Annotated in this window: 48 protein-coding genes and 4 pseudogenes (1 of these 52 cut by a window edge); 30 read left to right on the forward strand and 22 right to left on the reverse strand. The window is 72.1% G+C overall.

The genetic code is table 11. The features are described from left to right. Positions 1 to 325: 325 nt before the first annotated feature. From ACL02U_RS21860 to ACL02U_RS21870, 3 genes are read right to left on the reverse strand one after another with little or no spacing between them, the layout of a single operon-like run. Positions 326 to 2608, reverse strand: coding sequence for an FtsX-like permease family protein (locus ACL02U_RS21860; RefSeq protein WP_412792625.1), 2283 nt, complete (start codon positions 2606 to 2608; stop codon positions 326 to 328). 28 nt (positions 2609 to 2636) lie between these two features. Beyond that, positions 2637 to 3386 carry an ABC transporter ATP-binding protein gene (locus tag ACL02U_RS21865; protein WP_412792626.1) on the reverse strand — a complete coding sequence of 250 codons (750 nt, stop codon included), beginning with the start codon at positions 3384 to 3386 and terminating at the stop codon, positions 2637 to 2639. Positions 3387 to 3394: 8 nt separating this feature from the next. Continuing rightward, positions 3395 to 3910, reverse strand: coding sequence for a PadR family transcriptional regulator (locus tag ACL02U_RS21870; RefSeq protein WP_412792577.1), 516 nt, complete (start codon positions 3908 to 3910; stop codon positions 3395 to 3397). 138 nt (positions 3911 to 4048) lie between these two features. On the opposite strand from ACL02U_RS21870, the gene ACL02U_RS21875 reads away from it, so the two are divergent. The 5 genes from ACL02U_RS21875 to ACL02U_RS21895 all read left to right on the forward strand — a co-directional run bounded on the left by ACL02U_RS21875 (position 4049) and on the right by ACL02U_RS21895 (position 10763). Next, positions 4049 to 5320 carry an ABC transporter substrate-binding protein gene (locus tag ACL02U_RS21875; RefSeq protein ID WP_412792578.1) on the forward strand — a complete coding sequence of 424 codons (1272 nt, stop codon included), beginning with the start codon at positions 4049 to 4051 and terminating at the stop codon, positions 5318 to 5320. Between the two features lie 228 nt (positions 5321 to 5548). Further along, positions 5549 to 7171, forward strand: coding sequence for a glycoside hydrolase family 13 protein (locus ACL02U_RS21880; RefSeq protein ID WP_412792579.1), 1623 nt, complete (start codon positions 5549 to 5551; stop codon positions 7169 to 7171). 38 nt (positions 7172 to 7209) lie between these two features. Beyond that, positions 7210 to 8532 carry an ABC transporter substrate-binding protein gene (locus tag ACL02U_RS21885; protein WP_412792580.1) on the forward strand — a complete coding sequence of 441 codons (1323 nt, stop codon included), beginning with the start codon at positions 7210 to 7212 and terminating at the stop codon, positions 8530 to 8532. 6 nt (positions 8533 to 8538) lie between these two features. Continuing rightward, positions 8539 to 9915 (forward strand): ABC transporter permease subunit, encoded by a 1377-nt coding sequence (locus ACL02U_RS21890; protein WP_412792581.1) that lies wholly within the window; start codon positions 8539 to 8541, stop codon positions 9913 to 9915. Between the two features lie 8 nt (positions 9916 to 9923). Further along, complete coding sequence (locus ACL02U_RS21895; protein ID WP_412792627.1) at positions 9924 to 10763, forward strand: carbohydrate ABC transporter permease; 840 nt, start codon at positions 9924 to 9926, stop codon at positions 10761 to 10763. Between the two features lie 163 nt (positions 10764 to 10926). On the opposite strand, the gene pgl is transcribed toward ACL02U_RS21895, so the two are convergent. Genes pgl through tkt form a run of 5 tightly spaced genes read right to left on the reverse strand, consistent with a single transcriptional unit; the run spans position 10927 to position 17593 of the window. Continuing rightward, entirely contained in the window at positions 10927 to 11724 is a 798-nt protein-coding gene (gene pgl / locus ACL02U_RS21900; RefSeq protein WP_412792582.1) for a 6-phosphogluconolactonase, read from the reverse strand. Further along, positions 11721 to 12809 carry a glucose-6-phosphate dehydrogenase assembly protein OpcA gene (opcA, locus tag ACL02U_RS21905; RefSeq protein ID WP_412792583.1) on the reverse strand — a complete coding sequence of 363 codons (1089 nt, stop codon included), beginning with the start codon at positions 12807 to 12809 and terminating at the stop codon, positions 11721 to 11723. The genes pgl and opcA overlap by 4 nt, the downstream gene beginning before the upstream one ends. Next, positions 12806 to 14329, reverse strand: a complete 1524-nt coding sequence (zwf, locus tag ACL02U_RS21910; protein WP_412792584.1) for a glucose-6-phosphate dehydrogenase — start codon at positions 14327 to 14329, stop codon at positions 12806 to 12808. Before zwf ends, opcA begins: the two co-directional genes overlap by 4 nt. Before the next feature lies 1 nt (position 14330). Beyond that, positions 14331 to 15449 (reverse strand): transaldolase, encoded by a 1119-nt coding sequence (tal, locus tag ACL02U_RS21915; protein ID WP_412792585.1) that lies wholly within the window; start codon positions 15447 to 15449, stop codon positions 14331 to 14333. Between the two features lie 35 nt (positions 15450 to 15484). Continuing rightward, a complete protein-coding gene (gene tkt / locus ACL02U_RS21920; protein WP_412792586.1) occupies positions 15485 to 17593 on the reverse strand; it encodes a transketolase in 2109 nt (702 codons plus the stop codon). 432 nt (positions 17594 to 18025) lie between these two features. Here tkt and ACL02U_RS21925 point away from each other — a divergent pair, with 432 nt between their 5' ends. The 3 genes and pseudogenes from ACL02U_RS21925 to ACL02U_RS21935 all read left to right on the forward strand — a co-directional run. Next, entirely contained in the window at positions 18026 to 18958 is a 933-nt protein-coding gene (locus ACL02U_RS21925) for a heme o synthase (RefSeq protein ID WP_412792587.1), read from the forward strand. 84 nt (positions 18959 to 19042) lie between these two features. Then, positions 19043 to 19375, forward strand: coding sequence for a hypothetical protein (locus tag ACL02U_RS21930; protein WP_412792588.1), 333 nt, complete (start codon positions 19043 to 19045; stop codon positions 19373 to 19375). 83 nt (positions 19376 to 19458) lie between these two features. Continuing rightward, a pseudogene (locus tag ACL02U_RS21935) lies at positions 19459 to 19652 on the forward strand (amidohydrolase); the annotation flags it as partial. Between the two features lie 220 nt (positions 19653 to 19872). On the opposite strand, the gene ACL02U_RS21940 reads toward ACL02U_RS21935, so the two are convergent. The 4 genes from ACL02U_RS21940 to ACL02U_RS21955 form a co-directional block, all read right to left on the reverse strand. Then, complete coding sequence (locus tag ACL02U_RS21940) at positions 19873 to 20886, reverse strand: COX15/CtaA family protein (RefSeq protein WP_412792589.1); 1014 nt, start codon at positions 20884 to 20886, stop codon at positions 19873 to 19875. Positions 20887 to 20985: 99 nt separating this feature from the next. Next, entirely contained in the window at positions 20986 to 21702 is a 717-nt protein-coding gene (locus tag ACL02U_RS21945) for an ABC transporter permease (RefSeq protein WP_412792628.1), read from the reverse strand. Positions 21703 to 21752: 50 nt separating this feature from the next. After that, positions 21753 to 22676, reverse strand: coding sequence for an ABC transporter ATP-binding protein (locus ACL02U_RS21950; protein ID WP_412792590.1), 924 nt, complete (start codon positions 22674 to 22676; stop codon positions 21753 to 21755). Positions 22677 to 22977: 301 nt separating this feature from the next. After that, on the reverse strand, positions 22978 to 23793 hold the full coding sequence (locus ACL02U_RS21955) for an aminoglycoside N(3)-acetyltransferase (protein WP_412792591.1): 816 nt from the start codon (positions 23791 to 23793) through the stop codon (positions 22978 to 22980). A gap of 263 nt (positions 23794 to 24056) precedes the next feature. On the opposite strand from ACL02U_RS21955, the gene ACL02U_RS21960 reads away from it, so the two are divergent. The 15 genes from ACL02U_RS21960 (at position 24057) to ACL02U_RS22030 (ending at position 37995) form a co-directional block, all read left to right on the forward strand. Then, positions 24057 to 24812 carry a helix-turn-helix transcriptional regulator gene (locus tag ACL02U_RS21960; protein ID WP_412792592.1) on the forward strand — a complete coding sequence of 252 codons (756 nt, stop codon included), beginning with the start codon at positions 24057 to 24059 and terminating at the stop codon, positions 24810 to 24812. Further along, positions 24809 to 26230 (forward strand): Fe-S cluster assembly protein SufB, encoded by a 1422-nt coding sequence (gene sufB / locus ACL02U_RS21965; protein WP_412792593.1) that lies wholly within the window; start codon positions 24809 to 24811, stop codon positions 26228 to 26230. Before ACL02U_RS21960 ends, sufB begins: the two co-directional genes overlap by 4 nt. 79 nt (positions 26231 to 26309) lie before the next feature. After that, entirely contained in the window at positions 26310 to 27530 is a 1221-nt protein-coding gene (sufD, locus tag ACL02U_RS21970; RefSeq protein WP_412792594.1) for a Fe-S cluster assembly protein SufD, read from the forward strand. Further along, positions 27527 to 27844: a non-heme iron oxygenase ferredoxin subunit gene (locus ACL02U_RS21975; protein ID WP_412792595.1), complete on the forward strand. Its 318-nt coding sequence runs from the start codon at positions 27527 to 27529 to the stop codon at positions 27842 to 27844. The genes sufD and ACL02U_RS21975 overlap by 4 nt, the downstream gene beginning before the upstream one ends. Positions 27845 to 27851: 7 nt before the next feature. Continuing rightward, positions 27852 to 28616, forward strand: a complete 765-nt coding sequence (sufC, locus tag ACL02U_RS21980) for a Fe-S cluster assembly ATPase SufC (protein WP_412792596.1) — start codon at positions 27852 to 27854, stop codon at positions 28614 to 28616. Beyond that, entirely contained in the window at positions 28613 to 29869 is a 1257-nt protein-coding gene (locus ACL02U_RS21985) for a cysteine desulfurase (protein WP_412792597.1), read from the forward strand. The genes sufC and ACL02U_RS21985 overlap by 4 nt, the downstream gene beginning before the upstream one ends. A 19-nt stretch (positions 29870 to 29888) precedes the next feature. Beyond that, positions 29889 to 30356, forward strand: coding sequence for a Fe-S cluster assembly sulfur transfer protein SufU (sufU, locus tag ACL02U_RS21990; RefSeq protein ID WP_412792598.1), 468 nt, complete (start codon positions 29889 to 29891; stop codon positions 30354 to 30356). Further along, positions 30353 to 30685 (forward strand): metal-sulfur cluster assembly factor, encoded by a 333-nt coding sequence (locus ACL02U_RS21995; RefSeq protein ID WP_412792599.1) that lies wholly within the window; start codon positions 30353 to 30355, stop codon positions 30683 to 30685. The genes sufU and ACL02U_RS21995 overlap by 4 nt, the downstream gene beginning before the upstream one ends. Before the next feature lie 159 nt (positions 30686 to 30844). Then, the gene (locus ACL02U_RS22000; protein ID WP_412792600.1) at positions 30845 to 31165 is read left to right on the forward strand and encodes a DMT family transporter; all 321 of its coding nucleotides are present in this window, start codon (positions 30845 to 30847) and stop codon (positions 31163 to 31165) included. Beyond that, positions 31165 to 31710, forward strand: coding sequence for a TetR/AcrR family transcriptional regulator (locus ACL02U_RS22005; protein WP_412792601.1), 546 nt, complete (start codon positions 31165 to 31167; stop codon positions 31708 to 31710). The genes ACL02U_RS22000 and ACL02U_RS22005 overlap by 1 nt, the downstream gene beginning before the upstream one ends. Before the next feature lie 247 nt (positions 31711 to 31957). Then, entirely contained in the window at positions 31958 to 32947 is a 990-nt protein-coding gene (dapD, locus tag ACL02U_RS22010) for a 2,3,4,5-tetrahydropyridine-2,6-dicarboxylate N-succinyltransferase (protein WP_412792602.1), read from the forward strand. Positions 32948 to 33474: 527 nt separating this feature from the next. After that, the gene (locus tag ACL02U_RS22015; RefSeq protein ID WP_412792603.1) at positions 33475 to 34299 is read left to right on the forward strand and encodes a hypothetical protein; all 825 of its coding nucleotides are present in this window, start codon (positions 33475 to 33477) and stop codon (positions 34297 to 34299) included. A gap of 175 nt (positions 34300 to 34474) precedes the next feature. Next, positions 34475 to 35809 (forward strand): ferric reductase-like transmembrane domain-containing protein, encoded by a 1335-nt coding sequence (locus ACL02U_RS22020; protein ID WP_412792629.1) that lies wholly within the window; start codon positions 34475 to 34477, stop codon positions 35807 to 35809. Between the two features lie 155 nt (positions 35810 to 35964). Then, positions 35965 to 37005, forward strand: a complete 1041-nt coding sequence (locus ACL02U_RS22025) for a helix-turn-helix domain-containing protein (protein ID WP_412792604.1) — start codon at positions 35965 to 35967, stop codon at positions 37003 to 37005. 543 nt (positions 37006 to 37548) lie between these two features. Beyond that, on the forward strand, positions 37549 to 37995 hold the full coding sequence (locus tag ACL02U_RS22030) for a hypothetical protein (RefSeq protein ID WP_412792605.1): 447 nt from the start codon (positions 37549 to 37551) through the stop codon (positions 37993 to 37995). A gap of 142 nt (positions 37996 to 38137) precedes the next feature. Here ACL02U_RS22030 and ACL02U_RS22035 read toward each other — a convergent pair. After that, a pseudogene (locus tag ACL02U_RS22035) lies at positions 38138 to 38347 on the reverse strand (4-hydroxy-tetrahydrodipicolinate synthase); the annotation flags it as partial. A gap of 181 nt (positions 38348 to 38528) precedes the next feature. On the opposite strand from ACL02U_RS22035, the gene ACL02U_RS22040 reads away from it, so the two are divergent. Together ACL02U_RS22040 and ACL02U_RS22045 are read left to right on the forward strand one after the other, a co-directional pair. Further along, positions 38529 to 39500 (forward strand): linear amide C-N hydrolase, encoded by a 972-nt coding sequence (locus ACL02U_RS22040; protein WP_412792606.1) that lies wholly within the window; start codon positions 38529 to 38531, stop codon positions 39498 to 39500. 175 nt (positions 39501 to 39675) lie between these two features. Then, positions 39676 to 40983, forward strand: coding sequence for a threonine/serine ThrE exporter family protein (locus ACL02U_RS22045; protein ID WP_412792607.1), 1308 nt, complete (start codon positions 39676 to 39678; stop codon positions 40981 to 40983). Positions 40984 to 41020: 37 nt separating this feature from the next. Here the strand turns inward: ACL02U_RS22045 and ACL02U_RS22050 are convergent. Further along, positions 41021 to 41621: pseudogene (locus ACL02U_RS22050) on the reverse strand (transposase); the annotation flags it as partial. Between the two features lie 243 nt (positions 41622 to 41864). On the opposite strand from ACL02U_RS22050, the gene ACL02U_RS22055 reads away from it, so the two are divergent. From ACL02U_RS22055 to ACL02U_RS22065, 3 genes are all read left to right on the forward strand, one after another. Beyond that, complete coding sequence (locus ACL02U_RS22055; RefSeq protein WP_412792630.1) at positions 41865 to 43412, forward strand: amidohydrolase; 1548 nt, start codon at positions 41865 to 41867, stop codon at positions 43410 to 43412. 721 nt (positions 43413 to 44133) lie between these two features. Next, positions 44134 to 44307, forward strand: a complete 174-nt coding sequence (locus ACL02U_RS22060; protein WP_412792608.1) for a hypothetical protein — start codon at positions 44134 to 44136, stop codon at positions 44305 to 44307. Continuing rightward, entirely contained in the window at positions 44304 to 44990 is a 687-nt protein-coding gene (locus tag ACL02U_RS22065) for a hypothetical protein (RefSeq protein WP_412792609.1), read from the forward strand. The genes ACL02U_RS22060 and ACL02U_RS22065 overlap by 4 nt, the downstream gene beginning before the upstream one ends. 156 nt (positions 44991 to 45146) lie before the next feature. Here the strand turns inward: ACL02U_RS22065 and ACL02U_RS22070 are convergent, their stop codons facing one another. Further along, positions 45147 to 46973 (reverse strand): endonuclease/exonuclease/phosphatase family protein, encoded by a 1827-nt coding sequence (locus tag ACL02U_RS22070; protein WP_412792610.1) that lies wholly within the window; start codon positions 46971 to 46973, stop codon positions 45147 to 45149. Between the two features lie 262 nt (positions 46974 to 47235). On the opposite strand from ACL02U_RS22070, the gene ACL02U_RS22075 reads away from it, so the two are divergent. Next, positions 47236 to 48663: a hypothetical protein gene (locus ACL02U_RS22075; protein WP_412792611.1), complete on the forward strand. Its 1428-nt coding sequence runs from the start codon at positions 47236 to 47238 to the stop codon at positions 48661 to 48663. Between the two features lie 235 nt (positions 48664 to 48898). On the opposite strand, the gene ACL02U_RS22080 is transcribed toward ACL02U_RS22075, so the two are convergent. From ACL02U_RS22080 to ACL02U_RS22110, 7 genes are all read right to left on the reverse strand, one after another. Next, positions 48899 to 50104, reverse strand: coding sequence for a TerD family protein (locus ACL02U_RS22080; RefSeq protein ID WP_412792631.1), 1206 nt, complete (start codon positions 50102 to 50104; stop codon positions 48899 to 48901). Between the two features lie 126 nt (positions 50105 to 50230). Then, entirely contained in the window at positions 50231 to 51220 is a 990-nt protein-coding gene (locus ACL02U_RS22085; RefSeq protein WP_412792612.1) for a zinc-dependent alcohol dehydrogenase family protein, read from the reverse strand. Continuing rightward, on the reverse strand, positions 51217 to 52113 hold the full coding sequence (locus ACL02U_RS22090; RefSeq protein WP_412792613.1) for a carbohydrate ABC transporter permease: 897 nt from the start codon (positions 52111 to 52113) through the stop codon (positions 51217 to 51219). The genes ACL02U_RS22085 and ACL02U_RS22090 overlap by 4 nt, the downstream gene beginning before the upstream one ends. Next, positions 52110 to 53054, reverse strand: a complete 945-nt coding sequence (locus ACL02U_RS22095) for a carbohydrate ABC transporter permease (RefSeq protein WP_412792614.1) — start codon at positions 53052 to 53054, stop codon at positions 52110 to 52112. Before ACL02U_RS22095 ends, ACL02U_RS22090 begins: the two co-directional genes overlap by 4 nt. Next, positions 53051 to 54424, reverse strand: coding sequence for an ABC transporter substrate-binding protein (locus ACL02U_RS22100; RefSeq protein WP_412792615.1), 1374 nt, complete (start codon positions 54422 to 54424; stop codon positions 53051 to 53053). The genes ACL02U_RS22095 and ACL02U_RS22100 overlap by 4 nt, the downstream gene beginning before the upstream one ends. 100 nt (positions 54425 to 54524) lie before the next feature. Further along, complete coding sequence (locus ACL02U_RS22105; protein ID WP_412792616.1) at positions 54525 to 55295, reverse strand: DeoR/GlpR family DNA-binding transcription regulator; 771 nt, start codon at positions 55293 to 55295, stop codon at positions 54525 to 54527. Positions 55296 to 55555: 260 nt separating this feature from the next. After that, a complete protein-coding gene (locus ACL02U_RS22110) occupies positions 55556 to 56365 on the reverse strand; it encodes an NAD-dependent epimerase/dehydratase family protein (protein ID WP_412792617.1) in 810 nt (269 codons plus the stop codon). Positions 56366 to 56759: 394 nt separating this feature from the next. Between ACL02U_RS22110 and ACL02U_RS22115 the strand changes: the two are divergent. After that, positions 56760 to 56923, forward strand: a pseudogene (locus ACL02U_RS22115) (hypothetical protein) (its annotated part continues 16 nt past the right edge of the window); the annotation flags it as partial.

A 56923-nucleotide genomic window follows, 5' to 3' on the forward strand; every position in this document is an offset into this window, starting at 1 on the left:
ACTGGGCAAGGTCCTCGCCAAGCGGGTCGAGCCCGCCCTGACCGAGGGCGCCCACGTCCCCGGCCTCGACCCGTCCACCACCGCACTCGTCGCCGCCTACCGGGGAATGCGCGGGCGTGACTGACGCGCCGTCCACCTGACGGTCGGCGACCGGACTCCGGCGCGCACCCCCACCGGGCCGCCGCGCCGGAGTCCGGCCCGCTGTTCCCGAGCCCCGGCCCGCAGTCCGGGCGTACGGGCCCGCCCGCCGGGTCCCGGGGCGGCGGCCCGTGCGTCCCCGGACCGCGCCCCTCAGGTCACCGCGCCCCTCAGGTCACCGCGCCCCTCAGGTCACCGCGCTCAGCGAGTCCGCCAGCCGCCGGCGCGTCGCGCGCGCGGCCGGTACGGCGGTCAGCGCGGTCGCGCCCAGTACGGCCGCGGCGGCGACCAGGAGCAGCAGCACGGCGGAGGGCAGCCGGGCGATTCCGGCGCCGATACCGCTGTGGGCGCCCTGGGCGTTGATCAGCCAGCGGGCCAGCGGCAGTCCGAGGGCGGTGGCGGTGACGGCGGCTGCCAGGGCCGTGCAGGCCGTGGCGGTGACGGAGATCGCGGTGATCTGGCGGGGGGAGAGGCCGATGGCCTTCAGGGCGAGCAGGTCCCGCTCGCTCTCCCGGACCGTCCCGCCGATCACCGTCAGCAGCTCGACGACGCCGATGAGCGCCAGTACGGCCACGAGTCCCGCGACGACCCCGCGCAGCGGGGACAGGCCGTCGGCGGGGTTCGGGACGGCGTGCACGTCCAGGTGCCCGTGAGCGGCCGCGGTCAGCTCGGCGGCGACCCGGTCCCGGTCCGCGCCGGGTCGCAACCGCAGCTGGTAGAGCGTCGGGGTGATCCGGGGGTCGTTCTCGCGCAGGGTGTCGAGCGAGGTGGAGACGACCCGGCCGGCGTTCTCCGGCTCGATGCTGCGGCCCACGAGGTGCAGGATCTCCGGCTGGTCGCCGACCGTCATCCGCACCCAGTCGCCCACCCGCACGTCCAGCAGGTCCAGCAGGCCCTGGCCGGCGACGGCCTCGTCGGGGCCGCGCGCGGGCCGGCCCTCCGCGAGGGTGTACGGGTAGGGGTCCTCGCGGGTGCCCAGACCGCGCAGCGCGATGGTGGCCGTCTGCCCGGGAACCAGCGCCGCCACCTCGGCCCCGGGATAGACGGCGGCGATCTGCGGGGACCGCGCCAGCAGCGCCCGGGTCTGCGCGTCGCTCAGCCCCCGGTCCGGGCGGGCGGTGAGCGCGGCGGGCAGCCCCATCCGCTCCGGGGCGGTGTGGAAGCGGTCGATCGTCGTCCACGCGCTCAGCGCCACCACGATCAGCAGCAGCGGCAGCGCCAGCCGACCCACCGCGACCGGCGTGCGCGCCCGGCGCGCGAAGGCCCGGTGCCAGCCCAGGACCAGCGCGGGCGGCAGCCGCAGCCCGAGTGCCTGCCGCGCCGGACCCGACAGACGTCCACCGGCCGGTGCGGCCGGACGCGCCAGCGGCACCGGGGGGACCCGTCCGGCCCGCCAGGCGGCGAGGCCGGTGACCGCGGCGATGAACAGCACCGCGCCCACCGGGACGGCCAGCAGGGCGGCGGTGTGGCCGGGCAGGCCCTGCCAGAGACCCACCGCGTCGCCGAGCCGGCCCGGGACGCGGTCGCCCAGCCCCCGCACCAGCAGTGCCGCGGACACCGCACCCAGCAGGGCGTACACCACGTGCTGGAGCAGGAAGACCCGCACCACCTGCGCGGGTGTGAAGCCGATCGCCTTGAGGACGGAGATGTCCCGCAGATGGCCGCGGATGCGGGTGGCGATCGCGCCGTGCACGGCGAAGCCGGCGGCGAGCAGTGCGCCGAGCCCGAACAGCCCCAGCACCTGGCCCAGCAGCCTGGCGTCGTTCCGCGCCTCGGCCCGGGCCTGCCGCCAGGTGGACACCTCGCCGACCGCGCCCGCGCCGAGGGCGGTGACGGCGCGCTGGACGGCGTAGTCCGTGTCGTCCGGGTTCTTCAGCCGCAGCCCGACGACCTGGGCGTCCGGGTCACGGACCGCGGCCGGCGGGGCCCAGACCAGGCCGGCCTGCTCGCCGGGACGGTAGCCCGGTTCGGCGCTGTCGGCGACGCCCACCACGGTCAGGGTCCGGGCCGTGCCGGGCAGGGTCAGCCGGTCCCCGGGCTGGGCGAGCAGGGCCTGGGCGAGCCGGGTCTCCAGGACCACGCCGTCCGGGTCGCCGCCGCGCAGCCAGTGCCCGGCCGTCAGCAGGGGGCGGCCCACCTCGGGCAGCGCGCCGGTGGCGCGGAGCTCGACCGCGGCGCGGGTGCCGCGGGAGGTCACGGTCGCGCTCTCGGTGGCGTAGGGGCCGGCGACGGAGTCGACGCCGTCGAGGCGGCCGAGCACCCGGTCGTCGACCGAGGTGCCGGTGTGCAGCCACACGTGCGCGCCGCGGGTCTGCGTGAAGACCCGCTGCCACGGGTTGGTCGCGTACCCGAACAGGGCCGTCGCCAGCAGCAGCGAGACGACGACGCCGGCGGTCGCCAGCACCATGAACAGCGCCTCGCCGCGGTGCGTGCGCAGATCGGAGTGCGCCCAGCGCAGGGTGGCTCGCACGGGCATCAGTCCTCCCACCCGGGCATGGTCACTCCCTCAGCTCCAGCACACCCGATATGCCGGTGCCGCGGGCGGGCCGGCCGTCCAGTTCGGCGTCGTCGACGATCCGGCCGTCGAAGAAGCTGATCACCCGGTCCGCGGCACTGGCGAGCCGGGCGTCGTGGGTGACCAGCAGGATGGTCTGGCCGCGCTGGTGGAAGCGGGACAGCAGCCGCATCACCTCGCGCGTGCCCCTGCTGTCCAGGCTGCCCGCCGGCTCGTCGGCCAGCAGCAGGCGGGGGTGGTTGACCAGGGCGCGGGCCAGGGCGACCCGCTGCTGCTCGCCGCCGGACAGTTCGCCCGGCATGCTGCGTTCCTTGCCGGTCAGCCCCAGTTCGGCCAGAAGCTCGGCCCGCTCGGCGCGGGCGCGCCTGACCGGGCAGCCGGCGAGCAGGGCCGGCAGTTCCACGTTGTCGGCGACCGACAGGTTGGACACCAGGTTGAAGAACTGGAAGACGATCCCGATGTGCTTGCGGCGCTCCTCGGCCCAGCGGGCCTCCGAGTAGGCGTCCGTGCACCGCCCGTCCAGCCGGATGCTGCCGGCGTCCGGCCTCTGCAGCCCGCCGAGCAGGTGCAGCAGTGTCGACTTGCCGGCGCCGGAGGGGCCGGTGACGGCGACGAACTCGCCCGGTCGCAGGCACAGGTCGACCCCGCGCACGGCCCGTGCCGGGGCGCCCTCGCCGTGGTGCGTCTTCACCAGGCCCTCGGCGTGCAGCACGGGCGCGGGGTCGTCGCTCACCCCAGCGCTCACTCCAGCTCCTCCAGCTCTTCCTGGCACCGCTCCAGCCAGTCGAGGTCGGCCTGCAGATGCAGCATCGCGCCCTCGATCAGGAGCTGGGCGATGCGGTTGTCGCGGTCCTCGGCCGCGGCCAGTTTCGACAGACTGCGCATGGTGTTGAGGTACTGGCGCCGCTGCCTGTTGATCAGTGTGATCTGGTCGGCGAGGCCGGTCTGCGGGGCGAGCGCCAGCTTCATGAAGAACTCGTCCCGTACCCGCGCCTCGTCCTCGGTCTCCTCGAACCAGGCGCGCAGCGCCTCCCGCCCGGCGTCGGTGAGGTGGTAGACCTTCTTGTTGGGCCGGCTGGACTGCTCGACGTCCTCGCCCTCGATCAGCCCGGATTTCTCCAGGCGTCCGAGGGTGACGTAGACCTGGCCGACGTTGGGCTGAGGGTACGCGGAGCCCAGCAGTTGCTCAAGGTCCTGTTTGAGCTCGTAGCCGTGGGCGGCACCGCGTGCGAGGAGAGCCAGCAGGGCCAGGCGCACTTCGTGCTCTCCTCCCCGCGCTCTCGTGATGTGGCAGACGCTACGTGTGCCAGGCCCTAGTATCGCCCATACCTAACCGGTATACATGGCCCTGATTCCGGGCGACGGCGCCCGGTGCCGGTGTACAGGGAGGAACCTATGCGGTGGATGCGTGCCGCCGGTAGGGGCCTCCTCGTTCTGGCGGTGGTGCTGACCGGCTGCGTGGCCTCCGGCGCCCGTGCCGAGGAGGCGCCGTCGAGCGGTCGGGGACCGCTCACCCTGGCCACCGCGGGAGACCTCACCGGCTATCTCGGTCCGCTGCTGGACGGCTGGAACCGCACCCATCCCGGCGAGCGGGTCACCCTGGTCGAGCTGCCGGACTCCGCCGACGAGACCCGCGCGCAGATGGTCACCGACCTGCGCGGCGGCAACCGCGGCCGGTTCGACGTGCTGAACATCGACGTCGACTGGACCTCGGAGTTCGCCGCGGCGGGCTGGATCCGCCCGCTGCCGCGCGGCCGCTTCCCGTTGAAGGCCTTCCTGCCCCCCGTCGTGGGCACGGCCACCTACGACGGGCGGCTGTACGCGGTGCCGTACGTCACCAACGCCGGGCTGCTCCTCTACCGCAAGGACATCCTCGCCGAGGAGGGCGTGCCGCCCCCGCGCACCTGGGCGGAGCTGGAACGGGACGCCCGGACCATCGCGCCGAAGCACGGTCTCGGCGGTTACGCGGGCCAGTTCCTGCCGTACGAGGGGCTGACGGTCAACGCGGCCGAGGCGGTCTACTCCGCGGGCGGCAGCATTCTCGGCGACGAGGGCGCGCGGGTGACGGTCGACTCCGCGGCCGCCCGCGAGGGCATCGGCTTCCTGGTGCGCGGGGTGCGCGAGGGCTGGATACCGCGGGAGGCGCTGACGTACAAGGAGGAGGAGTCGAAACAGGCCTTTCTGGACGGCCGGCTGCTCTTCCTGCGGAACTGGCCGTACGCCTACGCCGCCGCCTCCGCCGCGGGCTCGCCGCTCGCCGGGAAGGTCGGCGTGGTGCCGCTGCCCGGTCCGGACGGCCCGGGCACCAGCGTGCTCGGGGGGTCCAATCTCGCCGTCAACGCGCACGCGAGCCACCCGGAGTCGGCCGAGCGCCTGATCGCCTACCTGACCAGCGAGCGCGTGCAGCGCCAGGTCCTGGTCCGCGGAGCGCTGCCGCCGGTGCGCGCCGACCTGTACGAGGACCCCGGGCTGGTCCGGCGGTTCCCCTATCTGCCGACCCTGCGCCAGAGCGTGCTCACGGCCGCCCCGCGGCCCAAGAGCCCCCGGTACGACCAGGTGAGCCTGGCGGTGCAGGCGGTCGTGCACGACGCGCTGACCGGGCACGAGACGCCCGAGAGCGCGGTGCGGCGGCTGGCCCGGGAGCTCGCGGCGCTCTCCCGCCGGTGACCCCCGCCGCCCCGGCCGCCGCCCGTTGTCGCGTTTTCCACTTCCCCTCCTAGTTACCTGTTAGGTAACGCGGACGTCTCATCTGTTGCCTTCATGGGCTGTTATGTCCTGAATTGAAACCCCAACTCGCCAGTAGTCTGGCGCAGATTCGTTGACATCCTCGCGACACCACTACTTAACATGCATGCATAACGACTACCTTCCTCGACAGATAGACAGGTCAAGGATTTGAACAGGCATCGCTGGTGGCGCGACGCGGTGATCTACCAGGTGTACGTCCGCAGCTTCCTGGACAGCACCGGTGACGGCATCGGCGATCTCGCCGGGGTCAGGGCCGGACTGCCCTACCTGAAGAAGCTCGGCGTCGACGGCATCTGGCTGAGCCCCTTCTACCCCTCACCGCAGCACGACCACGGCTACGACGTCGCCGACTACCGGGACGTCGACCCGCTCTTCGGCGACCTCGCCGAGTTCGACCGGCTGATGTCCGCGGCCCGCCGGCTCGGACTGCGGGTGCTGCTCGACATCGTGCCCAACCACTGCTCCAGCGCCCACCCGTGGTTCCGGGAAGCACTGGCCTCCCCGCCCGGCAGCGCCGCCCGCGCCCGCTTCCACTTCGCCGACGGCCGCGGACCCGGCGGCGAGCAGCCGCCCAACAACTGGCACTCCATGTTCGGCGGCCCGGCCTGGACCCGGGTGACCGAGCCCGACGGCCGCCCCGGACAGTGGTACCTGCACATGTTCGCGGCCGAGCAGCCCGACTGGAACTGGCGCGCACCCGAGGTGCACGCGGAGTTCGACCGGATCCTCCGCTTCTGGCTGGACCGCGGCGTGGACGGATTCCGCATCGACGTCGCCGCGGGCCTGTACAAGCACCCCGAGCTGCCCGACTCCGACGACCCGGAGGCGGACGCCCGCACCCGCGACTCGGTCAACCCGCTCGCCTGGAACCAGCCCGAGGTGCACGGCGTGTGGCGGCACTGGCGCGCGGTCTGCGAGGAGTACACCGCCCGCGACGGCCACGAGCGCCTCCTCGTCGGCGAGGTCTCCGTCCCCACCGCCCGCGAGCACGCGCACTACGTCCGGCCCGACGAACTGCACCAGGCCTTCTTCTTCGACCTGCTGAGCGCCCCGTGGGACGCGGACGCCTTCGCCAAGGTCATCTCCGAGGCCATGCAGGACATCGCCGGCACCGGATCCACCGTCACCTGGGTGCTCAACAACCACGACCAGGTGCGCACCGTCACCCGCTACGGCGAACCCGCCACCGAGGGCAGCGGCCTCGGCGCCGCCCGCGCCCGCGCCGCCGCGCTGCTGATGCTCGCCCTGCCCGGCGCCTCCTACGTCTACCAGGGCGAGGAACTGGGCCTGCCGGAGGTCGTCGACCTGCCCGACGACGTGCTCACCGACCCCATCTACCGCCGCACCGGCAACCGCGCCCGGATACGCGACGGCTGCCGGGTGCCGCTGCCCTGGTCCGGTCAGGCCTCCCCGTTCGGCTTCACCTCCGGGGCCGCGGACGCCAAGCCGTGGCTGCCGCAACCGGACTACTTCGCCGAGTACGCCACCGACCGCGCCCTCGCCGACACCCGCTCCTTCTGGCACCTCTACCGCGACGGCCTCCAACTGCGCCGCGAACTGCCCCAACTCGGTGAGGGAACCCTGCGCATGCTGGACAGCCCGCCCGGCGTCCTCGCCTTCACCCGCGGCGGCGCCCTGGTCTGCGCCGTCAACTTCGGCGCCACGCCCGCCCCCGCACCGGTCCCCGGCACCCCGCTGCTGTCCAGCGGCCCCTGCCCGCCCGGCGTACTGCCCGGCTCCACCGCCGCCTGGTGGATCACCGAACACTGAGCCCCCGTCACCACCCCCGTCCCGAAAGGACACCGACGATGATGAGACGACGCACCCTGCTCGCCACCTGCACCGCACTCGCCCTGGCACTCGGCGCCACCGCCTGCGGCGGCGACCCCGCCCCGGCGGGCGGCGGCGGGAAGGCGCTCGCCGGCCAGACGGTCACCGTGGCCGGCGTCTGGTCGGGCAGCGAGCAGAAGAACTTCCAGAAGGTGCTGGACGCCTTCACCGCCAAGACCGGCGCCAAGGCGCAGTTCGTGTCGACCGGCGACAACGTCTCCACCGTCGTCGGCAGCAAGATCGAGGGCGGCAACGCACCCGACGTGGTGATGGTCCCGCAGGTCGGCGTGTTGCAGCAGTTCGCCGCGAAGGGCTGGCTGCGGCCGCTGTCGCAGACGGCCCAGCAGACCATCGACGCCGACTACGCGCCCGTCTGGAAGAACTACGGCAGCGTCGACGGCACCCTCTACGGCCTGTACTTCAAGGCCGCCCACAAGTCGACCGTCTGGTACAGCCCCGACGCCCTCGCCCGGGCCGGCGTCCAGAAGCCCACCACCTTCGCCGGCATGCTCAAGGCCGGACACACCGTCTCCGACTCCGGGCTCGCCGCGTTCTCGGTAGCCGGCCAGGACGGCTGGACCCTCACCGACTGGTTCGAGAACATCTACCTCTCCCAGGCCGGGCCCGACAAGTACGACGCCCTCGCCGCACACCACCTGAAGTGGACCGACGCCAGCGTGGTCAAGGCGCTCACCACCCTCGGCCGCGTCTTCTCGGACAAGCAGCTCGTCGCCGGCGGGCAGAAGGAGGCCCTCAGCACCGACTTCCCCGGCTCCGTGGAGAAGGTGTTCGGGCCCAAGCCCGAGGCCGGAATGGTCTACGAGGGCGACTTCGTCGCCGGCGTGGCCAAGGACCAGTTCGGCCGCACCATCGGCAAGGACGCGAACTTCTTCCCCTTCCCCCCGGTCGACGGCGGCCCCGCCCCCGTGGTCAGCGGCGGTGACGCGGCGGTCGTCCTGAAGGACGGCAAGGACGCCAAGGCCGGCATGGCGCTCCTGGAGTACCTGGCCACCCCGGAGGCCGCGGCGGTGTGGGCCAAGGCGGGCGGGTTCCTCTCCCCGAACAAGAAGCTCGACCTGGCCGCGTACGGCGACGACGTCACCCGCGCCACCGCCAAGTCCCTCATCAACGCCGGCGACTCGGTCCGCTTCGACATGTCCGACCAGGCCCCGGCGGCCTTCGGCGGCACCAAGGGCGCCGGTGAGTGGAAGATCCTGCAGGACTTCCTGCGCGACCCGTCCGACCCGAAGGCGACCGCGGCCGCGCTGGAGACCGCGGCGGCCAAGGCCTACCAGAACTGAGCCGCCATGACCGCCACCACACTCCCGAAGGAGCGGGGCGGGGCAAACCCGCCGCCGCGCACCCCGCACGCCGACCGCGCGCGGCGGATGCGGCGGCGGGGGCGGATCATCGCCGTCCTCTTCGTCCTCCCCGCGCTCCTCCTCCTGGGCGCGCTCGTCGTCTACCCCGTGCTGTTCTCCGTCGGCCGCAGCTTCTTCGACGCCTCCGGCACCCGCTTCGTCGGAGGCGGCAACTACACCGAGATGTTCCGCGACCCGACGACCCTGCGCGCCGTCCGCAACACGGCCATCTGGGTCGTCGTGGCGCCCGCACTGCTCACCGGCCTCGGACTGATCCTCGCCGTCCTGGTGGAGAAGATCCGCTGGGCGACCGCGTTCAAGCTGCTGCTGTTCATGCCGATGGCCGTCTCCTTCCTCGCCGCCGGCATCATCTTCCGGCTCGCCTACGACCAGGACCCCGACAAGGGAGTCCTCAACGCCGCCGCGGTCTCCGTGCACGACGCCTTCGAGGGCAGCTCCAGCTACCCGGCGGCACGCGCCCGCGAGGGGCAGGGACTCGTCGGTCAACCCGACGGCTCCTACCTGACCGACGGCGCCGGGCTGACCCCCGGCGACACGGTGACGCTGGGACTGGTCGGCGTCGCGCCCGGCGAACTGCCCGGCGACGCCCGGCCCGCCGCGCCGGCCGCGGCCCGCAAGGCGGGCCCCGGCGAGCTGTCCGGGGTCGTCTACCTCGACTTCACCCCCGGCGGAGGCGGGAAGCAGGGCCGGGTCGACGCAGGGGAGAGCGGACTGCCCGGTATGCGGGTCGAGGCGGTGCGCGACGGCCGCACGGTGGCCGCCACCACGACCGGCTCCGACGGCTACTTCCGCTTCACCGGGCTGGAGCAGGGCACATACGGGGTGCGGCTGCCCGCCGGCAACTTCGCCCCGCCCTACCAGGGCATCTCCTGGCTCGGCCCGACCCTGGTCACGCCCGCGATCATCGGCGCCTACCTGTGGATCTGGACCGGTTTCGCCATGGTGCTGATCGGCGCCGGGCTCGCCACGCTGCCGCGCGACGCACTGGAGGCGGCGCGGATGGACGGCGCGAGCGAATGGCAGATCTTCCGCCGGATCACCGTCCCGCTGCTCGCGCCGGTGCTGACCGTCGTCTTCGTGACCCTGGTCATCAACGTGATGAAGGTCTTCGACCTCGTCTACATCATCGCGCCCGGACCGGTGCAGCAGGACGCCACCGTGCTCGCCACCCAGATGTGGCTGGTGTCCTTCGGCGGCGGCAACGACCAGGGCCTCGGCAGCGCGCTCGGCGTGCTGCTCCTGCTGCTGGTGGTCCCGGCGATGGTCTTCAACGTACGGCGCTTCAGAAGGAGTCAGCGATGAACGCGGCCGTGCACGCGGTCCGGCGGGGCCTGGGCAACGGGCTCGTGCAGGCGGCCCTGACGGTGGTCGCCCTGCTGTGGCTCACCCCGCTGGCCGGACTGTTCCTCTCCTCGCTGAGATCGGCCCAGGACACCGCGAAGGGCGGCTGGTGGACGGTCTTCTCCAGCCCCGGCCAGCTGTCCTTCGACAACTACTCCGCGCTGCTGCAGAACTCCGGCATGACCCGGGCGTTCTGGAACACCGTGCTGATCTCGGTCCCGGCGACCACTCTGGTCGTGGTGGTCGCGGCACTGGCCGGATACGCCTTCGCCTGGCTGGACTTCCCGCTGCGTGAACCGCTGTTCCTGCTGGTGGTCGCGCTGCTGGTGGTGCCCGTCCAGATCGGCCTGCTGCCGGTGGCGAAACTCTTCGGCGCGCTCGGCCTGTTCGGCACCATCCCCGGCGTCGTCCTCTTCCACGTGGCCTACGGACTGCCGTTCGCCGTGTTCCTGCTGCGCAACTACTTCGCCGAGATACCGAGGGAGATGCTGGAGGCGGCCAGGATGGACGGCGGCAGCGAATGGCGGATCTTCACCCGGCTCGTCCTGCCGGTCGGCCGGCCGGCCATCGCCAGCCTCGCCATCTTCCAGTTCCTGTGGGTGTGGAACGACATGCTGGTCGCGCTGCTCTTCGCGGACAGCTCCTCCCAGCCGCTGACCGTGCAGCTCCAGTCCCAGATACGCCAGTTCGGCAGCAACATCGACGTGCTCGCACCGGGGGCGTTCCTGTCGCTGATCGTGCCGGTGGCGGTGTTCTTCGCCTTCCAGCGGCACTTCGTGCAGGGGGTGATGGCCGGCTCGGTGAAATAGGCCGGCCAGCCCGCCGGGCGCGGGCGCCCGGACACCGGGGGCGGGGGAGGGCGGGGCGGTCCGCCGCCACCGCCCCCGGTGTCCGGGCGTCACCGGCGACCGCCGCCCCGGGTACCGCGTCGCGCACCCGGACCGGGCCCCCGGCCACGAGGACCGGGCCGGGTCAGGACATCGCCGGCGGATACAGCGAGCGCGGCAGCCGCGAGGCCGCCGCCGCGTCCAGCAGCCACAGGGTGCGGGCGCGGCCGGTCGCCCCGGCCGCCGGCGCCTGCACCTCACCCGCGCCCGACAGGGCCATCGCCGCGGCCTTCGCCTTGTCCTCGCCCGCCGCCAGCAGCCAGACCTCTCGGGCCGAGCGGATCGCGGGAAGGGTGAGGCTGATCCGGGTCGGCGGCGGCTTCGGGGCACCGTGCACACCGACCACGGTGCGCTCGGTCTCCCGCACCGCCGGCAGCTCCGGGAACAGCGACGCCACGTGCGCGTCCGGGCCGACGCCCAGCAGTAGGACGTCGAAGGCCGGTACCCCGTCCGCCGACGCCGGCCTCATCGTCTCGGCGCCCGCGGCGCGCGCGAGTTCCCCCGCGTAGGCGGCCGCCGCAGCGTCCGCGTCCTCGCCGTGCGGCCCGTCCGAGGCGGGCATGGCGTGCACCCGTTCCGGATCGACCGGGACCGAGTCCAGCAGGGCCTCGCGCGCCTGGGTGACGTTGCGCTCCGGATCGCCCTCCGGCAGGTACCGCTCGTCACCCCACCACAGGTCCAGGCGGCCCCAGTCCACGGCGTCCCGGGCCGGCGCGGCGGCCAGCGCGGAGAGCAGCGCATTGCCGTTGCGGCCGCCCGTCAGGACCACGGACGCGAAGCCCCGGGAGGCCTGCGCGTCGACGATCCGGGTGATCAGGCGGGCCGCCGCGGCCTGCGCCATCAGCTCCTTGTCGCGGTGCACGACGAGCTGCGGAGTGCTCATTTCGCCGTCGCCCTCCTCGCCGGGGACCCGCCCGAGGCCTTCTTCGCGGCCTTCTTCGCCGGCGCCGCGGCGGGCGCCTCCGCCTCCTGCCCGTCGGGCGCCGCCGCGCCGTCCGGGTCCGCCGCCGGCCTTCCCGCGGAGCCTTCGCCACCGGTGGCACCCGTGTCCAGCCGCTCCACGCCGAAGCGCAGTGCCGAGGCGTAGGTGTCGTCCGGGTCCAGCCGGCGCAGCTCCTCCGCGATCAGCTCGGCCGTCTCGCGGCGCTTGAGCGCCACGGCGCGGTCCGGCTGGCCCTGGACGGACAGGGTGGCGAGAGTGCCGTCCGGGCGGTCCAGGGCGATCGGGCCGCAACTGGTGTCCATCCGGACCGCGGTCAGGCCCGGCCCGCCGGACACCGACCGCCGGACCGGGACGTCCAGGCGGTCCGCGAGCCACATCGCGAGCAGCTCGCAGCTCGGATTGAACTCCTCGCCCTCCACCTCGACGCCGCGCACCTCGCAGCTCACCTGGTCCAGCGCCGCCGCCAGCATCGAGCGCCACGGGGTGATGCGGGTCCACGCCAGGTCGGTGTCGCCGGGCGTGTAGGTGGCCGCCCGGGCGGCGAGCTCCCGCACCGGCTGCTCCGCCGCGTAGGTGTCCGTGACGCGGCGCTGCGCCAGCGCCCCCAGCGGGTCCTTCGCCGGGTCCAGCGGCGCGCCGACCGGCCACCACACCACGACGGGGGCGTCCGGCAGCAGCAGCGGCAGCACCACCGACTGGGCCTGGTCCACCACGTCGCCGTGCAGGCGCAGCACCACCGTCTCGCCGGTGTCCGCGTCCGCCCCGACCCGCACCTCGGCGTCCAGCCGGGAACGGGTGCGGTCGCGCGGGTTGCGGGCGTGCCGCTTGATCACGACCAGGGTGCGCGAGGGGTGCTCGTGCGAGGCGTCGCCGGCGGCCCGCAGCGCGTCGTAGGCGTTCTCCTCGTCGGTGACGACGACGAGGGTGAGCACCATGCCCACGGCCGGGGTGCCGATCGCTCGGCGGCCCTGCACCAGCGCCTTGTTGATCTTGCTGGCCGTGGTGTCCGTGAGGTCTATCTTCATGGCCGGCGCCAGCTCCGTCCGTCTCGCTGCAGCATCTCGTCCGCCTCGACGGGACCCCAGGTCCCGGCCTGGTAGCGGGCGGGCCTGCCGTTGTGGTCCCAGAACCGCTCGATCGGGTCGAGGATCTTCCAGGACAGTTCGACCTCCTCCGTGCGCGGGAAGAGGTTCGCGTCGCCGAGGAGTACGTCCAGGATGAGCCGCTCGTACGCCTCCGGGCTGGACTCGGTGAACGACTCGCCGTAGGCGAAGTCCATCGACACGTCCCGGATCTCCATCGAGGTACCCGGCACCTTCGAACCGAACCGGACCGTGACGCCCTCGTCCGGCTGGACCCGGACGACGATCGCGTTCTGGCCCAGCTCCTCCGTCGCCGTGGTGTCGAAGGGGGAGTGCGGGGCGCGCTGGAAGACCACCGCGATCTCCGTCACCCGGCGGCCGAGCCGCTTGCCGGTGCGCAGGTAGAAGGGGACTCCCGCCCAGCGGCGGTTGTCGATCCCCAGCTTGATCGCGGCATAGGTGTCGGTCTTCGACCGCGCGTCGATGCCGTCCTCCTCGAGGTAGCCGACCGCTCGGGCACCGCCCTGCCAGCCGGCCGTGTACTGCCCGCGCACGGTGCTCAGACCGAGGTCCCGGGGCAGCCGCACCGCACTGAGGACCTTCGTCTTCTCCGCCGCCAGCGCGTCCGCGTCGAAGGAGGACGGCTCCTCCATGGCGGTCAGCGCGAGCAGCTGGAGCAGGTGGTTCTGGATGACGTCGCGGGCCGCGCCGATGCCGTCGTAGTAGCCGGCCCGGCCGCCGATACCGATGTCCTCGGCCATGGTGATCTGCACGTGGTCCACGAAGGACCGGTTCCAGATCGGCTCGAACATCTGGTTGGCGAAGCGGAGCGCCAGGATGTTCTGGACGGTCTCCTTGCCGAGGTAGTGGTCGATCCGGAAGACCTGGTCGGGTGCGAAGACCTCGTGCACCACCTGGTTCAGCTCCTCCGCCGACGCCAGGTCGTGGCCGAAGGGCTTCTCGATGACCGCGCGCCGCCAGGAGCCGCCCTGCTGGTCGGCCAGCCCGTGCCGCTTCAGCTGCTGGATCACCACCGGGAAGGACCGCGGCGGCACGGACAGGTAGAAGGCGAAGTTCCCGCCGGTCCCCTGCGCCTTGTCCAGCTCCTCGATCGTGCCGCGCAGCCGCTCGAAGGCCTCGTCGTCGTCGAAGGTGCCCTGGACGAAGCGCATGCCCTGCAGGAGCTGCTGCCAGACCTCCTCCCGGAACGGGGTGCGCGCATGCGCCTTGACGGCGTCGTGGACCTCGGCCGCGAAGTCCTCGTGCTCCCACTCGCGTCGGGCGAAGCCGACCAGGGAGAAGCCCGGCGGCAGCAGCCCCCGGTTGGCGAGGTCGTACACCGCGGGCATCAACTTCTTGCGCGACAGATCGCCCGTGACACCGAAGATCACCAGACCCGACGGCCCCGCGATACGCGGGAGCCGTCGGTCCGCCGGGTCACGCAGCGGATTGCTGCTCGACAATTCAGCCCTCCGAGGGGGCGAGGCGCTGCAGCTCCGCCTCCGTCGACTTCAGCAGGTCGTTCCAGGACGCCGCGAACTTCTCGACGCCCTCGTCCTCCAGCAGCTGGACCACGTCGTCGTAGGCGATCCCGAGCTTCTCGACCGCGTCGAGGTCCGCGCGGGCCTGCTCGTAGGTCCCGCGGACGGCGTCGCCGGCGATCCCGCCGTGGTCCTCGGTGGCCAGCAGGGTGGCCTCCGGCATGGTGTTCACCGTGTTCGGCGCCACCAGGTCGGTGACGTACATGGTGTCCTGGTACGCCGGGTCCTTCACACCGGTGGAGGCCCACAGCGGGCGCTGCTTGCGGGCACCGGCGTTCTCCAGCGCGTTCCAGCGGTCCGAGGAGAAGACCTCCTCGTACGCCTGGTACGCCAGCCGCGCGTTGGCGACGGCGGCCTTGCCGCGCAGCGCCTTGGCCTCGGGCGTGCCGATGGCGTCGATCCGCTTGTCGACCTCGGTGTCCACCCGGGACACGAAGAAGGACGCCACGGAGCGGATCAGGGACAGGTCCAGTCCGCGCTCCCTGGCCTTCTCCAGGCCGGCCAGGTAGGCGTCCATGACCTTGCGGTAGCGCTCCAGCGAGAAGATCAGCGTCACGTTGACGCTGATGCCGCGGCCGATCACCTCGGTGATCGCCGGGAGCCCCGCCTCGGTGGCCGGGATCTTGATCAGGGTGTTGGGCCGGTCGACCAGCCAGGCGAGCTGCTTGGCCTCGGCGACGGTGGCCCGGGCGTTGTGCGCCAGGCGCGGGTCGACCTCGATGGAGACCCGGCCGTCCTGGCCGTCGGTGGCGTCGAAGACGGGGCGCAGGATGTCCGCCGCGTCCCGGACGTCCGAGGTGGTGATCATGCGGACGGCCTCTTCGACGGTGACCCGGCGGGCGGCGAGGTCCTCGAGCTGCTGCTCGTAGCCGTCGCCCGAGGAGATCGCCTTCTGGAAGATCGTCGGGTTGGTGGTGACGCCCACGACGTGCTGCTGGTCGATCAGCTCTGCGAGGTTGCCGGACGTGATCCGCTTGCGCGACAGGTCGTCCAGCCAGATCGCGACGCCTTCGTCGGAGAGGCGCTTGAGTGCGTCTGTCATGGAATTACATCTCCTAGATATCTGATATGTGGGCGTCAGCGCTGGGCGGTGGTGCCGGATTCCCGGGCCGCGGCCATCGATTCCCGGGCCCGGTCGGCGACGTTCTCGGCAGTGAAACCGAATTCGCGGAAGAGGACCTTGCCGTCCGCCGAAGCACCGAAGTGCTCCAGGGAAACGATGCGGCCCGCATCCCCCACGTACTTGTGCCAGGTGAGGCCGATTCCGGCCTCCACCGCGACCCGTGCCCTGACCTGCGGCGGCAGGACGCTGTCCCGGTACCCCTGGTCCTGCTCCTCGAACCACTCCACGCACGGCATGGACACCACCCGGGTGGGCACGCCCTCGGACTGCAGCCGCTCGCGCGCCTCCACCGCGACGTGCACCTCGGAGCCGGTCGCGATCAGCACGACCTGCGGCTCGCCGCCCTCGGCCTCGGCCAGGACGTATCCGCCGCGCACCGTGTCCTCGTTCGGCTCGTACGTCGGCACTCCCTGGCGGGTCAGCGCCAGCCCGTGCGGTGCGCCCTCGCCGAACTCCCTGGTCCAGCGGCGCAGCACCTCGCGCCAGGCGATCGCCGTCTCGTTGGCGTCGGCCGGGCGGACCACGTTCAGGCCCGGGATCGCGCGCAGCGAGGCCAGGTGCTCGACGGGCTGGTGGGTCGGACCGTCCTCACCGAGGCCGATGGAGTCGTGCGTCCACACGTACGTCACCGGCAGGTGCATCAGCGCCGACAGGCGGACGGCGTTGCGCATGTAGTCGGAGAACACCAGGAAGGTGCCGCCGTAGACGCGGGTGTTGCCGTGCAGCGCGATGCCGTTCATCTCCGCGGCCATGGCGTGCTCGCGGATGCCGAAGTGGATCGTCCGGCCGTACGGGTCGGCGCCCGGCAGCGGGTTGTCCGCGGGCAGGAAGGAGCTGGTCTTGTCGATCGTGGTGTTGTTGGAGCCGGCCAGGTCGGCGGAGCCGCCCCACAGTTCCGGGATCACCGCGCCGAGCACCTGGAGCACCTTGCCGGAGGCCGCACGGGTGGCCAGGGCCTTGCCCGACTCGAAGACCGGGAGCTTCTCCTCCCAGCCGGCGGGCAGTTCGCCCGCGTTGATCCGGTCGAAGTCGGCGGCGCGCTGCGGGTTCTCGTCCCGCCACACCTGGAGGGCCTTCTCCCACTCGGCCCGCGCCTGGGCGCCGCGCTCACGGGCGGTGCGGGTGTGGGCGATCACCTCGTCGGAGACCTCGAAGGCCTGCTCCGGGTCGAAGCCGAGGACGCGCTTGGTGGCCGCGACCTCGTCCTCGCCCAGTGCGGAGCCGTGCGCGGCCTCGGTGTTCTGCGCGTTCGGGGCCGGCCAGGCGATGATCGAGCGCATCGCGATGAAGGACGGCCGGTCGGTGACCTTCTTCGCCTCCTCGATCGCGTTGTAGATCGCGTGCGGGTCGAGGTCGCCGTCCGGCTGCGGGGCGACCCGCTGCACGTGCCAGCCGTAGGCCTCGTAGCGCTTGACGGTGTCCTCGGAGACCGCCGTCTCGGTGTCGCCCTCGATCGAGATGTGGTTGTCGTCCCACAGCAGGACCAGGTTGCCCAGCTTCTGGTGGCCGGCCAGCGAGGACGCCTCCGCGGAGATGCCCTCCTGGAGGCAGCCGTCACCGGCGACGCAGTACACGAAGTGGTCGAAGGGGGACTCACCGGTCGGCGCGTCCGGGTCGAACAGGCCGCGCTCGTAGCGGGCGGCCATCGCCATGCCGACGGCGTTGGCGACGCCCTGGCCCAGCGGGCCGGTCGTGGTCTCCACGCCCTTGGTGTGACCGTACTCGGGGTGGCCGGGGGTCTTCGAGCCCCAGGTCCGGAAGGCCTTCAGGTCGTCCAGCTCCAGGCCGAAGCCGGCCAGGTAGAGCTGGGTGTAGAGGGTCAGGGACGAGTGGCCGGCGGACAGTACGAAACGGTCCCGCCCGACCCAGTCGGGGTCGGCCGGGTCGTGCCGCATCACCTTCTGGAAGAGGGTGTACGCGGCCGGGGCCAGGCTCATCGCCGTACCCGGATGGCCGTTGCCGACCTTCTGTACGGCGTCGGCGGCAAGGACACGCGCGGTGTCCACCGCGCGCTGGTCCAGCTCGGTCCACTCGAGGTCTGTGGTGGTCGGCTTGGTGCTCACCCTGATTCAGGGCTCCTCTCCACATGTCGGATACCGGTGTTCCGGGCGCGCGCCCACCGGCCGCCGACGGGCTGGACGCCCACCGGCCGCAGTCGAGCCTACCCTCGTAAGGACGTGCGTTTTCCGCGTGATTACAGACTGCCGGGCCCTGCGGCCATTCGCCTCCCGACCGGGCCGTTCTCCCTTTGAGCACATGAATACGGAGGCGCTCATCTGACCGCTCAATCGAGTGGTGGTACGCCCGAACGGAAGCCCCCCGGCGAACACGAGCCGACCCCCGCGAAGGGCGGGGTATGGGCAACGTCTAGAGTGGCGTGGTACGTGCGGGCCCCACCACATCTCGACCGGAACGGGGCCCGCTGGGATGTCTCTGTAGGGGTGTGCGTGACGGCCGTTGAATCCCGTCCGGCGGATGGGGGCACCGCCCATGCCATGAGGGCGACGGGGGATGTCGGGACCAGCCCTGGCCCGGCCCGGCAGTCGTTCGGGGCGCGGCTCAAGGCGTTCGTGGCGCTGACCAAGCCGCGGATCATCGAGCTGCTGCTGATCACCACCGTCCCGGTGATGTTCCTCGCCCAGCAGGGCGTGCCCGACCTGGGGCTGGTGCTGCTCACCTGCCTCGGCGGCTACCTCTCCGCGGGTGGCGCCAACGCGCTGAACATGTACATCGACCGGGACATCGACGCGCTGATGGACCGCACCTCGCAGCGTCCGCTGGTCACCGGCGTGGTCAGCCCGCGCGAGTGCCTCGCCTTCGGCATCGGGCTCGCCGCGGTGTCGACGCTGCTGTTCGGACTGACCGTCAACTGGCTGTCGGCCTGGCTCTCCCTCGGCGCGCTCCTCTTCTACGTCGTCGTCTACACGATGATCCTCAAGCGCCGCACCTCGCAGAACATCGTGTGGGGCGGCATCGCCGGCTGCATGCCGGTGCTCATCGGCTGGTCCTCGGTGACCGACTCCCTCTCCTGGGCGCCGGTCGTGCTCTTCCTGGTGATGTTCTTCTGGACGCCGCCGCACTACTGGCCGCTGTCCATGAAGGTGCGCGAGGACTACGCCCGGGTGGGCGTGCCGATGCTGCCGGTGATCGCCTCCAACAAGGTCGTCGCCCGGCAGATCGTGGTCTACAGCTGGGTCATGGTCGCCGTCTCCCTGCTGCTCACCCCGCTCGGCTACACCGGCTGGTTCTACACCGCGATCGCGCTGGCGGCCGGCGGCTGGTGGCTCTGGGAGGCGCACGCCCTGCAGAACCGCGCCAGGTCCGAGGCGACCGGAGCGAAGCTCAAGGAGATGCGGCTGTTCCACTGGTCCATCACCTATGTGTCGCTGCTGTTCGTGGCCGTGGCGGTGGACCCCTTCCTGCGCTGACGCACATCGCTGACGCACGTTGCCGACGCACATCACAGGGCCCTGCCCTCGCCAGTGGATCTACCGGTGAGTAGCATCCTGGTCATGGCAGACACACAGCAGGCCGACGCGAAGGCCGAGCGCAGGGCGGCCCGGCTCGCCCGGCAGATCAGCAGCTTCTCGCAGGCGCACGGCGGGGCCGAGGGCCAGGTCGCCTACATCGGCGAGCGCGGCGCCCGGATCGTACTCGTCGGCGAGGACGGCACCTGGGGCGACCTGTTCGCCACCTCCTACGAGCTGGCCGAGAAGGCCGTCGAGAAGTCCGGGATCACCGTCCACGAGGCCTTCGACGGCGAACTCGCGGCAAAGGTGAGGACCGGTCCCTACGAGTGGACCCGCATGGCCGGGATCCAGCTCGGCGGTCCGAGCAACACCTGAGGACGGGTTCACCCGTCGGGACCGGTGAGCAGCGCACGGTCCAGCCGCGGCGAGCCCGGAGATGGACACACCGTCCGCCGTGGCACGCCGGCCTCGCGGAACCGGGTGGCGCACGGAGCGCACCGACCCGGCGCTGCTGACCGGGTTCGCCCGCGCCACGGCCGGCCTGGGCGCCGACCTGGTGCTCCTGCACGGCCACCCGTACCACCGGCACGCCGCCCACCTCGCGGCGGCCTTCCCGCACGTCTGCGCCGACGCCGCCCTGGCGGCCCGACGCCGCCCCGGCGACCCGACGCCGGCGCCGCCCCGGCGACCGGGGCCCGGCATCCGCGCTGCGGCCCGCCGTCCGCGCTGAGCGCTGCGGCCCGCCCTCCGTGCTGAGCGGCGCGGCGCGCCGTCCGCGTCGGGTGTCCGCGCCCTGCGGCCCGAGCCGCGCGACGGCGGTTCGGCGTCCGCGTGGTGCCGTCGGGCGGTGTCGGCGTCCGGCGGGCGCCGACTCACACGGCGGCGTCGACCACGGGTTCCGCCGCCGGTCCCGGCAGGTCCGCTTTCGCGGTCCGCGGGCGCTCGCGCAGCGACAGCAGCACCCGCAGCACCCAGATCCACATCAGTGCGGAGCCGAGCATGTGCAGGCCCACCAGGGCCTCGGGAAGGTGGGTGAAGTACTGGACGTACCCGATCACGCCCTGGGCCAGCAGCACCAGGAACAGCTCCCGCGTGCGGTCCAGCGGAGCCTTGGGCGCGTCGACCGCCTTCAGCACGAACCACAGCGCGAAGGTCAGCGTCACCACGATCCAGGCCAGCACCGCGTGCAGCTTGGCGACGGTCTCCCAGTCGACGGGGATGCGGGTCACCTCGCTGGAGTCGCCCGCGTGCGGGCCCGCGCCGGTGACCACCGTGCCGACCAGGACCAGCAGCGCGGCCGCCGCGACCAGGAACCACACCAGCTGCACCACCGCCTTGCCGACCAGCGGCCGGGGCGCCGCGTCGCCCTCTCCCGCGCGCTGCCACATCACCACGGCGACCGTGATCAGTGCGGTGGTCGCGACGAAGTGCGCCGCGACCGTGTACGGGTTGAGCCCGACCAGGACGACGATGCCGCCGAGGATCGCGTTGCTCATCACGACCCAGAACTGGGCCCAGCCGAGCCGGGTCAGGCCTCGGCGCCACGGCTCGGCCGCACGCGCGGCGACGATCGCCCAGCCGACCGCCGCGCACAGGACGTAGGTCAGCAGCCGGTTACCGAACTCGATGGCGCCGTGGTAGCCCATCGCGCCGGTCGCGGCGAGCGAGTCCGCCGTGCACTTCGGCCAGGTGGGGCAGCCCAGGCCCGAGCCGGTCAGGCGCACGGCGCCGCCGGTGGCGACGATCACCACCGCCATGACGACGGCGGACAGGGCCGCCCGCCGGACGGTCCGCGGGGCGGGCGTCCAGCGCGTGGCGATGAAGTCGAGCGGGTTGCGCGCGGCCGCGAGGGCGTCGGCGCGGGTCAGCTTTGGCACGCGCACCATCGTATGCGCCCGTTTGTGCACGCTTTCACGAGGGGGCCGTGTGCGTCTGCTCACCACGGCCCGCGCAGCCCGCCGGGCGTCCCGGTCCCGGCCGCCTGCTCACTCCCAGCGGAAGAACCGGCCCGCGGCCGCCAGACCCGCCGCCGCCCACACGGCCAGGATCCCCAGGTCGCCCCAGGGCATGCCGGCGCCGTGCTGCAGCACGTCCCGCAGCCCGTCCGACAGGGCGGAGACCGGCAGCAGCCCCAGCACGTGCTGGGCGCCCGACGGGAAGCGGTCCAGCGGCACGATCACGCCTCCGCCCACCAGCAGCAGCAGGAAGACCAGATTGGCCGCGGCCAGCGTCGCCTCGGCCTTCAGCGTGCCGGCCATCAGCAGCCCGAGCCCGGAGAAGGCCGCCGTACCGGCGAGCAGGAGCAGCAGCACCGGGAGCACCCCGCCGTGCGGCGACCAGCCCAGCGCGAGGGCGATCACCGTCAGCAGCAGCACCTGGAGCACCTCGGTGACCAGCACGGACGCCGTCTTGGCGGTCATCAGCCCCCAGCGGGGCAGCGGCGAGGAGGCGAGCCGCTTCAGTACGCCGTAGCGCCGCTCGAAACCGGTGGCGATGGCCTGCCCGGTGAACGCCGTGGACATCACGGCCAGGGCCAGGATGCCCGGCGCCAGGAAGTCCACCGACTTCCCCGCACCGGTGTCGACGATGTCGATCGAGCTGAACAGCACCAGCAGCAGCGTGGGGATGATCACCGTGAGCAGCAGCTGCTCCCCGTTGCGCAGCAGCATCCGCGTCTCCAGGGCGGCCTGCGCGGCGATCATGCGGGGCAGCGGGGCCGCCCCCGGCCTCGGGGTGTGGGTGCCGTTGGCGGTCACGAGCGCAGCTCCTTGCCGGTGAGCTCCAGGAAGACGTCCTCGAGGGTGTGCCGCTCGACGGAGATCCGGTCCGGCAGCACGCCGTGCTGCGCGCACCAGGAGGTGACCGTGGCGAGCAGCTGCGGGTCGACCTCGCCGGTCACCCGGTACGAGCCGGGCGTCAGCTCGGCGGCCGAGGAGCCCGGTGGCAGGGCCTTGAGCAGCGAACCCACGTCCAGTCCCGGGCGGCCGCCGAACCGCAGGGTGTTCTCGGCGCCGCCGCGGCACAGCCGCTCCGGGGAGCCCTGGGCGACGACCCGGCCGGCGTCGATGATGGCGACGTCGTCGGCGAGCTGCTCGGCCTCGTCCATGGAGTGGGTGGTGAGGATCACGGACACCCCGTCGGCGCGCAGGTCGCGCACCAGGTCCCAGGTGGCGCGGCGGGCCTGCGGGTCGAGTCCGGCGGACGGCTCGTCCAGGAACACCAGCTCCGGCCGCCCGACGACCGCCATCGCCAGCGCGAGCCGCTGCTGCTGGCCGCCGGACAGCCGGCGGTAGCCGGTGCGCCCGCAGGACCCGAGGCCGAGCCGTTCGATCAGCGCGTCCACGTCCAGCGGGTGCGCGTGCAGACGTGCCATGTGCCGCAGCATCTCCTCGGCGCGCGCCCCCGAGTAGACGCCGCCGGACTGGAGCATCACGCCGATCCGCGGCCGCAGCTCGGCCGACTGCGCGACCGGGTCGAGGCCCAGTACGCGCACCGTGCCGGAGTCCGGCCGCCGGTACCCCTCGCAGGTCTCGACCGTGGTCGTCTTGCCGGCACCGTTGGGGCCCAGGACGGCGGTCACGCCCGCCCGGGCCACCAGGTCGAGGCCGTCCACCGCGGTCTTGGTGCCGTACCGCTTCACCAGGGACTGCACCTGGACGACGGACTCACTTCGCATGGGGTCAGAGTCTAAGGAGGCCCCGGGGCGGCCGGGCGGCCGGGTGCGCACGCCGCCCCCGCGCCCGTCCGGTGCCTGTCCCTGCGCCGGTCCGGTGCCCGTCCCCGCGCCGGTCCGGTGCCCGTCCGGCACCTGTCCGTCGGCCCACGCCCGGGCGGGGCGGCGGGACGCACGGCGAGGCGGACGGCGGGACGCCGGAGCGGGCGCGCGACGTGCGGGAAGCGGGTGCGGGAGCGGAGCGGGCCGTCGGTACGGGGGCGGGCGCGTCGTGGGCCCGGGGCGGGTGCGGGAGCGGCCCGGATCAGGCGAGCGGGTGGGGGAGCGCCTCCCTGCGCGGGCGGTGCGCCGCGAGCCACCGCTCGGCATAGGCCACCGCGTCGGCCACCGGGAACAGCCGCGCCTCGGCCGCGCCCACCGGGCCGCGGACGACGGGACGCTCCCGTTCGAAGTCGCGCCCCAGTTCGTCGAAGCGGTCGGAGGTGACGGAGACCTCCACCGGCGCCTCCCAGCCGCCGCCGGGCGCGGGGCGGCCGACCGCGACGAGGGGCGCCGGGATCCGGTACTCGGCGAGGTGGAAGCTGGTGCAGCTGTCGTAGCCGACCCCGAGCAGCAGTACCCGGGCGCCCAGCGCCTCCAGCCGTGCGAGCGGGCTGCGCTCGCCGAGCCGGCAGTCCTGGGCGTGCCCCTCGGTGATCCTCGGCGCAAGCGGGCCGACGGCGGCGAACGACGTCTGCGGGTGGGCGCTGCGCAGCGCGCCCGGCCAGGTGCGCACGGTCTCGGGGACCACGCCGACCCCGCGGGCGGGCGTGGTCCGGGGATCGTAGGCGGGCATGGTGGCGCGGATCGTCTCCCACCACTGCTCGGGCACGGGCGGACTGCTCCACAGCGCCGGGTCGGAGAGGTCCGCGGACTGGGTGGGGACGACCAGCGTCCCCTGCGCGCCGAGCGCGTCCAGCAGTCCCTGGACGACCGCGACGGCGCCGCCGTTCACCCATCCGAGGGAGCTGAGCGAGGAGTGCACGAGGAGGGTCTCGCCGGTCCGGACGCCCAGTCGCCGCAGTTCGGCGGCGAGGGTGCCGCGGGTGACGAGCGGGCCGGTCGGAGCGGGTACGGGCATGATCGGCAGTCTTCCCGAGCGCTGCGGGCGGCGCCAGCGGATTCCCGGCCGCGTCCGCCCGCCCGCGCGGGCCGCCGGCCCGCCGCGCCCGCGCCCGGGCATCCGCCCGGTCGCCGCGGCCGACCGGACCCACCGATCGATCAAAGATCGTTTCCGCAGGTCAGATGCGATGTCGGCTTAGGTATGCCTAAGTGACGCAGGGCACCGCGCCCCGGTCGGGGTGCCGCTTGTCACGCTTCCGGGAATTACGCAACAATGGCGTTGTGAAAAACGTCGGCGAGGCTCGGGAGACCCCCGCGGGGGCCCCGCAGGAGGAGCTCGCGACCGGGGAGCGCTCCACGCGCAACCGGGTCGCGCGGTCCATCCTGGACCACGGCCCGTCCACGGCCGCCGTGCTCGCCGGCCGCCTGGGCCTCACCCAGGCCGCCGTGCGCCGGCACCTGGACGCGCTGGTCGCCGACGACGTCGTGGAGGCCCGGGAGCAGCGGGTGTACGGCACCCGGACCCGCGGCCGGCCCGCGAAGGTGTTCGCCCTCACGGACTGCGGCCGCGACGCCTTCGACCAGTCGTACGACAAGCTGGCCGCGGACGCGCTGCGCTGGATCGCCGAGCGCGAGGGCGGCGAGGAGGCGGTCGCCGCCTTCGCCCGCGCCCGGATCGCCGCGCAGGCCGGCGCCTACCGCAAGGCGGTCGAGGGCGCCTCCCGCGAGGAGCGCGCCGAAGCCCTGGCCAAGGCCCTGAGCGCCGACGGGTACGCTGCTACCGCGCGGAGCGCACCCCTCCCGCAGCGGGGCGAGCAGTTGTGCCAGCACCACTGCCCGGTCGCCCACGTCGCGGAGCAGTTCCCCCAGCTGTGCGAGGCGGAGACGGAGTTCTTCGCCGAACTGCTGGGTACTCACGTCCAGCGGCTGGCGACCATCGCCCACGGCGACGGCGTCTGCACCACGTTCATCCCCCAGAACACCCCCACGCATTCCACTGACGCATCTGCAAGCACGGCCGGGAGGAACCCCGCATGACTCTCCCCACGGAGACCGCCCACCCCGAACTGGAGGGCCTGGGCAAGTACGAGTACGGCTGGGCCGACTCCGACGAGGCCGGTGCCTCGGCGCGGCGTGGTCTGAACGACGAGGTCGTCCGGGACATCTCGACGAAGAAGTCCGAGCCGGAGTGGATGGCCAAGCTGCGTCTGAAGGGCCTGAAGCTCTTCGAGAAGAAGCCCATGCCGAACTGGGGCTCGGACCTGTCGGGCATCGACTTCGACAACATCAAGTACTTCGTGCGCTCGACGGAGAAGCAGGCGGAGTCCTGGGAGGACCTGCCCGAGGACATCAAGAACACCTACGACAAGCTCGGCATCCCGGAGGCGGAGAAGCAGCGCCTGGTCGCCGGCGTCGCCGCGCAGTACGAGTCGGAGGTCGTCTACCACCAGATCCGCGAGGACCTGGAGGAGCAGGGCGTCGTCTTCCTCGACACCGACACCGCCCTGAAGGAGCACCCGGAGCTCTTCAAGGAGTACTTCGGCACGGTCATCCCCGCCGGCGACAACAAGTTCGCCGCACTGAACACGGCCGTGTGGTCCGGCGGCTCCTTCATCTACGTCCCGCCGGGCGTCCACGTCGAGATCCCGCTCCAGGCCTACTTCCGCATCAACACGGAGAACATGGGCCAGTTCGAGCGGACCCTGATCATCGTCGACGAGGGTGCCTACGTGCACTACGTCGAGGGCTGCACCGCCCCGATCTACAAGTCGGACTCGCTGCACAGCGCCGTCGTCGAGATCATCGTCAAGAAGAACGCCCGCTGCCGCTACACGACCATCCAGAACTGGTCGAACAACGTCTACAACCTGGTCACCAAGCGCGCCGTGGCGTACGAGGGCGCGACCATGGAGTGGGTCGACGGCAACATCGGCTCCAAGGTGACGATGAAGTACCCGGCCGTGTACCTGATGGGCGAGCACGCCAAGGGCGAGACGCTGTCCATCGCGTTCGCCGGCGAGGGCCAGCACCAGGACGCGGGCGCCAAGATGGTCCACATGGCCCCGCACACCTCCTCCAACATCGTCTCCAAGTCGGTGGCGCGCGCCGGCGGCCGCACCTCCTACCGCGGGCTGATCGAGATCGGCGAGGGCGCCGCCGGATCGAAGTCGAACGTGCTCTGCGACGCGCTGCTGGTCGACACGATCTCGCGTTCGGACACCTACCCCTACGTGGACGTCCGCGAGGACGACGTGTCCATGGGCCACGAGGCCACCGTCTCCAAGGTCTCCGAGGACCAGCTCTTCTACCTGATGAGCCGCGGCCTGAGCGAGGACGAGGCGATGGCGATGATCGTGCGAGGCTTCGTCGAGCCGATCGCCAAGGAGCTGCCCATGGAGTACGCGCTGGAGCTCAACCGGCTGATCGAGCTGCAGATGGAGGGCGCGGTCGGTTAGTCCCCGGCCCGGGCCGGGGACACTCCGGCCCGCTGCCCCGTCACGTCACTGACCTGAGAAAGCGAGCAACACGACAGCCATGGCCGAGGCCCAGAACTCCCCCACCCCAGGATCCGCTCGGGCGGGGGGACCCCCACCCGTGGGATCCACCACCGCGGGCTCGATCGCGGTCGCCGCGGAGTCGACCGTCGTCTCGCGCATGAGCGCGCCCCCGTCCTTCGACGTGACGGACTTCCCGGTCCCGCACGGCCGTGAGGAGGAGTGGCGGTTCACCCCGCTGGAGCGGCTGCGCGGCCTGCACGACGGCACCGCCGAGGCGACCGGCGACGGCGTCCGGGTCGACGTCCGGGCCCCCGAGGGCGTCACCGTCGAGGCCGTCGGCCGCGACGACGCGCGGCTCGGCCGCGCGGGCACCCCGGTGGACCGCGTCGCCGCGCAGGCCTACTCCGCCTTCGAGAAGGCCTCGGTCGTGACCGTGCCGAAGGAGACCGTCCTCACCGAGCCGATCCGCATCGCGGTGCACGGCGAGGGCGGCACCGCCTTCGGCCACCAGGTGATCGAGCTGGGCGCCTTCGCGGAGGCCGTCGTCGTCATCGACCACACCGGCGACGCGGTCCTCGCCGCCAACGTCGACTACCTCCTCGGCGACGGCGCCAAGCTGACCGTCGTCTCCGTCCAGGACTGGGACGACAAGGCCGTCCACATCGGCCAGCACAACGCCCTGGTCGGCCGGGACGCCTCCTTCAAGTCCGTGGTCGTCACCTTCGGCGGCGACGTGGTGCGCCTCCACCCGCGCGTGGAGTACGCCGGCCCCGGCGGCGAGGCCGCCCTGTTCGGCCTGTACTTCACCGACGCCGGCCAGCACCAGGAGCACCGCCTGCTGGTCACCCACAACACCCCGCACTGCTCGTCGAACGTCGTCTACAAGGGCGCGCTCCAGGGCGACGACGCACACGCGGTGTGGATCGGCGACGTGCTCATCGAGGCGGCGGCCGAGGGCACCGACACCTACGAGATGAACCGCAACCTGGTGCTGACCGACGGCGCCCGGGTCGACTCCGTCCCCAACCTGGAGATCGAGACCGGCGAGATCGTCGGCGCCGGCCACGCCTCCGCCACCGGCCGCTTCGACGACGAGCAGCTCTTCTACCTCATGGCCCGCGGCATCCCCGAGCAGGAGGCCCGCCGGCTCGTGGTCCGCGGCTTCTTCGCCGAGCTGGTCCAGCAGATCGGCGTCGCGGACATCGAGGAGCGGCTGCTCGCCAAGATCGAGGAGGAGCTGGAGGCATCGGTCGCATGACCTTCGTTCGAGTCTGCAACCTGAGCGAGCTGGAGGAGGACACCCCGAAGCGGGTGGAACTCGACGGCACGCCCCTGTCCCTCGTGCGGACCGAGGGCGAGGTCTTCGCGATCAACGACATCTGCTCGCACGCGAACGTCTCCCTCTCCGAGGGCGAGGTCGACGACTGCCACATCGAGTGCTGGCTGCACGGCTCGCGCTTCGACCTGCGCTCCGGCAAGCCCGACAGCCTTCCGGCGACCCGCCCCGTCCCCGTATACCCCGTACAGATCGAAGGGGACGACGTGCTCGTCTCCCTCACCCAGGAGTCCTGAGGCACCCATGGCAACGCTTGAAATCCGAGACCTGCACGTCACCGTCGAGGCCGACAACGCCACGAAGGAGATCCTCAAGGGCGTCGACCTCACCGTGAAGCAGGGCGAGACGCACGCCATCATGGGCCCCAACGGCTCCGGCAAGTCGACCCTCGCCTACTCCCTCGCGGGTCACCCCAAGTACACGATCACCGGCGGCACCGTCACCCTGGACGGCGAGGACGTCCTGGAGATGTCCGTCGACGAGCGCGCCCGCGCCGGCCTGTTCCTGGCCATGCAGTACCCGGTCGAGGTCCCCGGCGTCTCGGTCTCCAACTTCCTGCGCACCTCCGCGACCGCCGTCCGCGGCGAGGCCCCCAAGCTGCGCACCTGGGTGAAGGAGGTCAAGGAGGCCATGGAGCGCCTCAACATGGACCCGTCCTTCGCCGAGCGCAACGTCAACGAGGGCTTCTCCGGCGGTGAGAAGAAGCGCCACGAGATCCTCCAGCTGGAGCTGCTCAAGCCGCGCATCGCGGTCCTCGACGAGACGGACTCGGGCCTCGACGTGGACGCGCTGCGGGTCGTCTCCGAGGGCGTCAACCGGGTCCGCGAGAGCGGTCAGGTCGGCACCCTGCTGATCACCCACTACACGCGCATCCTGCGCTACATCAAGCCCGACCACGTGCACGTGTTCGCCGGCGGCCGGATCGTCGAGTCCGGCGGTCCCGAACTCGCCGACAAGCTGGAGAACGAGGGCTACGAGGCCTACACGAAGGGAGGCGCATCCGCGTGACACAGCTGCCGGGTCTCCTCGACGCCGAGGCGCTCCGCAAGGACTTCCCCATCCTGGACCGCACGGTCCACGACGGGAAGAAGCTCGTGTACCTGGACAACGCGGCGACCTCGCAGACGCCGCGCCAGGTCCTCGACGTGATCGCCGAGTACTACGAGCAGCACAACGCCAACGTCCACCGGGGCGTGCACGTGCTCGCCGAGGAGGCCACGGCGCTGTACGAGGGCGCGCGCGACAAGGTGGCGGAGTTCATCAACGCGCCGAGCCGCGACGAGGTGATCTTCACCAAGAACGCCTCCGAGTCGCTCAACCTCGTGGCGAACATGCTGGGCTGGGCCGACGAGCCCTACCGGGTGGACGCCGACACCGAGATCGTCATCACGGAGATGGAGCACCACTCCAACATCGTGCCCTGGCAGCTGCTCGCGCAGCGCACCGGCGCGAAGCTGAGGTGGTTCGGCCTGACCGACGACGGCCGCCTGGACCTGTCGAACATCGACGAGGTCATCACCGAGAAGACGAAGATCGTCTCCTTCGTGCTCGTCTCCAACATCCTGGGCACGTACAACCCGGTCGAGGCGATCGTCCGCCGCGCCCAGGAGGTCGGCGCCCTGGTCTGCATCGACGCCTCCCAGGCCGCGCCGCACATGCCGATGGACGTGCAGGCCCTCCAGGCCGACTTCGTCGCCTTCACCGGGCACAAGATGTGCGGCCCGACCGGCATCGGCGTGCTGTGGGGCCGCCAGGAGCTGCTGGAGGACCTGCCTCCGTTCCTCGGCGGCGGCGAGATGATCGAGACGGTCTCGATGCACTCCTCCACGTACGCGCCCGCCCCGCACAAGTTCGAGGCGGGCACCCCGCCGATCGCGCAGGCGGTCGGCCTCGGCGCGGCGATCGACTACCTGCAGTCGGTCGGCATGGACCGGATCCTCGCCCACGAGCACGCGCTCACCGAGTACGCGGTGCAGCGCCTCGCCCAGGTCCCCGATCTCCGGATCATCGGCCCGGCGTCGGCCGAGGACCGGGGGGCCGCGATCTCCTTCGTGCTCGGCGACATCCACCCGCACGACGTGGGCCAGGTCCTCGACGAGCAGGGCATCGCGGTCCGGGTCGGCCACCACTGCGCCCGCCCGGTCTGCCTGCGCTACGGAATTCCCGCGACCACGCGGGCGTCGTTCTATCTGTACTCCACGCCGGCGGAGATCGACGCGCTCGTCGACGGCCTGGAGCACGTACGGAACTTCTTCGGCTGAGGGATGGGCGAACGACCGCATGAAGCTGGACTCCATGTACCAGGAAGTCATCCTGGACCACTACAAGAACCCGCACGGGCGTGGTCTGAGGGACGGCGACGCCGAGGTGCACCACGTCAACCCGACGTGCGGTGACGAGATCACGCTCCGCGTGAAGTACGACGGCACGACCATCCAGGACGTCTCCTACGAGGGCCAGGGCTGCTCCATCAGCCAGGCCAGCGCCTCGGTGCTGAACGACCTCCTGGTCGGCAAGGACCTCGCCGAGGCGCAGCGGATCCAGGAGACCTTCCTGGAGCTGATGCAGTCCAAGGGGCGGCTCGAGCCCGACGACGCGATGGAGCAGATCCTGGACGACGCGGTCGCCTTCGCGGGCGTGTCCAAGTACCCGGCCCGGGTCAAGTGCGCGCTGCTGAGCTGGATGGCGTGGAAGGACGCGACGGCCAAGGCCATGGGCGAAGCCGACGCCGAAAGGAAGACGGCATGACCGACACCGTTGAGATGAAGCCCGCCTCGGAGGAGGAACTCCGTGAGGCGCTGATGGACGTCGTCGACCCCGAGCTGGGCATCGACGTCGTCAACCTGGGCCTGATCTACGGCATCCATGTCGACGACGCCAACGTGGCGACCGTCGACATGACCCTGACGTCCGCGGCCTGCCCGCTCACCGACGTCATCGAGGACCAGGCCAAGTCGGCCACCGACGGCCTCGTCAGCGAGCTGCGCATCAACTGGGTGTGGATGCCGCCGTGGGGCCCGGACAAGATCACCGACGACGGCCGCGAGCAGTTGCGGGCGCTCGGCTTCAACGTCTGATCCCTGCGCGCCCGTCCGGGCGCCACGAACGGCGAGGTCCTGCGGGACCTCGCCGTTCGGCGTTGCCGGGGGCGGTGTCCGGGGGTACCGATGCCGGCGGTGCGATGCCGGCGGCATCGGTGTGTACACCCGTACGCATCGTTGTGTACGCTCGTACGCATGGGATACCTGTCGCTCGTGGGAGCCATCGCCGCCGAAGTGGCCGCCACCACCGCCATGAAGTACAGCGATGGCTTCAGCAGACCCGCCCCCGCCCTGCTCACCGCCCTCGGCTACCTGGTCTCCTTCGCCCTGCTCGCACACACCCTGAAGACCGTCTCGATCGGCACCGCGTACGCCATCTGGTCGGGCGCGGGCACCGCGGCCATCGCCCTGCTCGGGCTGGTGCTGTTCGGGGAGGGACTCGGCCCCGCCAAGATCGCCGGAATGCTGCTGATCGTGGCCGGAGTGGTGGTCCTCAACATGGGAGGCGCGCACTGATGGCCCGCCGCTACGACCCCGAGCGCCGGCAGCGGATCATCGACGCGGCGATCCGGGTGGTGGGCGCCAAAGGCCTCGCCGGGCTGAGCCACCGCTCCGCCGCAGCCGAGGCGGACGTCCCGCTCGGCTCCACGACGTACCACTTCGCCACCCTCGACGAGCTGATGGTGGCCGCCCTGCGCCAGGCCAACGAGGGCTTCGCCAAGGCCGTCGCCACGAGCGGCGGACTCGACGACCCGCGCACCGACCTGGCCGCCGCCCTCGCCGCCCTGACGGGGGAGTGGCTCGCCGGCGACCGCACCGGCGTGGAACTGGAGTACGAGCTGTACCTGGCCGCCCTGCGCCGACCCGCGCTGCGCCCGGTGGCCGCGGAGTGGGCCGCCGACCTCGCCGAACTGCTCTCCCGCCGCACCGACCCGGTCACGGCGCGGGCGCTGGTGGCGCTCATGGACGGGATCTGCCTCCAGGTGCTCCTCACGGACACGCCGTACGACGAGGCCTACGCCCGCGAGGTGCTCGCCCGGGTCATCGGCCCGCCCGACTGAGGCGACCGGCGCGGCCCGCCACGGAGAGCAGACGGCCGCCCCGAAGCGGGGGATCCGGAGGCCCCGGTGAGGGAGAGGCGCGGATTCGGGCAGCGCGAGCCGGCGGCCAGGGGAGCGCGAGCCGGCGCCCGTCGCGCCCGGGCGCGGAGGCCGCCCCCGCTCTCTCTCCCGCCTTCTCTCCGCCCGCCACCTGAGACGAGGCCGTGCTGGTTCGCCTCCCCGCCCTCCGGCCGGTTAGGTTGCCCTCATGACCGACACGACTGCTCCCCGCACCACCGGCGCCGTGGCCGCCGGCCTCGCCACCGTCGCCGCCGACGGCACCGTCCTGGACACCTGGTTCCCCGCCCCCGAGACGGTCGACCAGCCCGGCCCGGCCGGCACCGAGCGCCTGTCCGCCGAACGAGCCGTGGAGCTGCTCGGCGAGGGCGCCGCCGAGGCGGTCCGCACGGACGAGGTGCGCGGCGTCGAGATCGTCGCGGTCCGCACGGTCATCTCCTCGCTGGACGACAAGCCGCTCGACACCCACGACGCCTACCTGCGCCTGCACCTGCTCTCGCACCGCCTGGTCCGGCCCAACGAGCAGAACCTGGACGGCGTCTTCGGCCTGCTCGCCAACGTCGCCTGGACCTCCCAGGGCCCGGTCGCGGTGGACACGCTGGAGGCGGTCCGCCTGCGGGCCCGCGCCCGCGGACTGCACCTCTCCGTCACCGGTGTGGACAAGTTCCCGCGGATGACCGACTACGTGGCCCCGGCGGGCGTGCGCGTCGCCGACGCCGACCGGGTCCGCCTCGGCGCCCACCTGGCCGCCGGCACCACCGTCATGCACGAGGGCTTCGTCAACTTCAACGCCGGCACCCTGGGCACCTCCATGGTCGAGGGCCGCATCTCCCAGGGCGTCGTCGTCGGCGACGGTTCCGACATCGGCGGCGGCGCCTCCACCATGGGCACCCTCTCCGGCGGCGGCAAGGAGCGGGTCCGCATCGGCGAGCGCTCCCTGGTCGGCGCCGAGGCGGGCGTCGGTATCGCCCTGGGCGACGACTGCGTGGTCGAGGCCGGCCTCTACCTCACCGCCGGGACCAAGGTCACCATGCCCGACGGCCAGATCGTCAAGGCCCGCGAACTCTCCGGCGCCGACAACGTCCTCTTCCGCCGCAACTCGGTGACCGGCTCCGTCCAGGCCGTCCCGAACAACGCCGAGTGGGGCGGCCTGAACGACGTCCTGCACAGCCACAACTGACCCCCGGCGGCCGCGGACCCGCGGCTGCCACGCCGACCCACGTCCTGCTGCCGACGAAACGTCGGCAGCCGACGGCGGCGGCCGTCACCGAGCGCCCTCCCGCGGCCCGAGCACCCCCCGGGAGGGCGTTCGTGTGCGAGCACCGCGCGCGGTCGAAACGCCAGACGGTCAAGCGGAACGGGAGAACCCGCCGAACGAGGAAGCCCCGGAGCCGTAACGTGCGGCATACGCTGCCTGTCTGAGCGCAGAGGAGGCGAAGCGGTCACCGATACCACGGAGGGTTTCCGTCAGCGGGAAGAGGATCTCGGGCCCCGGCTTCTCGACCTTCCGGTACGGCGGTCCGGACGATTACTGAGCTGAACGTGAGTGGGCGATGGTGGGACGGTTCACCTGACAGCGTCTGGTCGAGCGCGGTGGCCCCGGGGCGGTGGGGACGCATAGGGCGGCGGGCTGACCTGCGCCGGGAGGACCGCGCGTGAGCGGTCCGGGCACCGGCACCCACCCGACAGAGGCGATACCGTACCGCCGTGTGCATCTCAACAGGTGAGGCCGAGTTCTCCGGCACGATTGCGTACTGCGGTCGACAGCACCACCCCGAGCACGGCCTCATCCACGTCCTGGGCTACCAGAACACCGCCGCCAACCTGACGGCCGGCCCGAACGCCATGCTGCTGCACCTGCCCACCAGGCAGCTCACGCCCCGTCACTTCCTCGCGGCCGGACGCACCGGAGACGTCCTGCACCGCATGGTCACCGCCGTCGAATCCGTCAACGCGGCAGCCGACGGCATCGCGTTCATGGGTGCGGAAACCCAGCCCGTCCAGGTCTTCGACCACGACATCTACACGGTGCTGCTGGCCGCCGACCCCACCGCGGTCCCCGCAGCGCTGCGGCAGGTGCCGCCGCACCGGCGCCCCGATGTCGACCCGGACCTCCTGCGCTTCTACGCGGACCACTTCCCCGACCACACCATCGCCGTGTGCTGCTTCGACAACGCCGACGCGCAACGTGCCAAGCCCCTGCTGCTCTGGTACCGGCCCCTCGACCCCGACCGGCTGACCGTGCCGGCCCTGGACAGCCACACCGGAGCGGCCCCGGACCTCGGTGCCGCCGTGCCCGTGGACCACTGGGTCCTGCTCTCCACCGACCAGGCCCCCTCCGGCTGGGGCGCACCCGTCGACCACCCCCGGGACATGCGCCACCGGCTTCGTTCCTTCCTCCCCGGCCGCATCGTGGGCCGGCACTACGGCCGCGGGCAGACCCTGCCCAACGGAGACTTCACCATCCACCACGACGACCTGCTCGCCGGCGACCTCGACCGCGTCGAGCGCCGGCAGCCGAACCGCCGCTGAGGGTCCGTACGCCCGGAGGCCGCACGCGGTCGGGTCCGTGTCTGAACGGATCGGGCGCGCGCCGCGTATGGGTATGCGATCGGGGTGTGCGACCGGACGGGTCACCCGATCTTCACGGGGTTCGTGCACGAGGGCCGCTGCGCAGCGGCCACGGGGGATGTGAGGAAACATGGCGATGTCAAGCGGCACCGTGCGCAGAGCGGCGGTGCTTCCGGTGGATGCGGCGCGCCGGGCGATGTGGATGTTCGTCATCGGCAACGCGGTGATCGTGGAGGCGCTGTTCCTCAGCGCCGGTTCGGACAAGAACGGGGTGCTCACGACCGCCAGGTTCTTCGGGGTGCACGCGGCCCTGCTGATGCTGTTCCAACTGCTGCTGGTGGCCCGGCTGCCCTGGCTGGACCGCCGCATCGGGATGGACCGGCTCACGGTGTGGCACCGCTGGGTCGGCTTCCTGCTGCTGTGGACGGTCCTCACCCATGCCACGCTGGTGGTGGCCGGTTTCGCGGCGCTCGACGGTACGTCCATGGCGAGGACGTTCACCGCGCTGAGCGGGGTGCCGGCCTCCCTGCTGGGCATGCTCGCCGCGGGCATCGTCGTCGTGGTCGCCGCGGTCTCCGTCCGGCCGCTGCGGCGGCGACTGCCGTACGAGGTCTGGCACGGCCTGCACCTGCTGCTCTACGTGGCCCTCGGCCTGTCGTTCGTCCACGAGTTGCAGGAGACCACCACCTTCGCGTCCTCCGCGTTCGCCACGGCCTACTGGTGGATCCTGTGGCTGTTCGCCTTCGGTGCCCTGCTGTTCGGGCGGGTCGCCGTGCCGCTGTGGCGCAACGCCTACCACCGGTTCCGCGTCGCGGCCGTGGTACCGGAGTCGGACGACGTGGTCTCCGTCCATGTCACCGGCCGGCACCTGGACAGACTCCCGGCCAGGGCGGGCCAGTTCTGCATCTGGCGGTTCCCCGGGCACAACCACTGGTGGCTGGCCAACCCCTTCTCCCTGTCCGCGGCGCCGAACGGACAAGGGCTGCGCCTCACCGCGAAGGCGGCCGGCAGCACCAGTGCCGGCCTGCGGAACCTCCCGGTCGGCAGCCGGGCTTTCGTCGAGGGACCGTACGGGGCGTTCACCTCGCTGCACCGGACCCGGCCCGGCACCCTGCTGATCGCCGGCGGAGTGGGGATCACGCCCGTACGGGCCATGCTGGAGGAGCAGACGACCGGTGACGTCGTCGTGCTGTACCGGGTGCGCGGCGAGGCCGACGCCGTGCTGCTGGACGAGGTGCGCCGACTGGTCGCGCTGCGGGGCGGACGGCTGCACCTGCTCACCGGCCGGACCGCGGAGAGCGGCACCCCGCCGTTCGCCCCGGACAACCTGCAGCGGCTGGTTCCCGACATCACCGGACGCGACGTCTACGTCTGCGGCCCGCCCGCCATGACCGGCGCCGTGCTCGCCGGCCTGCGGGACCTGCGCGTCCCCGCGCGGCAGGTGCACGCCGAGAAGTTCGGACTGGCCTGACCCGGGCGGGCGCCGTCCGCCCGGGCGGGTCGGCAGGGTGAACGGCGCCGTACGGGACTCGGTCGCGGTCCCGCGGGCCGACCGGGGTCCGCGTGCCGGGCCGAGAGCGCACGTGCCGGTGCTTGGGGCGGACTCCGCTGTGGTTCACTGTCGCCGTGCTACCTGAAACCGTCTTCACCACGAAGGAGTTGCCGGCGAACGACCGTTTCGAGGCGTGGACGGAGCAGTTGGGCCGCACACACGCGCCGATGCACCTGAGCAGCGAGCGCGCCGCCGACTTCCGGGGGCACCAGCGGGTCATCGGGCTGGGCGAGGTGACGGTGTGGCCCGCGTCCTTCGACAGCCTGGTCTTCCGTCGGACGCCGAAGCTCATCCGCCAGTCCGACCCCGAGGTGTTCCACCTGTCCCTGCTGCGGCGCGGCGACGGCGTGGCGAGCTGGGGCGGACGGCAGGTGGGGTACCGGGTCGACGACTTCCACGTGAACTGCTCGTCCCGGTCCTACGACATATCCACCGGGCAGGACCCGGTCTCCATCGTCGGGGTGGAGATCCCGCGGGCTGCGGTGGACTTCCCGGCCGGCCGGACGTACGGGGTGGTCGGCCGGCGGATATCCGGTCGCGAGGGAATGGGCGCGCTGCTCGCGGGGCTCCTCGTCCAACTCTCCTCGGACACCTCCTCGTACCGGCCGGCCGATGCCGAGCGGCTGGGCAGGGTGGTCACCGATCTCGTCACCGCGGTCTTCGCCCACGCCCTGGAAGCGGAGCCGCACCTGCAGCCCGAGACGCGCGTCCGCACCCTGCTCCTGCGCATCAAGTCGTTCGTCCGGCGGAATCTGGGCGATCCGGACCTGACCCCCGCCCAGATCGCCGCAGCCCACCACATCTCACGCAGCTACCTCTACCGCCTCTTCCGGGAAGAGGGGCTGACCGTGGCCGCGTACATCCGCGGACAGCGGCTGGCCAACGCCCGCCGGGACCTGACCGACCCGGCGCTCCGCACGCTCCCCGTCAACGCCGTGGCCGCCCGGTGGGGTTACCTCCGACCCGGCGACTTCACCCGGGCGTTCCGCGCCGCGTACGGCATCACCCCCCGCGAATTGCGGAGTCAGGCGCCGGGTCCCGCAGCCGTGGACGGTACGCACATCGATGTGGACGCCGTGCGAATGACAACCGCCGGGCTCCGTGAACATCATTGACCCCGGCCGCTCGACAGGCCGGGTAGAGGGGGACGCCAGGGTCACGGGGGTGCCCTGGCTCGCCCGCGGCGCGACTGCGCCGGACGGCGAGGCCGTCTTCCGGGACCCCGCACCCCGGTGCGACGGACACGTGCCGTGCGACGACCAGCGGGCACCGCACGGCTTCACCCGGGAGCCCCCGAGCGACATCGCGTCGGACTTCCGGCGGGCCGTCGACACCCCGGCCGGAGGACGGCCGGCCGCGTGCTTGTCCTCCGCTCACTCGAACTGACGTACGCGACCCGAAGCCTGCGCACCCGACGCCTGCGCACCCCACGCCTGCGCACCTCGCGGGATGCCCCCGGAGACCGCCCGGGCGGCGGGCACGGGGAGGGAGAGGCGCGGGAACGGCGCGAGGACGGTACGGACCTGCGGTGCGGCAGCGCCCGGCGGGGCGTGCCGCAGCTCGGCATGCCGACGGGGTGCCGCCGTGCCACGCTGAGACCTATCACGGCGCTGTGATCGCTCAGCGGACCGGCCGATCTGACGTACAAGGAGTCCGACATGGCCAGTGACGCCTACCGCTCCGGGGCACCCGACGCCGGCCCGCACCCGTGGCACGCGCCCACCTCGGGCATCACGGTGCTGGCGGCGGCGCTGATGATCCTCGCCGGCGCGATGGCGATCTTCGAGGGGATCGCCGCCATCGCCGAGGACTCCCTGTTCGTCGTCACGCGCCACTACGTGTTCGAGTTCAGCCTCACCGGTTGGGGATGGGTGCACCTCATCGTCGGGATCGTCACCGTGGTCGCCGGCGGCGCCGTGCTCACCGGGGCCCTGTGGGCACGGTTCTTCGGGGTGGTCGTGGCCGGGCTCGGCGCGCTGGCCAACTTCCTCTGGGTGCCGTACTACCCGCTGTGGGCCCTGACTCTGGTCGCCGTCAACCTCTTCGTCGTGTGGGCTCTGTGCACGGGGATGCACCGGGAGGCCGACGCGCCGGGAACGACCTGAGCAGTAGCGCGCCGGGGCTCTGCGGCGGGTGCCCGCCCGCGTCCCGTACCGGAGGCGGGTGGGATCGACCAGCCGCTCCCGCTCCGGGTCCCGGAACTCGGGCCGCGGATCCCCCGCCGGGGAAGGCGGTCGGGGGAGGCGGTCAGGCGGCGGTCAGTTCCCGGTGGGCGGCGAGCAGGGCCGTGACGGTTGCGGGGTCCGCCGGGCGCAGGGGCGGGCGGACCCCGCCCGCGGGCAGCCCGAGGGCGTCGAGCAGGGCCTTGGCGGTGACCGTGCCCGGCAGGCCGGAGGCCGTCATCGCCGCGATCAGCGGTACGGCCCGCTGCTGCAGGAGGGCTGCCGCCGCCGTGTCGTTGTGGTGGATGTCGGCCGTCGGGCTTGCGGAATTGCAGATTCCTTGCCGCGGCGTAGCGTGAAATCCGAGGCACGCGAGTCTGCCGCCCGCCGCAAGACGGCCCATGGGTTGTGCCGCGGCCGATGCGTCTATTCGTGGCTGGTGACGGGACCTTTGAGACGGGAGACCGGAGGACGGCATGTGCTCCAAAATCACCTACCGCACGGGCACCGGCACGTTCATCACGGGTCGCGGAATGGACTGGAACGATCTGGCGGCCAACACGGAGCTGTGGGTGTTCCCGGCCGGGATGCAACGCGACGGCGGTGTCGGGAGCAGCCCGGTCGGCTGGACGTCGAGATTCGGGTCTGTGGTGGCGTCGTTCTACGGATCCGCGTCGTCCGACGGGATGAACACTGCGGGGCTGGTAGCCAACATCCTGTATCTGGCGGAGTCCGAGTACGGGGAACCGAGCGCCGGGGGCAGGGAGACGATCTCGGTCGGGGCGTGGGCGCAGTACTACCTGGACAATTTCGCGACGGTCGCGGAGGCCGTGCAGGCGACGCGCGATGATCCGTTCAGCATCGTCGGTCCGGTGCTTCCGAATGGCCGGGTGGCCTTGGTGCACCTGTCGCTGTCGGACTCCTCGGGTGACTGCGCGGTAATCGAGTACCTCGATGGTCACCCGGTCATCCACCATGGTCCGGAGTACCGCGTGATGACGAACTCACCGGTGTACGACCAGCAACTCGCCTTGAACGCGTACTGGGATCTGATCGGCGGGCACAAGATGCTGCCGGGAACGCTCAGCGCCGCGGACCGGTTCGTCCGCTTGAGCTACAACCTCAAGAGCTCCCCCGAATACGAGGACCGGACGATGGCGGTGGCGTCGGTGTTCTCCCAGATGCGGGCGATCGGCATGCCGTTGGGCATGGAGGATCCCGACCACCCGCCCAACGTCTCCACGTTGTGGCGCGCGATCGCCGATCACGACGCCAGGCGGTACTACTTCGAGTCGACGGTCAAGCCGTCGGTGATGTGGGTGGACCTGGACGAGGTGGATCTGGCTTCCGGAGCCCAGGCGATGGCGGTCGACGTATCCCGGGACGGGCTGGCCGGAGAGGTCTCTGCCGAGTTCCGGCCGCGGGAGCCGTTCACATTCTTGGCCTGAGTCCGTTTGCGGGTTGACCCTACCGTCGCGTCCGCGATGGGCGGAGCACGGGGGAGGACACCACCAGCGCGCGGCATCCGAGCCATAGGCTCCGGCACCACTGCGGCTCCCGGGTCGGTGTCCGGCGTCCGGTCCGGGCAGGTGAGGGTTCACGACGACGCCAGGAGATGTCGCCATGGGTGAAGCACCAGACGACTCCTCAGGCGTCGATCCCCCCGCCCCACGGGCCGACATCGCGGTCCTGCTTGCCTTCGCGGCCGACGCCGGCAAGCAGATGCTCGAATCCAGCACCTCAGTCAGCGAGACCCTGGACCGTCTGCGGCGCTTCCTCTCCGCGGTCGGGCTCGGGAGCAGCGCCCTCGACGCCACGATGAGTTCGCTGATCATCAGCCACTGGCGGCCGGGCCAGGCGGTGCCGATCACCATGATGCGCGAGGTGAGCGTGACATCGCCGCGTCTGGAGCGCCTGGCAGGTGCCGACGCGCTGCTCGACCAGGTCGAAGACGGCTCCCTGGAACTGGCCGAGGCTGTCCGGCGGCTTGGCGCGCTCGAGCACGCCCCCTCGGCGGGACTGTTCGATGCCAGGTTGGCGGTGCCGTTGTCGGTGCTGGGGTGGGTGGTATTCCTGGACGGGCTCGATCCGCTCACGCTCGTGGTTGCGCTCGCCGCTACGGCGTGTGCGCTGCCGGCCGACCGACTGGTCCGACGTCTGGGACTGCCGAGGCTGGCGGCGACGTTCCTGGTGGCGACCCTGCTGGCTGCGATTCCCAACCTGCTTGCCGCAGTCGGTGTGTCACTGCTGCTCGGCCCCGCGATCGTCGGTGCGCTGTTCCCTCATCTGCCCGGGCGTGCGCTGGTGTCGTCCGTCATCGACGGACTCGCCAATGCGCCCCTGTCGTCGATCTCGCGAGGCATTCGGGCGGTGGCGACCGCCGGATTCCTGGCACTCGGCATGCTACTCGGGAACAGCATCGGCGCCGGACTCGGTCTCGACTACACACCCGACAGCACCTCGACACCGATCGCACAGGCCCTGGTCGGTGCCTCGGTCGGCGTGTTCGGACTTGCCGTCGCGTGGGCCATGCCACGACGGCAGTTGCTTCCGACAGTCGCGATCAGCGCCGCGGGTTGGGCAGTCGTAGCCGGGTCCACCGATCCGCCGGTCGGTCGGAACGATTGGCCGCCGTACCTGGTCGCCGCAGGTCTCGTCGGGTGCGCCGGTGCGCTGGCGTCTGCATGGCAGCGTTCCTCGGCCAGCATCTACACCGGCGTCGCCATCCTGCCTCTTGTACCGGGATTCCCGCTGTACTCGGGGATGCTGGCGCTTGCCCAGAGCGACCGAGGTGCCGCGGCGTCCGCGTTGTCGGACACCGCTGTCACCGCGTTGGCCATCGCCATCGGGCTGGCGATCGGACTAGCCCTGGGTCGTAACACCGCCACGATCGCCTGCCGAATCGTGAACCGTCACCACCACTCAAACTGACGGCATCGGGTAGGTAGGCTTAGGACAGCCAGCGGCCGCGCTGGGCCAGCCAGGCGACGAAGGCGTGGGTACCGCCGCCGGAGTCGGTGCGGATAAACGTCCGGCTCCGCGCCGGTACTTCACCGGCAGATGGGCCAGGGCGAGTCTGGCGATCTCGATGTGGTCGCTTGCGGTGTTGGACCCGGCGTTGCCCGGCCGCAGCAGGCCCGCCACCGGCTCACCGCTTCCTTCCGGGCCGTGGTCGACGAAGGCCAGCAGAGGGTGGTGCCCGAAGGGGCGCTTCCACGTGCGGTCGCGTCCTCCTTCTCCGAGTGAGCCAGCGCCAGGACACCGTCGATGTCGACGATCACCTGACCGCCCGCGTCCGGCGCGGCCTGGCCGGCCAACCGCCACACTCGGTCGCGTACTTCGGCGCGGGCCGTGCGTATCGCCGTCAGGGCTCTCGGCCCGGCAGTGGCGAGGGTGTCGATCAGGCGGGAGACGGTCGGGTCGGAGGCCACCTGCCCGAACACGGCCGGCTCGGCCCGCAGCACACCGACGTCGGCCAGGCAGTCCCCGCCGAGCGCGACCGACACCGCCAGGTCACACAGCATCTTCCCCGGGTCGTGGACCGCGCGAGGACGGCGCCACGGCGCCATAATGATTTGACCGGGCTGTGCCGGCTGAGCGTCGGCGCCCGCAGTGGGCTGGTGTTCGCGCTGGCGCTCCTGCCGCCCCGCGACAAGACTGGGGAGGTTACGATGAGTGATACCTCAACGGCGACCGGCAAGGTCACTGTCTACACGGCCCGACGGGTCCGGACGATGGATCAGGGCCGGCCGATGGCGCAGGCCGTGGCGGTCCTGGATGGGAAGGTGCTATCCACGGGCAGCCTGGAGTCGATGCAGCCGTGGCTGGCGGGGCGCGACGTCACCGTGGACGAGAGCCTGGCCGACAAGGTGATCCTGCCGGGGTTCGTCGAGCCGCACACCCACTTCTGGATGTCGGCTGGTTTCATGGCGATGTCGTTCATCGGTCCGATCCCGATGCCGGGGCCGGAGGGGATGAATGCGGCTGTGCCGACCGCCGCCGACGTGATCGTGCGACTGCGCGAGGTGCACGAGCAGGAGACGGACCCGACCAAGCCGATCATCGCCTGGGGGTTCGACCCGGCGATCCAGGGCGGGTCGCTGGATCGCAAGACCCTGGACGCGATCAGCGACCAGCGGCCGATCTGGGTGATTGCCGTCGCGCCGCACTTCGTCTTCCTCAACTCGCCCGCCATCGAGAAGACCGGGGTCACGGCTGATACCGACGTCCACGGGGTCGAGCGCTACCCGGACGGCAGCCTGAACGGCATCTTCAACGAGACGCTGGCCGTGCAGGCCGGGCTGGCCCCGGTGTTCGGGGAGATCCAGCGGCGGGGTGGGCTGCAGGGTCTGCACTTCATGGCCGGGATCGCGCGCGATGCCGGGATCACGACCACGTGCGAGATGATGCTCGGCGCGATCGACCTGGAGGCCGAGCTGGCCGACACCCGGACCGCCACCAGCGACCCGGACTTCCCGGTTCGGATGCGGCTCGTGCCGCTGGCCAGCATGCTCGAGTCCACGTACGGCGACGGTGTGATCGACGCCCACCGCAAGTTGGCCGAGGGCAACACGGACCGCATGATGGTGCAGGGTGTGAAGTTCAACGCGGACGGGTCCCTGCCCCTGATGTCGTCGCTGGTGAACTTCCCCGGATACCTCGACGGCCGCAACGGCAGCGTGAACGACACGCCGTGGGATCAGATGGTCGACCGCATGACGAAGTACTGGAAGGCCGGCATCCAGATCCACTGCCACGCGAACGGCGACGAGTCCGTAGACGCAGTCCTGGACTCGCTGGCCGGGTTGCAGGCCCTCCAGCCACGGTTCGACCACCGATTCAGCATCGAGCACTACTCGATCAGTAACCCGATGCAGGCGCGACGGCTCAAGGCCCTCGGTGGCATCGCCAGCGTCAACAACTACTTCGCGCACTTCCGGGCGCTGCTCCACCGGAGTCACGCCTACGGACCTGACCGTTCGGACACCTTCGCACGTCTGGGCACCCTGGAGCGTGAAGGGGTGACTTTCGCCCTGCACTCGGACTACCCGCAGGTGGCCGTGCCCTTGCTCCCGCTCACCGCGGTGTGGGCGGCGGTCACGCGGCTCGCCGAGGACGACGAGACCGTCGTGGCCCCCGACGAGCGGATCGGCGTCGAACGAGCGATGCGCGCGATCACCGTCGACGCGGCCTACATCCTCGGCCTCGAGGACAAGGTCGGCAGCCTGGAGCAGGGCAAGTTCGCCGACTTCACGGTCCTCGAGGAAGACCCGTTCGACGTCGACCCGAAGCACATCAAGGACATCAAGATCTGGGGCACAGCGCTCTCGGGCAAGCTGTTCAAGGCGACCGGGAGCTGATTCGAGACGCTGCCGGCCGCGATCGGGCAGATCGAGGGAGGCGATCACCGCAGGCGCACTTGCCCTGGGCATGCTCGCGGGGCAACACCCTGGGGGCCGGGCTGGGCCTGCGGTACAAGCCACCCGACATCAGTTCGGTGCCAGTCGCGGTGTCGACCGCCGGTGGTGCGAGGGTCAGCCGGCAGGTGATGATTCACCTGGTCCGGCGTCCGGGGCCTTCCTGCGTTTTGACCTCGATGCGCTGATCGACGGTGTGGGTAAGTGGCGGGAGAGAACACGCCGGCCACGGCTGAGGCTGTGGCCCAAGCCACACTGACGGCCACGCCGATCGCGAGGGCCATGGAGATGAACGCGACGTCTCCGAGCGTCGAGGGGGAATCCTGGCCGAGACCGAGCCGGGTTTGTTCACCCAACTGCGGCCGTAGCCGCCCGGCAGCCCTCCTCACCAACCCGCCTACCTCATGCGGCGAGGCAATACGGACATCAAGTTACGCACCGCCCTCTCAAATCTGCTACGGGGTATCGCTAAGGGATGCTGCGCCACGGCCGTCCCGCCTCCCGGCCCCGCCTCCCGGCCCCGCCTCCCGGCCCCGCCTCCCGGCCCCGGCTCCCGGTCACGGCCCCCGGCCCCGGTCTCCGTACGGGCCCTGTGTCCAAAACGCCCCGCATGAGTCACCATGGCGGTGAGGGGGCATGGACCACACCCGGTACGGGAGGCGTCATGAGGCTCGGCAAAGCAATCGCCACCGGCGTAGCGGAGGAGCGGCCGCTCGTCCAGGAGGAGCAGGAGGACCGGGCGGACGCTCCCGGCCGTCCCGAGGAGAGCCGGCGCTCCGAGGGCCCCGTGTCCCAGGCCCCCGCGCCCGCGTCCGACGAGGTGCCGGCGGCCCGATGAGGCTGCGGCTGCCGCGGGAGCACCCGGCGGAGCCGCCCACCGGCTACAAGATCGCTCATCCGGTGCTGTCCCGGGACGGCACCCGGGCCGGGTTCACCGGTGTGTCGCTCGGCGGTTCGCTGCCGTACGGTGTCGTGGCCGAGGCGGACTGCGTGTACGGCCGGCGGCACCGCCCGCCCGCCCGCCTGTGCGACTGCGGCTTCCACTGCGTGCACGACCGCGCCGCCGCCGAGGCGCTGCTGTGCACCCGCGAGCACCGGGCGGCGGTGCTGCTGGAGATCTCGGTGCTGGGCGCCTACATCCGGTGCGAAGCGGGTTTCCGCTGTGCGCGCCAGCGGGTGCGGTCGGCGACCGTCGGGGCGTGCGCCTGCGGGACGACCGCGGGCGCACTGGCCGACGCCGGGTGGGGCAGACCCGGCTGGCGGGCACTCGCCCCCTCCTGCGCGGGTTGCGTGCGCGGCCGTACCTCCCTGTCGCTCGCCGGGTTCGCCCGGCTGGCCGGCGACCGGCTGCGGGTGACCGCCGCCGGGGGTAACGCGCCGGAGGCGCCGGTGCCGGCCGGGGCGCTCGGCCTGCCGGAACTCGTCGCCGAGGCGGCGCTGCTCCAGGCCAGGCTGGACTGGTTCCAGGCCCAGTTGGTCCGCCTGGGGGAGCCCGGCGGAGGCACCGCCCGGGGGCGCTGACGGGCGCTGCCCGAAGGTTCCGGGACGGGCCGGAGCAGCGCCACCGGGATCGGTCCTGCGGGGCGCGGTTCCGCCGGGCTCACCGAGGCGGGGCGGCTCCGGAGCGCCGGGCGGGGCGGCTCCGGGGAGCGGCCCCGCCCGGGCGGGAGACCGGCGTTACGGCCGGAACCGCAGCACCTGCGGGTCGTGGTCGCTGATCTGGTCGTGGAACTCCGAGTTGATGTGCACGCTGTCGTAGCTCAGACGGCCGTGCCGGCGGATCCGCGGGCTCACCATGATCTGGTCCAGGACCTGCTCGTTGCCCTGGTAGTCGTAGGTGTAGCGCTCGCTCCGCGGCAGGGTCTTGATCGCCGACCACAGCTCGCCGCGGCCTTCGAGGATCTTGGCGGTGCCGGAGAACTCGAAGTCGTTCATGTCGCCGAGCGCGATCACGTCGGCGTTGCGCTGCACCTTGAGGATCTTGTTGACGAAGGCGTTCACCACGGTCGCCTGGAGGTGGCGCTGGATCTCCGAGCTGCGGACCGGCGGCTGGTACTGGGCGTGCAGCGCCTGGTCGCCGCCCTTCGAGGCGAGGTGGGTGGAGATCACGTAGACCGTGCGGCCACGGAAGACGAACTCGCCGACCAGCGGCTTGCGGCTGTCCTGCCAGGCCACGTTCCGGGGGTCGATGCGGCCCGGGGACACCGTCAGGGCGGCCCTGCCGTGCACCCTGGTGACGCCGGCCGCGGTCGTGGCGTCGCCGCCGGACCGGTCGGTGAAGGACACCCGCTGCGGGTTGAAGAGGAACACGTTGCGGATGTTGCCGCCGGGCTGGCCGCCGTCCTGGTCGTTGGCCGGGTCGATGGAGCGCCAGTCGTAGTGGGGGCCGCCCGCCGCGACGATCGCGTCGATCAGCTTGTTCACCGTCACGTCGGCGGCCACGGTGCCGTCGTCGGTGGCGCCGTCGTTGTCCTGGATCTCCTCCAGGGACACGATGTCCGGCGACTGCAGGTTGTGGACGATGGCGTCGGCGTGCGCGGCGAAGGTGTCGTCCGACGGGTCGAGGTTCTCCACGTTGTACGTCGCGACCGCCAGTTCGCGGCTCCGCTGCGGGCGGGTCGTCTCGCGCTCCAGGCCGCCGCTGCGCACGGCGCCGATCTCGTTGGCGACGAGGGTGTAGCCGCCGTACGCGTTGTAGTCCAGCGGGCCGGTGGTGTCGCCGGTGAGGGTGTCCCCGACGTCGACGGTCGGGAAGTCGGCGGCCGGGCCGAGCGACTGGATCTGCAGGCGGCCGGTGTTCTGCGAGGTGTAGGAGCCGTAGACGGTGCCGCCGCGGCGGTTGGCGTGCTCGTGCGGCTTCACCGTCACCCACAGCTCGTGGTAGCGGTTGCTGGCGGTGACCACCCGGGTGTCGGCGACCCGGACGTTCATGCCCTCCAGGGACTCGTAGTAGTCCAGGGCGTACGTGGAGGGCCGCAGCGGCAGCCCGTTGATCGAGTTCTTCGCGGTGGTGTCGCCGGCCGGGGCGTAGGCGTCCGGGACCGACGCGGCGTCGACGACCACCGGGGCGGGGACCGCGTTGCCGCTGGAGACGACGGTGGTCGTCGCCCGGCTGATCTCGGTCACCGACTGGTTGCCGGACGAGGTGCCGCCCGGGACGTACTCCGAGACGGTGCCGTCGACCGTGACGGCGTCGCCGACGGCCACCTTGGGAGTGGAACCGGTGTAGACGAAGACGCCTTCGCTGGTGGCCGGGTCGGCGTCGGGGTTCGGGTCCTGCATCCAGAAACCTCTGGACGAGCCGTAGGCGCGGACGCCGATGACGATTCCGGCCACGTCCGCGACCTTCTGGCCGGCGTACGGGGATATCCGGGTCGTGCCCTGGATGTCGTGGATGCGTACGGTCGCCGCCTGGGCGGGCGAGGTGAGGACGAGGGTCGAAGCCGCGGAACACACGGCGGCGACGGTGAGCGCGGCGAGACGCGCAGACGACTTGCTCGGCAAGGGATCCCTCCGGGGACGTGACGGAGCGCCGGGACGAGGGTGGAAACGTGCACGCACCCGCGGTCCCGCGCGTGACGCGCGTAGCGGCCATGGGTGCGTGCCCCCCGTTTCTACGCGCGTCAATCTCCTGCCTGGGCAAGGGCGTTGTCAAGGTTTCGGCCATGTACGGCAGGCGGCGACGAGATGAACCGGGCGGCATGGGTGGAAATCCGTCTAGGCTGAGCGGCTGAGTGGTACGACGCGTTCGAGGAGAAGCCAGCCCATGCCAGACAGCTCCCCCCTGCCGCCGGTGCGGCTGACCGACGAAGCGGAGCTGGCGCGGCACGCCCTGACCACGCCGCTGCTCTCCCGGGCCGCCCGGCTCGCCCGATGGGCCGGGCCCGACACCCGGGTCGACGCCGGAGGCAGCCTGGTCGACGAGCAGTTGCCCGCTGCGGCCGAGGTCCTCGCACTGACCGGAGCCGACGCCGCGACCGAGGCGAGCGAGGCCTGGCGGGTCGCGGTGGACACCGGCCTGATCGAGATCACCGACGAGGAGGCGGGCACCGTCGCCCAGGGCGGCGAGCTCGCGCTGCTCACCCGGGGCTCCCCGCACGACGTGCTCGCCGTCTGGCTGAGCGCCCTGGAGAGCGTGCTCGCCGACGCGAGCGTGCCCGACCTCGAGGACCTGGTCGACGCGCTCGGCGAGGGCGGCGAGATCGACCTCGCCGAGCTGGACTGGGACCCGGAGGCGGAGGCCGAGTTCCTCGACGGCGTCCTGGGCAACCTCTACCTGCTCACCGTCAGCGAGGACGGCCCCGGCGAGGGACCCGTGCCGCTGCCCGCGCTGGCCGCCTCGACGATCCTCCCCGACGACGTCGGCGAACCCACCAACGACATGCTGGAGCAGGTCTCCGACGCGATGATGCGGCTGGACGACCAGTTCCGCCTCCTCGAACCGGTGGGCCTGGTCTCCTACCGGCCGGTCGACGAGGCGCTCATGGCCGACGCCGACGAGGAACCCGCCGCGGTCGAGGACGACACCGACGTGTCCCGCTACGGCATGGTCGGGCTCACCCCGCTCGGCCTGTACGGCCTGCGGACCCGGCTGCTGGAGGCCGGACTGGACGCGCCGGCCGTCGGCGACCTGGCGGACAAGGGCGCCGACGCGCTGCTCGACGGCACCGCCGCCTACGGTCCCCGCGCGGTCCGCGCCGAGACCGAGCAGTGGCTGGCACACCGGGAACCCCTGGCCGCGGCCCGCGAACTGCTGGCCGCCGCCCGGGGCGCCGACCCGGGCGCCCCGCTGCGCCGGCTGCGCTGCCAGGAGGCGCTGTCCCTGGTCGGTGCGGCCGCCGAGCCCGCGCTGCGGGACGTCCTCGACGACGCCGAGCTGGGCGGGCTGGCCCGCGTCTGGCTCAGCGAGCACGGCGCGCCGGACGTACCCGCGCCCTCCCAGGCGCTGGTCTTCTGGCTGACCATCGACACCGTGGCCGCCCAACTGGCCGCCGAGGGGAACTCCGAGGAACTCCAGGCGCTGGTGGAGGGGCTGGCCGCGCAGCACGACGGCTTCTTCGCCGCCGCCTGGCGCGTCGACCATCCCGCCACCCCCGACGTGCTGGAGGCGATGGGCCGGCTGCACCCGGACAAGAAGGTCGCCAAGGAAGCCCGGAAGGCGGCCTTCAAGGCCCGCTCCCAGCAGGGCGGCTGACACCGCCGCCGCCCGGCGGGCGTCGTGACGCCGGCGCCGCCGCGGCGGGGGAGCCGGTACCGGTGGTCGCCGCTTTCGCTGGTCGCCGCTCCCCGGTGGGGCCGCTATCCGGTCGCGTCCGCCGGCAGCGGTAGCCGGTACCGCCCGCGGTGCCCGGGTGAACCGGCCCGGCGGGGCCCGCTTCCCGGGCCCGCGGGTGCGGGCCGCCCCCGGGCCGGCCCGGGGGCGGGCCGGGCTACAGCGCCTGGGCGGCCGGCTTGACCATGTTCCGGACCGTGCGCGCCTTGACGAAGTCGCCGATGGCGGTCATGTCCCACTCGCCGGAGAACTGGCGGATGAGCTTGGCCATCATCACGCCGGTCTGGGCCTCGGCGTGGGTCAGGTCGAAGCGGACCAGTTCCTCGCCGCTCGCCGCGTCGATCAGCCTGCAGTAGGCCTTGGCGACCTCGGTGAACTTCTGCCCGGAGAAGGAGTTGACGGTGAAGACGAGACCGGTGACCTCCTGCGGCAGCCGCCCGAGATCGACGGTGATCACCTCGTCGTCGCCGCCGCCCTCACCGGTGAGGTTGTCGCCGGAGTGCTTGACCGCTCCGTTCAGGATGGAGAGTTTGCCGAAGTAGCAGCTGTCGACGTGGTTGCGCTGGGGGCCGTAGGCGATCACGGAGGCGTCCAGGTCGATGTCCTTGCCGCGGTACGCCGGCTCCCAACCGAGGCCCATCCGCACCTGGCTGAGCAGCGGACGGCCGCTCTTGACCAGGGAGACGGTCTCGTTCTTCCGCAGGCTCACCCGCCCCTTGTCGAGGTTGACCTTGCCGGCGCCCGGAGCGGGCGGAGCCGGAGGCGCCGGGGGAGCGGGAGGCGCGGCGGGCGCGGACACCGGCGGCGCGGGCGGGGCGGCCGCGGGCTGCACGGCGGGCGGCGGCGGGGCGACCGGCTGCGCGGGTGCCGGCTCCTCGACCGAGACCCCGAAGTCGGTGGCGATACCGGCCAGGCCGTCGGAGTACCCCTGGCCGACGGCGCGGGCCTTCCACACGCCGCCCCGCAGGTAGACCTCGACGACCACCAGGGCCGTCTCCGTGCCGAGCCGGGGCGGCGTGAAGGTGGCGAGGACGGAGCCGGTGTCCGCGTCGCGGAGGGTGGCCGTCGGCTCGATGCCCTGGAAGGTCTGGCCCGCGGCGTCCGGGCTCGCCGTCACGACGATCTTCTCGATACCGGGCGGCACGGCCGCGGTGTCGACGGTGATGGCGTCGGGGGCGGTGCCGCCGCCGGGGCGGTACGTCACGCCCGGTCCGGTGGGCTGGTTGTAGAAGATGAAGTCGTCGTCGGAGCGCACCTTGCCGTCGGCGGTGAGCAGCAGGCCCGAAACGTCGAGCCGCACCGGTGCGGCGACGTCCACCGACACACGGGCGGTGGAGAGAGGGATGTTCGAGCCGGGGGTCATAGCTGTCATGTGGGGGGAACGAGCGGGGGCGCTTTACCGTTCCCTTACCCGGCGAACGGGTAACGCCGCGCCCCCGGCCCCCTCGGCGACCGGCCCCCGCCCGCGGCGTCCGCGGCGCCGCGGACCCTACGGCACCACCACGATCTTCCGGCCCACGCCCGCCGCGAACTGCTCCAGCGCCTGCGGGTACCGCTCCAGCGGGATCCGGTCGCTGATGAAGACCGCGGGGTCCAGCACCCCGTTCGCGAACAGCTCCGCCGCCCGCTCGAAACTGTGCAGCACCGCCATCGAGCCGGTGATGGTGATCTCCTGGTTGTAGACGCGGTACGGGTCGATCGTCACCCGGGTCGCGTAGTCCGCCACCCCGAACTGCAGGAACGTGCCGGCCTTCGCCACCCTGTCCAGGCCGTCCTGGATGGCGGCCGCGTTCCCGGTCGCGTCGACGACCACGTCCCACCCCTGCGGGCGGTCGAGCCAGTCGGCGGTGGCCGCCGAGGCCGACGCCCCCAGCCGGTCGGCCGTCTCCAGCCGTGCCGGGTTGACGTCGACCACGTCCACGCTCGCCGCGCCCGTCCGCTTGGCCAGCTCCAGCATCATCAGCCCCATCGTCCCGGAACCGTAGATCAGGACGTGCGCGCCCAGCCGGGACCGCAGGACGTCGTAGCCGCGGACCGCGCAGGACAGCGGTTCCACCAGTGCCGCGTCCTCGGTGCGGATGTGCTCGGGCAGCTTCACGCAGTTGGCGACCGGGGCCACCGCGTACTGTGCCGCGCCGCCCGCCGTGGTCACGCCGATGGCGGCCCACCGCTCGCAGAGGTTGTTGTGGCCGGTGCGGCAGTATCGGCACTCGTGGCAGTACAGGGACGGGTCGACCGCGACCCGGTCGCCGACCGACACCTCGGTGACCCGGGTGCCCACCGCGACGACCTCGCCGGCGAACTCGTGCCCCGGCACGATCGGCAGCTTCGGGGCGAACTCGCCCTGCAGGATGTGCAGATCCGTGCCGCACAGACCGCACGCGGCGACGCCCACGACGACCTCGCGCGGCCCCGGGGCGGGGTCCGGGACCTCGCTCACGACGGCGCGGCCCACGGACTCGATGACGGCGGCCTTCATTTGACGGCTCCCAGGGACAGGCCCTGGACCAGTTTGTCCTGGGCGGCGAACCCTGCGGCGAGCACCGGCAGGGAGATGACGAGCGAGGCGGCGCACACCTTTGCCAGGAACAGGCCCTGACTGGTGATGAAGCCGGTGAGGAAGACCGGTGCGGTCTCCGCGACCACGCCGGTGAGGACCCGGGCGAACAGTAGTTCGTTCCAGCTGAAGATGAAGCAGATCAGGGCGGTGGCCGCGATGCCGGGCAGGGCGATGGGGGCCACCACCCGCCCGAGTACGGTGGGCAGGCGGGCGCCGTCGATCTGCGCGGCCTCGACGATCGCGACCGGCACCTCGGACAGGAAGGACTGCATCATCCACACCGCGATCGGCAGGTTCATCGCCGTGTAGAGGACGACCAGCGCCCAGATGTTGTCCAGCAGGCCGGTGTTCTTCGCGAACAGGTAGATCGGCAGCAGGCCGGCCACCAGCGGCAGCATCTTCGTCGACAGGAAGAAGAACAGGACGTCCGTCCACTTGCGCACCGGCCGGATGGACAGCGCGTACGCGGCGGGCAGCGCGAGCAGCAGCGTCAGCAGGGTGGAGGCCACCGACGCGGTCGCGGAGTTGGCGAGCGCCGGCCAGGGGCTGGCGCCGCCGTCCACGCCGAAGAACTCGCGGTAGCTGTCGAGGGTGAGGGAGGCGGTCAGGGAGGGCGGGTTGGTCGCCGCGTCCGCCTCGGAGTGGAAGGAGGTGAGGGCCATCCACAGCACGGGCAGGACGAACAGGATGCCCGCCAGCCATGCGGTGAGGGCGAGGGCGGCACCGCGGAGCCCGCCGCCGGTGCGGCGGCCGCGCGGGGCGGCCGCGGTGGTGCCGGCCTGCGGTTCGGCCGCGGTGGTCGGGGCGCTCATGCGCGGGACACCTCCTCCCGGAACAGGGACGACACGACGCGCAGTGCGAGGGTCGCGAGGATGATCGAGCCGATGACGACGAGGACGCCGGCCGCGGAGGCGAGGCCGTTCTCGTGGGCCTGGTAGAAGGTCTGGTAGATGGTGTACGGCAGGTTGGCGGTGCCGAGGCCGCCGGAGGTGAGGGTGAACACCGCGTCGAAGTTCTGCACGATGTAGATCGACCCCAGCAGCACCCCGAGTTCGAGGTACCGGCGCAGGTGCGGCAGGGTCAGGTGCACGAACACCTGCCAGTCGCCGGCGCCGTCCATCCGCGCCGCCTCGACCAGTTCCGGGTCGCGGCTCTGCAGTCCGGCGAGCAGGATCAGCATCATGAACGGCGTCCACTGCCAGACCAGGGAGGCCTCCACCGCGGCCAGCGGCATGTCGGAGATCCAGTCCGGTTGCGGTGCGCCGTCCCCGCCGATCCACCGCAGGACGCCGTTGATCAGGCCGTACTCGGGGTTGAACAGCACGTGCTTCCACAGCAGCGCGGCGGCGACCGGCACCAGCAGGAACGGCGCGATGAGCATGGTGCGCACGGCCGCCCGGCCGCGGAAGCGGCGGTCCAGCAGCAGCGCGAGCAGCAGCCCGAGCACCAGGCTGACCAGCACCACGGTGGCGGTGAGCAGCACGGTGGTCCACACCGACCGGCGCAGTTCGGGTGTGCTGAGCACCTCGGAGTAGTTGGAGAGTCCGGCGAAGCTGCGGTCGTCCGGGTAGAGCGCGTTCCAGTCGAACAGCGAGATCACCAGGGTGGCCACGAAGGGCAGCTGGGTCACGACGATCATGAAGATCAGGGCGGGCAGCAGCGGGGCCCGGGTGGCCCAGGCGCGCAGCCGGCCGGGGGGCCGGGCCGCCGGCCGCGCGGCGGCGGCGACCCGGGGGGACGTCGTGGCGGTCATGAGGTCCGGTACTTCCCGGCGACGGCCTCGGCGAGCTTCTGCGACTTCCGCAGGGCGCTGTCCACCGACTGCCGGCCGGCGACCGCGGAGCTGAGCTGCTGCGAGACCTTGGTGCCCAGGTCGGTGAACTCGGGGATGCCGACGAACTGGATGCCCGGCGCCGGCCGCGGCTGCACGCCCGGGTCGTCGGGCCGGGCGCCGGCGATGGCGTCCCGGGTGACGTCCGCGAAGGCGGCCGCCTGCTTGCGGTACGCGGGGATGTCGTAGGTGGAGGCGCGCTTGCCGGCCGGCACGTCGGCCCAGCCGACGGTCTCGCCGACGAGCTTCTCGTAGTCCTTGCCGGAGGCCCAGGAGATGAACTTCCAGGCGTCGTCGGCGTGCTTGGACGCCTTCTGCACGCCCCACGCCCAGGTGTAGAGCCAGCCGGAGCTGTCGGTCTTCTCGACCGGGGCCGGCACGTAGCCGATCTTGCCCTTGACGGGGGAGCCGGAGGCCTCCAGGGAGCCGGCGCCGGCGGTGGCGTCGTACCACATGGCCGTCTTGCCCTGGGTCATGTTGTTCAGGCACTCGGCGTACCCGGACTGCGCGGCGCCCGCCTCGCCGTGCTTGCGGACCAGGTCGACGTAGAACTGCGCGGCCTCCTTGAACGGAGCGGAGTCCAGCTTCGCGTTCCAGTCCTTGTCGAACCAGGTGCCGCCGAAGGTGTTGACGACGGTGGTCAGCGGGGCGATCATCTCGCCCCAGCCGGGCAGACCGCGCAGGCAGATGCCCTTCATCCCGGACTCGGCGGAGTCCACCCGGGCGGCGAGGTCGGCGACCTGGTGCCAGGTGGGCTTGTCGGGCATGGTCAGGCCGTCCTTGGCGAAGACGTCCTTGCGGTACATCAGGAAGGACGACTCGCCGTAGAAGGGCTCGCCGTAGAGCTTGCCGTCCGCGGCGGTGAGGGCCTTCGTCATCGGCGGGAGGATGTCGGCCTGGTCGAAGGCGGTGTCGCCGGACGCGTACGAGTCCAGGGAGTGCAGCCAGCCGTTCTTGGCGTAGATGGGTATCTCGTAGTTGCTGAGCGTGGCGATGTCGTACTGCCCGGCCTGGTTGGCGAAGTCCTGGCTGATCTTGTCGCGGACGTCGTTCTCCGGGAGGACGGTGAAGTTCACCTTGATCCCGGTGTCCTTGGTGAAGTGGTCGGCGGTGAGCTTCTGCAGCTGCACCATCTGCGGGTTGTTCACCATCAGGACGTTGAGGGAGTGTCCGCCGGAGGAACCGGATCCGCCGCCCGCGCCCGAGCAGGCGGTGAGTAGCGGGAGGAACAGCGTCCCTGCGGTCGCCACGGCGATCAGGGTGCGTGGCGCTCGTCGGCTCTGGGTGCGCATGCGGTGCTCCTGAACATTCGGGGATACAGGGGGCGCACCGGGGTGCGGTGCGTCCCGGGAACAGCGGGAATCGTGGTGCTGGACGGCGGGGCGGGCCGCGTCAGACGCGGAGGACCTGGGGGCCCAGCAGGGAGTAGCGGTGGGCCTCGGCGGTGGGCAGCAGCGTGCTGGTGACGATCGTCTCCAGGGCGCTCACCTCGGCGAACCGGCAGAAGGTGACCGCCCCGAACTTGGTGTGGACCCCCGCGAACACCGTCCTGCGGGCGGAGCGGACCGCCTGCGTCTTGACGTCGCTCACGGCGGGATCGGGCGTGGTGAGGCCGTGTTCGCGGGAGATGCCGTTGGCGCCGATGTAGGCGAGGTCGATGACGAACCCGGCCAGCATTCTCGTCGTCCAGTGGTCGACGGTGGCCAGGGTGCCGGGCCGGACCCGGCCGCCCAGCAGCAGGACGGAGACGTTCTCGGCCTCGGCGAGGGCGCCCGCGACCGGCAGGGAGGCGGTGACCACGGTCAGCGGCCGTACGGTGGGCAGCGCCTCGGCGATGAGCTGGGGGGTGAAGCCCTCGTCGACGAAGACCGTCTCGGCGTCTCCGAGCAGCTCGGCCGCGGCGCTCGCGATCCGGCGCTTCTCGGGGACGTGACTGGTGGCCCGGAAGGCGAGCGTCGTCTCGAAGCCGGCGCTCTCCACGGGATAGGCGCCGCCATGGGTGCGGCGCACCAGGCCGTGGTCCTCCAGGGCCCGCAGGTCCCGGCGGACGGTCTCCTTCGCCACGCCCAGTTCGGCGGCGAGCGCGGTCACGTCGACCGAGCCGGCGGCGCGGGCGGATCGCACGATCTCCCGCTGGCGCTCCTCGGCCGATCTCACCACCATGGCTGAACACCTCCCTCCGGTTGCTGCCCGTTCGGGCCCGGTTCGGCCCATGGGGGAAGTTCTACAGCGGGGGCGGGGGACTGACCAGGTCTGTTGCAGGCTCTATGGTGCCCGAATCGGCCCGTTCGCCCCGGTGGCTGCCCGCCGCGGACCTGCGCGGCTGCGGTCCGTGAGGTGGGAGCGGGCAGCGCGGCTGCCCGAATGCGCCGGCGGGCGGGCCCGTTCGGTGCCCGACCGCCCCGGAAAGTGCCGGGATCCGGTCAGTGCGGCCAGATCGGGGGGTCGGTCACGAAGTGCCCGCCGAGGCGGGCGTGCGCCTCGCTCCCCGGGTCCGGCTCGCCCTGCTCGGCGATCAGCTCGGCCGCGTACGGCTCGGAGTCGTCCTGCGGGTCGTAGCCGAGGGCGCGCGCGGGGCCGAGATCCCAGCACAGGCGGGTGTTGGCGGAGGAGCCGTAGACGACGGTGTGTCCGACGCCCTCGGCGGTGAGGGCGGCGTGCAGGAGGCGGGCGCAGTCGGCGGGGCTCAGCCACAGCGAGAGCTGGCGCACGCGGGTCGGCCTCGGGAAGCAGGAGCCGATGCGCACCGACACCGTCTCCAGGCCGTGCTTGTCCCAGTAGAACTGGGCCAGGTCCTCCCCGAAGGCCTTGGACAGGCCGTAGAAGGTGTCCGGTCGGTGCGGGACGGTGACGGGCAGCAGCGGGTCGCCGCCCCGGGGGCGGGGGGTGAAGCCGACCGCGTGGTTGGAGGAGGCGAACACGATCCGGCCGACGCCTTCCGCGCGGGCCGCCTCGTACAGGTGGTAGGTGCCCCGGATGTTCGAGGTGAGGATCTTCTCGAAGGGGGCCTCCAGCGAGATGCCCGCCAGGTGGATGACCGCGTCGACACCGCGGACCGCCTCGCGCAGGGCGCCCGGGTCGGCGAGGTCGGCGGTGAGCGCGTCCGGTGCGCCCTCGACCGGGCGCACGTCGAGCAGGCGCAGGTCGTAGCCGTGGCCGGGGAGCAGCTCCCGCATCAGCGTGCCGAGTCCGCCTGCCGCGCCGGTGAGGAGGACGGTGCGGGGAGCGGGCATCCAGGCCTCCTGGAGTCACGGCCGGTCGCATCGGTGGACGGCATTCATGAACATGGACACGCTAGAGACAGCCGTCCGGACGGTCAAGGGACGCGCCGGGTGTGCCCCGGGGGTTCGGTGTCCGGGAGGGGAGCGGTTGACCGGCGCAGACCGCCCTCCTCGGCGGGCGGGTTCAGTGATGTGAGCGACGGTCACATGGGGAGTCGAAGGGTGTTCCTCGACCTCCGGCGGACACGCGCTCCCGGAGGAGGACCGGTGGCCGCGGCCGGAGGAGGACCCGTGGGGACGTCGGTGTTCGTCTACCCCTGGGACGTCAACGGCGACCCGAGGCGCCCGCGCGCACCGCCGTCCTCGGCGCGACGCAGGCGACCCCGGCCGCCGCCCACCACTCCACCAGGGCCGCGCGGGGGTCGTCCTCGCGGCCAACCTCACGATCGTCTCCGGCATGGGCAGCAGCCCCGGCGCCCTCGCGGCGGACGCGGCCCGGGCGCGCGACCGGGGGGCGACCGAACTGCGCCTCCACCGCGCCGGTTTGGCGTCGGACGGCGACCTGGCGGC

Origin of the sequence: Streptomyces sp. MS06, from assembly GCF_047200655.1 — a bacterium.
Taxonomy (GTDB): Bacteria; Actinomycetota; Actinomycetes; order Streptomycetales; family Streptomycetaceae; genus Streptomyces.

Coding starts and splice junctions, on each gene's coding strand:
- ACL02U_RS21875 (WP_412792578.1), top strand. CDS start 4,049: ATGCGGTGGATGCGTGCCGCCGGTAGGGGCCTCCTCGTTCTGGCGGTG.
- ACL02U_RS21885 (WP_412792580.1), top strand. CDS start 7,210: ATGATGAGACGACGCACCCTGCTCGCCACCTGCACCGCACTCGCCCTG.
- ACL02U_RS21890 (WP_412792581.1), top strand. CDS start 8,539: ATGACCGCCACCACACTCCCGAAGGAGCGGGGCGGGGCAAACCCGCCG.
- pgl (WP_412792582.1), bottom strand. CDS start 11,724: ATGAGCACTCCGCAGCTCGTCGTGCACCGCGACAAGGAGCTGATGGCG.
- opcA (WP_412792583.1), bottom strand. CDS start 12,809: ATGAAGATAGACCTCACGGACACCACGGCCAGCAAGATCAACAAGGCG.
- tal (WP_412792585.1), bottom strand. CDS start 15,449: ATGACAGACGCACTCAAGCGCCTCTCCGACGAAGGCGTCGCGATCTGG.
- ACL02U_RS21925 (WP_412792587.1), top strand. CDS start 18,026: ATGAGGGCGACGGGGGATGTCGGGACCAGCCCTGGCCCGGCCCGGCAG.
- ACL02U_RS21930 (WP_412792588.1), top strand. CDS start 19,043: ATGGCAGACACACAGCAGGCCGACGCGAAGGCCGAGCGCAGGGCGGCC.
- ACL02U_RS21940 (WP_412792589.1), bottom strand. CDS start 20,886: ATGGTGCGCGTGCCAAAGCTGACCCGCGCCGACGCCCTCGCGGCCGCG.
- ACL02U_RS21945 (WP_412792628.1), bottom strand. CDS start 21,702: ATGATCGCCGCGCAGGCCGCCCTGGAGACGCGGATGCTGCTGCGCAAC.
- ACL02U_RS21950 (WP_412792590.1), bottom strand. CDS start 22,676: ATGCGAAGTGAGTCCGTCGTCCAGGTGCAGTCCCTGGTGAAGCGGTAC.
- ACL02U_RS21955 (WP_412792591.1), bottom strand. CDS start 23,793: ATGCCCGTACCCGCTCCGACCGGCCCGCTCGTCACCCGCGGCACCCTC.
- sufB (WP_412792593.1), top strand. CDS start 24,809: ATGACTCTCCCCACGGAGACCGCCCACCCCGAACTGGAGGGCCTGGGC.
- sufD (WP_412792594.1), top strand. CDS start 26,310: ATGGCCGAGGCCCAGAACTCCCCCACCCCAGGATCCGCTCGGGCGGGG.
- ACL02U_RS21975 (WP_412792595.1), top strand. CDS start 27,527: ATGACCTTCGTTCGAGTCTGCAACCTGAGCGAGCTGGAGGAGGACACC.
- sufC (WP_412792596.1), top strand. CDS start 27,852: ATGGCAACGCTTGAAATCCGAGACCTGCACGTCACCGTCGAGGCCGAC.
- sufU (WP_412792598.1), top strand. CDS start 29,889: ATGAAGCTGGACTCCATGTACCAGGAAGTCATCCTGGACCACTACAAG.
- ACL02U_RS21995 (WP_412792599.1), top strand. CDS start 30,353: ATGACCGACACCGTTGAGATGAAGCCCGCCTCGGAGGAGGAACTCCGT.
- ACL02U_RS22000 (WP_412792600.1), top strand. CDS start 30,845: ATGGGATACCTGTCGCTCGTGGGAGCCATCGCCGCCGAAGTGGCCGCC.
- ACL02U_RS22005 (WP_412792601.1), top strand. CDS start 31,165: ATGGCCCGCCGCTACGACCCCGAGCGCCGGCAGCGGATCATCGACGCG.
- dapD (WP_412792602.1), top strand. CDS start 31,958: ATGACCGACACGACTGCTCCCCGCACCACCGGCGCCGTGGCCGCCGGC.
- ACL02U_RS22020 (WP_412792629.1), top strand. CDS start 34,475: ATGTCAAGCGGCACCGTGCGCAGAGCGGCGGTGCTTCCGGTGGATGCG.
- ACL02U_RS22030 (WP_412792605.1), top strand. CDS start 37,549: ATGGCCAGTGACGCCTACCGCTCCGGGGCACCCGACGCCGGCCCGCAC.
- ACL02U_RS22040 (WP_412792606.1), top strand. CDS start 38,529: ATGTGCTCCAAAATCACCTACCGCACGGGCACCGGCACGTTCATCACG.
- ACL02U_RS22045 (WP_412792607.1), top strand. CDS start 39,676: ATGGGTGAAGCACCAGACGACTCCTCAGGCGTCGATCCCCCCGCCCCA.
- ACL02U_RS22055 (WP_412792630.1), top strand. CDS start 41,865: ATGCAGCCGTGGCTGGCGGGGCGCGACGTCACCGTGGACGAGAGCCTG.
- ACL02U_RS22060 (WP_412792608.1), top strand. CDS start 44,134: ATGAGGCTCGGCAAAGCAATCGCCACCGGCGTAGCGGAGGAGCGGCCG.
- ACL02U_RS22065 (WP_412792609.1), top strand. CDS start 44,304: ATGAGGCTGCGGCTGCCGCGGGAGCACCCGGCGGAGCCGCCCACCGGC.
- ACL02U_RS22075 (WP_412792611.1), top strand. CDS start 47,236: ATGCCAGACAGCTCCCCCCTGCCGCCGGTGCGGCTGACCGACGAAGCG.
- ACL02U_RS22080 (WP_412792631.1), bottom strand. CDS start 50,104: ATGACCCCCGGCTCGAACATCCCTCTCTCCACCGCCCGTGTGTCGGTG.
- ACL02U_RS22085 (WP_412792612.1), bottom strand. CDS start 51,220: ATGAAGGCCGCCGTCATCGAGTCCGTGGGCCGCGCCGTCGTGAGCGAG.
- ACL02U_RS22090 (WP_412792613.1), bottom strand. CDS start 52,113: ATGAGCGCCCCGACCACCGCGGCCGAACCGCAGGCCGGCACCACCGCG.
- ACL02U_RS22095 (WP_412792614.1), bottom strand. CDS start 53,054: ATGACCGCCACGACGTCCCCCCGGGTCGCCGCCGCCGCGCGGCCGGCG.
- ACL02U_RS22100 (WP_412792615.1), bottom strand. CDS start 54,424: ATGCGCACCCAGAGCCGACGAGCGCCACGCACCCTGATCGCCGTGGCG.
- ACL02U_RS22105 (WP_412792616.1), bottom strand. CDS start 55,295: ATGGTGGTGAGATCGGCCGAGGAGCGCCAGCGGGAGATCGTGCGATCC.
- ACL02U_RS22110 (WP_412792617.1), bottom strand. CDS start 56,365: ATGCCCGCTCCCCGCACCGTCCTCCTCACCGGCGCGGCAGGCGGACTC.